Source organism: Haloferax prahovense DSM 18310 (assembly GCF_000336815.1).
GTDB classification, from domain to species: domain Archaea; phylum Halobacteriota; class Halobacteria; order Halobacteriales; family Haloferacaceae; genus Haloferax; species Haloferax prahovense.
Genome location: NZ_AOLG01000058.1, coordinates 57,672 through 115,342 on the forward strand (window position 1 = coordinate 57,672; position 57,671 = coordinate 115,342).

Sequence of the window (57,671 nt, forward strand, 5' to 3'; positions counted from 1 at the left end):
CCACGGCCTCGCCTCCTTCCGCGGGGCGTTCTTCGAGGGCGAACTGCAGCACCTCGAAGCCAACGCCTCGTTCAACGAGGCGACCTTCGAAGCCGGCGCGGAGTTCGAGGCGGCGAACTTCACGAGCGCGTCGTTCTGGGAGACGACGTTCCACGACCGGGCGGACTTCCGGCAGTCTGATTTCGAGACGGCGCGCTTCCGCGTGCTCGTCGGCGACCGCGACACCTACCTCGACTTCACCGACGCGACGCTCTCCGGCGGCACGATTTCGCAGGGCTCCGGCGAGCCGACGCCGTACGACCTCACCCGCGCGACCATCGGCGACCTGACGCTGGAGGGCGACGGCAACGAACACCAGCTTTTGGACCACTTCCGCTTCTGTCTCACCGAGTTCGACCGCTTCGACTTCAGCGACCACCACGGCTACCTCGAACGCAACGACTGGACCATCCACGACTTCGTCGGCAACGGCGCGACCGGCCAGTTCGCCGTGGAACTGACGCCTGATATCATCGAAGAAACGTACCGGAAGGCGCAGGACAGCGCCAACGCCGTCGGCGACACCCCGGCGAGCCGCGAGTTCGAGTTCAAGCGCTACTACTACAACCGCCAGAAGAACTTCGACATCATCCTCAACGAGTACTCGCTGAACACGTGGGCCCGCGGCAAGAAGGTCGCCAGCGTGGGACTGAACACGCTCATGCAGGTCACCTGCGGCTACGGTAACCGCCTCCCGCGAATCGCGGCGTTCACGTTCCTCCTTCCGGCGCTGTTCGGACTGTGTTACGCCCTCGGCGGGCCGTTTCTGACGCAGGCTGGGAGCGTCTTCGACCCCGCCGCCGTCGACAAGACGACGATGGAGGTGCTCTTCGACAACGTCTACTACAGCTACATCAGCTTCAGCACGGTCGGCTACGGCGACATCAACCCGCTCGGCCCGGCGGCGCGCGTGCTCGCGGCGAGTCAGGGGATGTTGAACGGGCTGTTCTTCACCCTGCTCACGTTCACGCTGTTCAAGCGCGTGCTCGGCGGGAGCTAATCGGGCCGGGTCCGCGTCCTGTCCTCACTCGTCCGACCGCTCGTACACGTCCGGACGCGCGTGCTGGAGCGTCTGCATATCGCGGCGGATATCGTCCAGGTGCGACAGGTCGATAGTCGCCGTGACGACCTCCTCGCGGTCCTGCGCCTTCGAAACCACGTTCCCCCACGGGTCGACGACGAGCGTGCGGCCGTAGGTCTCGACCCACGATGGCTTGTCGCCGATTTGGCCGGGCGCGATGACGTACGCCTGATTCTCGATGGCGCGGGCGCGAAGCAGCGGCTCCCAGTGGTCTTTTCCGGTGTGCATCGTGAACGCCGCGGGGACGAGAAGGACGTTCGCGCCGGACTGCGCCATCGTTCGGTAAAGCTCCGGAAACCGGAGGTCGTAGCAGATAGAGAGGCCGAACGTCGCGAGGTCGGTGTCGACCGTCACCGCCCGGTCGCCGGGGGCGACGTGGTCGGACTCGCGGTGTTCGACGCTCCCGCCGATTTCGATGTCGAACAGGTGGACCTTCCGGTAGGTGTCGAGCACCTCGCCGCTCGGGCCGATGAGCGCCGACGTGTTGTAGACCCGGTCGCTGTTCGGAATCCGTTCGAAGAAACTCCCCGTGTGGACGAAGACGCCGTGTTCGCGGGCCTTCTCCGAGAACCGTCGTACGGTGGGTCCGTCAAGCGGCTCTGCGACCTCGGCGAACCGCTCTTCCGGGCCGATAAAGGTCGTCATCTCCGGGAACGCCACGAAGTCCGCACCGTCGGACGCGGCCTCGTCGAGGAGGCCGAGCGCCCGCTCAACGTTCGCCGCCTTGTCGTCTCGCGAGTCTAGCTGGCACGCGGCCGCCACGAATCGGGACATCTCGTCGGGAGGCTACGTGGACCGACGATATGGTAGTCACGGTTACTCGCTCGGGTCGAACTCGAGGTAGACCAGTCGCTCGTCGCCGACCGTCCATCCGCGGTGTCCCGGCGGGATGGTCGCGGCGCAGCCGGCGGCAATCTCCGTCTGCGTCCCGTCGTCCAGTTCGAGGCCAAGCGTCCCCGAAACGACGTAGATGTCATGGGCGTTCTGGCAGTAGGCGGCTTCCGCTCCATCGTGGTCGGCTTCCGCTCCCCATTCCGGCTCCAGCGTCGCTCGCGTGACCGCCACGTCGCTTAGGTCGACCGACTCCGTGCGGCCGGCTTCGAGCGCTGTCGGGTTTGTGTCGGAAAGCTCTGTGACGACCAGCTCGTCAACTTCTGTACTGTCTGCCATGGAAGACGTTCTCCGGGGATAGTCGTCTCTTTTGTCGCTACTGAAACTCGCGACAGAAATATAAAAATGTTTATCACTATGTGTTAATATACAAATTCCGACAGCATTTGACGAGTGCTCTGTCGGCTCGACGGTCTTCCGTCTGGAATGGTGTCCGGTGCGACCTAGAAGCCGACTCCGAATCGGCAACCTCTGCCAAGCTATATGAAGTTTCAGCCGAATTACATAGTTGAATATGGTTTCGACTCCTCGCGTTCGAGCCCTCCCCTCGTCGTGGCAATTCGCGTTCGTCGGGGCGGTCGTCTCGCTCCCCGTCAGTACGGTCCTGAACCGACTGCCGAACTCGGAGGCGACCGTCGGTGCCGGTATCATGATATTCGGGGCGTTCGTCGCGGGCGCTATCGCCGCAGTCCGCTCGGCGGACCCGGACGCCGCCGGACTCCGCGCCGGTTTTCTCGGCGGCGCGCTCGAACTGCTCGTGTTCATGGTGACGTCGGGAACGACGACGGCGTGGCCGCTGTCCAGAGTCGCGTTCTTCGCACTCGCCAGCGCATCTGTTCTGTGTCTCGCCCCCGTCTTCGGTCTGGGTTGCGGTCGAGTCGGTGGGTGGGTGGTACGCTCCGTCGCTTCACGGTGGAACTCTACTGCGAGTACGTCGTAGCTTCCTTGTGATTCCTTGTGCAGAATTGCCAAATAATAAAGATACACAGATAACTGATGTGTTGGCTATAATACTCGCTTTTGGGTTCGAACATCGCCTCCGTTCTCACAGCGAAGTGATTTCGAACTCGTTCAGCAACAATAGTCGCGTTTGTTCCTCTGTGGGGAACAGACTCGTTGCGACGCGCGCTCCTGTTCTCACTCCTCGACGGGTTCGAGCGGGTCGGTTTTCCCCCACCGCGCCGACGCGCCCTCGGTCGGTGTCGCCCACCCGACGGCGTTGTCGATGACTCGCTTGACCTCGTCCTGGTGGAAGATGGGATACTCCTCGTGGCCCGGTCGGAAGGCGAAGATTCGCCCGCGGCCGCGACGATAGCAGACGCCCGAGCGGAACACGTCGCCGCCTTCGAACCACGAGATAAAGACGGTTCTGTCTGGTTCCGGGATGTCGTACGGCTCGCCGTAGGTCTCTGTCGCCGGGATGACGAACTGCTCGTCGAGGCCGTCGGCGATGGGGTGGCCGGGGTCCGCGACCCAGACGCGCTCGCGTTCGCCGCCGTGGCGGTACTTGATGTTGCAGGTCGTGCCCATCAGCCGCGTGAACGGTTTCGAGTTCTTCCCCGAGTGCAGCGGGATGAAGCCCATCCCCTCGTGGACGCGGTCGACGACGCGCTCCGCGACGGCGTCCGTCACCTCGTCGTTGGCGCAGTGGGACCACCAGACTAGCACGTCCGTCGCGTCCAGTGTCTCCTCGTCTAAGCCGTGTTCGGGCTCCTGTAACGTCGCCGTCCGAACCTCGCGGTCCGGCCCCTCCAGATGTTCCGCGATGGTGCCGTGGATTCCCTTCGGATACCGCTCTGCGACCTCTGGTTCTTCCCGTTCGTGGACGTTCTCGTTCCAGACTGTGACTCGTGTCGGCATGCGCCATAGTGTTCGCCTCCGTTGATAAATTCTCCTCCCGAGCGAGATATTGGGTATCAATCGCTGCTCTAAACTGTTCCCCTAAAGGGAACTTATTGTCAATTGTCGACACATGGGCTGTAGCTGCAGAATCTGGAATATTGTGGTTTTGAACGCCACGTGACGAGGGAATATCCTCGTTTTCCCGGCCGACAAGCATTACGATTATATGGTTGTAATCTATCTGCGGAACCGCCTCCTCGATGTTCCCGAGACGGCTTTGAGAATGGTTCTCGATTAATAATTCCCAATAGGGGAACGCCACTCGACTCGATTCCAACTCTCGTGAGTCACCTCCACGTCGAATCGCCCGCCTCGGACCTCACCAATCCTTCTCTTGAATAACTGCCGGTACACCCCGAATATCGTCGTTCCCTCGAAGGGAACGAGAATTGCTATATTGATTTTTCGTGCGCTTCTCCCGAACCCCGCGCGTCGCCGCCGCGGGACCTTACGACGCCGTTTCCGACCACGGGTGTTCGTAACTCGGGTCGTCCGCGAAGCGGTCGAGACCGGCGCGAATCGACATCCGACTTCCGGCAGGGAGCCGCACCCGGAGCGCCCCCGTCCCTTCGTCGCCGTCACTTGCGCTGTCGGAGTCTTCCTCGCCGACGCCGCGCTCCACGCCGTCGGTCTCGACCGTAGTAAAGCGGTGTTCACCGTACGCGCCCGCTTGGACGACGACCTCTTCCTGTCTCGCCCCGGTGTTGACGAGCGTCAGTTCGATTCCGTCTTTCGTCACCGACTCCACGAGCGCGGCGACGCCTGCCGGTAGTCCTGGCCGTTCCCGGCGCGCGTCGAAGTGTCTGACCTGCGCCATCACGAGGCCGCCGTAGTAGACGGGTTGTGGCGCTCCCATGGTGAGTTGGAGCAGCGCCTTGTGGAACGCCGGGTTTCGGTCTCTGAGGTAGTCTTCGTCCACGGTCGTCGGCTCGTTCCCCTCGGCGTCGAACAGGCGCAGTCGCTCGTCGACGTGCTCGCGCGTCGCTTCGAGGATTCGGTCCGGGTAGTCCTGGAACTCCCCGTCGAGGTAGGCCAGCCACGCGTACTCGTGACCGTCGTCGTGTTTCGTCTTCGCCCGCGGGTCGACGCGTCGCCAGTCCTGTTCTCCCCAGTCGCGGAGCCGACGCAGTCGATTTCGGTCCTCGTCGCGCATCGACATGTACCAGAGGTGAACCGCGTAGGGGTCGTCCGTAAGCGGCTGGAACTCGTACCAGCCGTCCCGCCACAGCACCTCCCCGTCGTCCTCCGTGAGGACGCCGGAGGCGTCGTAGTGGTAGTCGCCCTCGCCGCCGTACTTGTGCGGGATGTGGAGGGTGCTGTGTACGTCGTCTTCGGCGACCTCGATGCCGTTTTCGATGAGCACGTCGAGTTGCGACCGCGGGAACTCGAGGTACTCCCGGTCGCCTTCGAGCAGGACCGCGTTCTCGGCGGCGACCGTCGGCCCGATGCCGATGTAGTGCCACCCGCCCCACGACCAGCCGTAGTAGCCGCCGTACCACGACCCGTCTGTGTACTCGCCGATTTCGCCGGAGCGCCCGACGTTGTCGGGGATGATGCCGCCGTTTTCGGCCGTCCGCTCCCGCCACGCGTCGAGGTAATCGGTCACCCACTCGCGGTAGTCGTCGTCGCCCGTGTGGAGATAGGCGTTCGTCATCAGGCTCGTGATGTTGAGGTTCAGCGGGATGTCGCCCTTCGCGCAGCGCTCGTTCAGCACTTCGAACAGGCGCTCTTCGTTCGCCGGGTCGAGGAGGTCTGCGGCCTCGTCGAACTCTAAATCCCGCCACGGGAGGCCGTGTCTGGCCCAGCGGTAGTCCGCGCCGTAGGGGTGGTGTTCGTAGGCGGAGAAGTCGCAGAACTCCGGGCCCATGCTCCCGTTCATCGGCCCGCGAACCACTCGGTTTTCGGCGTCGTAGTTCCCCGTGTCCGAGTCGGCGGTGTAGAGGTCAGCGAACTTCGTCGCTCGGTCGACGACCGCGTCGTCGTCGGGCGCGGCGAGGCCCATGTTGTACGTGTAGAGGTTGCCCTCCCCGAGGTGGAACCAGTCGCGACACTGTTCGAACTCGTCGACGACCATCGGATGGCCGAACGGCGTCTCCGTCGCCGCGCCGCGTTCCAACGCGGACTCGTACACGCGACGGGCGTGGTCGAGCAGGCGTTCGTCGCCGCCCATCGCGTACACGAGCGGCCAGTTGTAGAACCCCTCGACCACGTCGTCGAAGCCGTCGACGCCCACGTGGTCGTCTGGCGGCCAGAACGGCTCCCCGTCGGGGCCGGTGTAGTCGTCGACGAACCGGTCGACTGCGTCGGCCGTCAGGTCGAACAGTGCTCGCTGTTTGTGCGCCCACGTCGGCGGTCGAGTCGCCTCGGCGGTCGCTTCGAACTCGCGCATGCCACCATACCCCGCGTCTCGGGTGATGAATATTTGGGTCGCGCGAGTCGCGGCGCTCCGGCCGGTTCGGGCGACGACGATCCGTCTGACCGCGTCGTCGGCGAACCTCCCGATTCAGTCGTCACTCACCGTGCCGACACCGCGCGGCTCGACCTCGTCGCTACCGCGGTTATGCCAGTCGCTCTCGCGGCCCTCGGTCGGTCGGTCGCTGGTTGTCGTCGGTCGTTGGTTGTCGTCGCTCGGCGTCTTCTGTGGGTCGCGTTCAGTCGATGAGGCGCTCGATGTCGTCGTCGAGCTGGTCGTACAGCTCCTCCGCCTGGCGCTCGTCTTCGGCCGACAGCGGGCGAATCGGCTCGCGGACTCCCCCGCCGTGCAGGCCGGCCAGTTCGAGGCCTTTCTTCACCGCCGGGACGCTGATAGCGCCATCGAGGGTGTTGTTCTGTCCAGTCTGGTCGCGGAAGTTCTGGTAGGGCAGACAGATGTTCCGAAGCTCACGGGCGCGCTCCCAGTTCTCTTCGGTGAGCGCCTCGAACAGCGCGAGGCCGACTTCCGGCCGGAAGTTGCTCACTCCCGCCGAGAATCCCTCGATGCCCTCGTTCCAGAACGAGACGGCGAAGGGTTCGGCGAGGCCGTCCACCCAGACCACGTCGTCGCCGGTGGCGCTGGCGGCCGCGCCGAGTTTCACGGCGTCTTCGATGGCGTACTTGATGCCGACCACGCCGTCGAGCCCCGCAAGGTCACGGAGATAGTTGATTGACGGGTCGAATCCCTTGACGTACGGCACCAGCGGGGCCGACGAGGCGTCTGCGAGCTTTTCGTAGTAGCGAAGCAGGCCGCGCTCGTGGACGTACGTGTGGTCCGGCGGCATTATCATCATCCCGTCGACGCCGATGCGGTCGTAGGCGTCGATGAGTTCCCGCGCGCCCGCCGTGCTCCCGCCGACGCCGGCGAGGACGCACACGTCGGACGGGAGCGCATCGACGGCCGTCTCCGTCACGTCGACGCGTTCCTGCTGGGACAGCGAGTGATACTCGCTGATGTTCGCCGACGCGAGGAACGTGCGGATCCCCTCGTCGTAGAGGGTCCTCGCGTTCGCTGCCAGTTCGTCGTGTTCGATGTCGAGGTCGTCGTCGAACGGGGTGAGGAGCCCGGCGGCGACGCCGCGCAGGTGCTCGCGCACACCGCTCTCTGCGAGTGGCATACCCGAACCACCGTGCACTCGCGCATAAAATCTTCGGACAGGGGGGTCGCACGCGACGACGAGCGCCCGAGGACCGTCAAAACAGTTATCTGCCCCATCTCTGTAGTCGAACCCATGCCGCGTCAGACAGACTCGTCTCCAATCGCCGTCGGAGTCGTCGGCCTCGGAAGCCTCGGTCGTCGGCTCTGTCAACAGTTCGTCGAACTCCCCCGGTCGGAACTCGTCGCCATCTCCGACGTGGACCCAGACGGCCTCGCCGAGGTCGGTGACTCCTTCGACGTTCCCGAGGCGCACCGCTACCCGTCGTTCGAGGCGTTCCTCGATTCGGCCCCGATGGACGCCGTCGCCGTCGCGACGCCTAACGGCCTGCACTACGAGCAGACCTCGGCCGTGTTGGACCGCGGCCTGCACGTCCTCTGCGAGAAGCCGCTCGCGACCGACGCCGAGGAGGCCTACGAACTCACGACCCGCGCCGAGGCGAGCGACCAAACCGTGATGGTCGGCTACCAGCGACACTTCAATCCGGCCTACAAGCGCGCCCACGACGAGTGGGCCGAGGGCGACCGCGTCCCGCGATTTATTACCGGTGAGGTGACCCACGACTGGCAGTCCTACTACGAGAAGGAAGACGACTGGCGGATGAACCCCGAACTGAGCGGCGGCGGTCACCTCCTGAACGTCGGCACGCACGTCATCGACGCCATCCTCTGGACGACCGGACTCACCCCGACCCACGTCAACGCCTACGTCGACTTCCACGACGACGAGCAGGTGTTCGACCGCCAGTCCTCCATCATCATCGAGTTCGCGGAGGGCGCGGTGGCGAACGTCTCCGACACGGGCGTCGTCGCGCGGACCCGCGAGCACGTCCACATCTGGGACGACGAGGGGGCGATATACCTCGAAGGCCACGAGTGGGACGACCGGACCGGCTACGTCATCGACGACGAGGGGACCGAACACCATCCCTACGACGGCTACGAGCGGTGGCTGAGCAAGGGCACCGCGTTCCTCGACGCGATAGAGACCGGCGAGACGCCGCCCGCGACCGCCCGCGACGGCCTCAAGGCGGTGCTCATCACGATGGCGGCCTACGAGTCGGGTCGGCGGAACGAACGCGTCGCACTCGACGAACTCTACCCGTTCGCGTCCGACGTCTTCCAGTAGCGCGCCTTCGTTCTCTCTCGACTGTTTCCACTCCGCGTTCTCCCGCGCGAGGCGGAGTTTTATCGTGGTGGCCGATTCTGTAGAGGTATGCGAATCGCGACTATCAGCGGATACGCTCTCTCGTCACCTATCGAACCGCCGCAGGACCGACCCTTCCACGGCGGCGTCCGTCGCCTCCTCAAACGCGACGTGGTGCTCGTCGTCGTCGAATCGGCCGACGGAACCCGCGGCATCGCCACCGCCGGCGCGAGCAGTTCCGCGATGCGGGAGTACTTCGAGGGCGAATCGCAGGGCACCTTCGCGGACGTGGTAAACGGGGCCGTCGCCGACGCGCTCGAAGGCGAGACCGTCGAGGAGGTCGAAGACGCGCACGCGATGCTCCGCGACACCGACCTCCCCGACCGACTCCGCCATCAGGCCATCTCGGCGCTCGACGTGGCCCTGTACGACATCCGCGGGAAGGAGGTCGGCGCGCCCATCTACGAACTGCTCGCCGACGAGTACGGCACCGACCCGACGACGGAGATGCCCCTGTACGCCAGCGCCGGGATGTACATGGAACCCGAGGGGTACGCCGAACAGGCGGCAACCATCCGCGACCTCGGCTTCTTCGGCTACAAGTACCGACCGGGCATCGGCCCCGACGGGGACCGCCGCACTGTCGAACTGCTCGCCGACGTCGCGGGCGACATGGAAGTGATGCTCGACGTGCACACCTGGTGGAAGATTCGCGACGGCTACGACCGCGAGACGGTCGAAGACCTCGTCACCTTCGCCGCCGAGCGGGACTGCTACTGGGTCGAAGAGCCCGTCTCGCCCGACGACCACGCGGGCTACGTCGAACTCGCGGAGACGGGCGCGCCGCTGGCCGGCGGCGAGAGCGAACCGACGCCCGAGGGCCTCGTCGCGCTCGGCGAGACGGGCGCGGTCGACTTCCTGCAGGGCGACGTTCGGCACCACTGCGGCTACACCGGCTGTCGCCCCGCGGTCGAGTCCTGCGTCGGCCGCGACGTGGAGTTCGTCCCGCACAACTTCGGGACGTGGGTCGGCCTGCTCGCCAACGCGCACCTCGTCGCGGCCGCGCCCGAGGTGTCGCTCCTCGAATACCCGGTCTTCGAGGACGACCCGCTCCTCGACGCCGAGACCGACCCCGGAATGTACCCCTTCGACCTCGCGTTCGACATCATCGAGGGCCAACCCGCCGTCGAGGACGGTGTCCTCTCGCTGTCCGACGAGCCGGGACTGGGAATCGAAGTGAACTTCGACGCGCTCGACGACTACCCGTTCCGCGACGGGCCGTGGACCGAGTTCCACTACGACGAGGACTGAGTCGACGGTTCGAAGCGACTCGCCGCCTTCGTCCCGTCTGTCTCGCCGCGTTCGCCGTCTGCACAAGCTATAATGCGTCTCTCCGTGGTACATTTTTCATGCACGTAACCGACATCGAAGTCATCCCGATATCGCACCGCCTCCCCGAGGGCGAGGGCCTCGGCGACGCGCGCGGGTTCGGCCACGACAGGGCGACGACGCTCATCCGCGTCGACACCGACACCGGCGACGTCGGCTGGGGCGAGGCGTTCGCCCCGGGGAGCGTTATCGCGCCTGTCGTCGACGAGTTCTTCCGCGACGACGTGGTCGGCATGGACCCCTTCGACGTGCGGCGCCTCGCGGAGGCGTCGTACACAGACCCATACCACTTCGGCGGGAGCGTCTTCGTCCAGAGCGCCCTCAGCGGCATCGACGTGGCCCTGTGGGACCTCGTCGGCAAGGCGACCGGCAAGCCCGTCCACCGGCTCCTCGGTGGGACGCCGCGGGAGACGCTCACCGCCTACGCCTCGACGATGTACTTCACCGAGGCGGACCGCGACATCGCCGAGCCGATTCGGGACGCCGTCGACGAAGGATTCTCCGCGGCCAAGATAAAAATCGGCAACGGCACCGACTCCGACGTGGAGCGGGTTCGAACCGCCCGCCAACTCCTCGGCGACGACGCGCGGCTGATGGTCGACATCAACGGGAACTACCGGCCGCGACAGGCGATTCGCACCGCGAAGGCCATCGAGGAGTTCGACATCACGTGGATGGAAGAACCCGTCCCGCCGGAGAACCTCTCGGGCTACCGCGAGGTCAAACGCGGCGTCGACGTGCCCCTCGCGGCCGGTGAGGCGCACTACGGCCGCTTCGAGTTCAAGCGCCTCGTGGACGACCGGACGGTCGACGTGGTCCAGCCGAACCTCGGGCGATGCGGCGGGCTCTCGGAGGCGAGTCGCATCGCCGACCTCGCCAGCACGGAGAACGTGGCGGTCCGGCCGCACATCTGGAACAGCGCGGTCGGCCTCGCCGCGGCGGTCCAGTTCGCGGCGTCGGTCTCGGACTACCCGCACACGCGGCACGTCCCGGACCCGATGATGGTCGAGTTCGACCGGAGCGAGAATCCGCTCCGCGACGAGATTCTGCGGACCCCGTTCGACCCGACCGGCGGCGAGGTGGACGTGCCGCAGGCCCCCGGCCTGGGCGTCGAAATCGACGAGGACGCGGTCGAACGGTACCGCGCCGACCGCTGAGCGCGGGTCGCTCGTTCGTCTCCCCGCCGCTGCACCGCCGAACCGACCTCGCGCTGTTCCGACTCGCGGGATAGTTTTATGGGTTAAAGCACCGTGGCACCGGTATGCAGTCATCGCTAGTGGTAGTCGACAGTACGGACTCCAACGAGCGCCTCCTCGTCGAGGCGGGGCAAATCGCGGCCGGCACGGACACGCCGCTCGTGCTCCTCACGCGAATCACCGAGGACGAAATCGTCGAGAACGCCGAGACGTTGCAGGCGATGAGCGACGCCGCCAACACGCCGCTGGAGTCGAACTCGGCGCGGGAAGTCGCCACCCGATTCGCGTCGCAGGCCGCCGACGAGGCGTTCGAGTCGGTGGACGGAACCGTCGAGTACGACGCCGTCACCGTCGTCGCCGACGAGGGCGAGTTCGCGGACGAGGTGATTCGCGTCGCCGACGAGCGCGGCTGTGACCACGTCTACGTCGCCGGTCGACAGCGCTCGCCGACAGGGAAGGCGCTGTTCGGCGACACCGCACAGCGCGTCGTCCTCAACTTCGACGGCCCGGTCACCATCCTGACCGAGTGACGGAGCGGCCGGACCCACCGAAACGACAGCTATTTGCGACCGCGACTCGTCACGTGTTATCACATGTATCAGCTGTCGGAGCAAGCGGAGCCTGTACCGTCGGGTTCGTCCCGAACCATCGACATCGGCTACATCGGCGGCGGGAGTCAGGGGTGGGCCCACACGCTCATCAACGACCTCGCGCAGTGTCCGGACCTCGCGGGGAGCGTCACGCTGTACGACGTGAACTACGAGATGGCGTCGAAGAACGCCCTCCTCGGAAACCGCGTGATGGACCGCGAGGAGGCGGTCGGCGACTGGTCGTTCGAGGCGACCCGGAGCATGGACAAGGCGCTCGACGGTGCCGACTTCGTCATCTGCTCGATTCAGGACCCGCCGGGTGAGACGTTCGTCCACGACATCGACGTGCCCCAGGAGTACGGTATCTATCAGACGGTCGCCGACACCGTCGGCCCCGGCGGGGCGATTCGGGCGCTGCGAGCGATTCCGCAGTACCGTGAAATCGCCGCGACGGTCCGCGAGCGCTGCCCGGACGCGTGGGTCATCAACTACACCAACCCGATGACGGTCTGCACGCGGACGCTCTACGAGGAATTCCCCGACATCAAGGCCATCGGGCTCTGCCACGAGGTGTTCAAAACCCAGAAGCTGTTCGCCGAGATGGCGGAGCGCTACATCGACGAGGCCGAGGACGTCGCCCGCGACGAGGTTCGGGTCAACGTCAAGGGAGTCAACCACTTCACGTGGGTCGACGAGGCGCGGTGGCGCGACCGCGACGTGTTCCAGTACCTCGACGAGGAACTCGAACGTCGGAAACCGCTTTTCGACCGCGAGTCGGGCGACCTCGACGCCGAGTCCTACTGGGTGAACAACGAGGAAGTCGCGCTCGACCTCTACGACCGCTTCGGCGTCCTCGGCGCGGCGGGCGACCGTCACCTCGTGGAGTTCGTCCCGTGGTATCTGAGCATCGACGAGCCGGCGGAAATCCAGCGCTACGGTATCCGGCTCACGCCGAGTTCGGCCCGCGTCTCCGACGACGAGGGCCCCGACGAGATGGAACGCTACCTCGAAGGCGACGCGGAGTTCGAGTTCCACGAGTCGGGCGAGGAAGCGGTCGACATCATGCGGGCGCTCTCCGGCGAGGGGACGTTCGTCACGCACCTCAACTACCCCAACGAGGGGCAGGTCGACGGCATCCCCGAGGGCGCGGTCGTGGAGACGAACGCGCTCCTCTCCGGCGACGACGTGACACCCCTCTGTGCGGGCGGCTTACCCGACGAGGTCGAGAGCATGGTCGAGCGCCACGTCACGAATCAGGAGACGCTCGTGCGCGCGGGCTTCGAAGGCGACCTCGACCTCGCGTTTCAGGCGTTCCTCAACGAACCGCTCGTCACCGTCTCGCGCGACGAGGCCCAAGAGCTGTTCGCCAAACTCGTCGAACTGGAGCGCGAGTACTTCGCCGACTACGACCTCGACGCGTCGGTCCTGCGGGCGTAAGCCGGCGTTTCGAACCCTCGCGAACACGTCACTCCCCACCTCCGGGGTCAGCTATTTATCCCGCGGCCCAGTCGGTACACGCGATGTCGAGCGCCAATAGCCGCGGTTTGAGCTTCGGCTGTCAAGTTGTCAGCTACGGAAACGTCGAGAAAACCATCGAGCGAGCGGTCCGAGCCGAGACGGCCGGGTTCGACACCGTCACCGTTCCGGACCACCTGTTTCACCCGACCGGCTCCGAGGAGTATCTGGTGGACCCGCCGTGGGAGGCGTTCTCCGTCCTCGGGGCGATAGCCCAGCGCACCGAGGAGGTGACCCTCATGCCCGGCGTCGCGGACTCGGTGCGCCGCCACCCGACCGAACTCGCGCACGTCACGGCCACGCTCGACCGGATGACGGACGGCCGCGCCGGTCTCGGTATCGGGGCCGGCGAGGCGTTCAACTTCGCGCCGATTTCGGACATCGACTGGGACGACCCGTACACCCGGTTCAGGGAGTGTGTCGCCGTCATCGACGGCCTGTGGAACTCGACGACTGACGAGCCGTTCTCGTTCGCGGGCGACTACTTCGACCTCGACGAGGCACACATGGGGCTGAAGCCCGCACAGGAGCCGCGCCCGCCGCTCTGGATAGGCGGTTACGGCGAGAGCATGCGCGGTCTGACGGGCGCGGTCGCCGACGGCTGGTTCCCGTGGATTTACTCGCCCGACGAGTACGCGGCCGACCTTCGGAAAGTCCTCGACGTGGCCGCGGACCGAGGCCGCGACCCCGACGCCATCGACCGCGCGGTGATGGTTCCGACCACGGTCTCCGAGGACGGCGACGAGGCTCGCGAGGCCGGCATCGAGCGCAACCGCGTGAACCTCGCGCTCCGACCGCCGCTCCTCGCCGACATGGGCTACGAGGACATCGCGGAGTCGACGCCCATCATGTGGCAGATGGCGTTCGACGAGGAACAGGAGCGTCAGTTGTCGGCGGCGGCCGAGCGCATCCCGGACGGGGCCGTCGACGATATCTGCGTCGCCGGCGACCCCGAGCGCGCCATCGAGCGAATCGAGGCGTTCCGCGACGCGGGCGTCGACAACCTCGTTCTCATCCCCGTCGGCGACTACGAGGAGACGATGCGGCACTACGAAAACGAGATTATTCCGTACTTCAGCGAGCGGTAGCGCGGCGGGACGAGTCGGAGCGTCGGTCGCCGACACCGGCTGATGCGGTTAGTCGGTCACTCCTGTGCGCCGTCGCTGACGCCGGGTTCCTGCTGGTTGTCGTCGTCGTCTCCTCTGCTCGCATCGATTCGCGGTTCTACCCCGAACCGGTAGTACGCCGTCCAGACGGCCGCTACGACGGCGACGATGGCGAACAGCGTCGGCGACCACACCATGCCGAACTGCTGGGCCAGCCACATTCCCGAGAGCATGACGCCGAGGACGAACACGAACACGGTCAGGTCGGCGGCTCGAAGATTCATGTACCGACGTTCGGAACCGACCGGGATAAACGTTCACACGGCGACGCGCGAGCGCTCCACTCAGTCGCGGACCAGCCAGCCGACGGCGTTGCGGAGCAGTCGCCGGTAGTCGTCGTTCTCGAAGGCCTCGGCGGTGTGTCCGAGCGACGCGTAACAGACTCGCCCCGCGCCGTACTCGCGGACCCACGCGACCGGGTAGTCGGTGAGGTCGGGGTGGGCCATGCGCGCGAGCACGGTCACGTCGTCGTCCACGTCGACCTGATACGGCTCGTCGAACACCTCGAAGTCGCCGACGCCGTCGGTCACGGCGTGGTCGGAGACAATTTCGACGCCGAACGTCGATTGCTCGGGGTGGGTGAGGAAGTGGCCGCCGAGGAGGTCGCGGAGGTCGGGAAACGGCTCGTCGCGCTTGTCGAGGCCGCCGTCCCCGTCGTGGACGTTGATGAGGTCGGCGGCGCAGTGGAGACCCAGATAGGCTCCGCCGTCGCGGACGAAACTGAGGAGACCGTCTAACTGCTCGGGTGTCAGGGTGGCGTCCGTCAGGTAGTCCACGACGAGGTCGTAGCCCGCGAGGTCGGCGAGGGCGTCTTTGTCGGTCGTCGCGGTCACCTCGGCGGCGTCGCCGATGGCGGACTCGATGTGCGGTCGCATCTCCTCGAAGTCGTGGAACGAGAAGGTCGTCTCTCCGATGACTAACGCGGACGGCTGCTGCATGGGCTGTCGTTCAGTTCCCGCGCGAAAAGTCGTTTCGGTGCCACCACGGCTTGCTCGGCGACTTCGTCCGGGGCACCCGCCCGAGGCGACCGCTCACTCGAACTCGATGCGCCCGAAGTACGTCGGCGAGTGGTACGTCGGCTCCGGCAGTTCGATTCGGTTCCACGTCCCCTTCTGCGCGTCGGGCAGACCGCTCCGGTAGAAGTTCCCGCGCCAGACCGTCTCCGAGTCGAGTTCGAGCGGGAGGCCGGTCAACGACTGGAGCGTCGACCGCGGGAGCCGCGCCGCGAGCCACCACGCGTCGTCGTCCGGGGACGCGGTTTTCGTGGGGCCGGGGACGGACGTTTCCACCTCGACGGCCGCCGCGTCGGTCGGCGAGACGAGGTCGCGGCCGATGTCGCGCTCGCGCCAGTCCGGCTCCTGCCACGCGAGTTTGAACGTACCGCAGCAGTTCGCCTCGAAGTTGAAGTACCGCCCCGGCGAGCCGTCGTCGGGCGGGGCCGGCGTGGCGAACAGTTCGACCGAACTGTCCTCGAACGTCGGACCGTTCAGCTCCGTCACGTCGGCGGTTATCTCGTCGTCTTCGACGTGGAACTGCAGGTAGAGCGCCTCCGCGTCGAACAGCGCCCTGACCGTCGTCTCCGGGCCGGGTTCGTCGCCCCACGCGTACTCGTCCAGTCGGGCGACGTTCGCCCGCTCCCACACCGTCCCGTCGACCGCGCCGGTCAGCGGGACCGCCCTGTCCGCGTCGATGCGGCTGACCTCGTAGGTTCGCATATGTCTCACTCACTCGACCCGCCCGCAAGAGCGTTCCGCCCGCACCCGACGAAACCACTTTGTCGGGCGCTACCGAATCGCGTGGTATGAGACGAGAGTTCACCGGCTACCGCCGGGAGAGCGGCCGCATCGGGGTCAGAAACCACGTCGCCGTCCTTCCGACCTCGGTCGCGTCGTCCTGCGTCGCCCGCGGTATCGCGGCCGAGGCGGGGGCGTGGGCGCGCGCGACGCCGCACCAGATGGGAGCGAACCAACCGGACGAGGCGCGAGCGCAGACCGAGCGGGTGCTGGTCGGCGTCGGGCGCAACCCGAACGTCGGCGCGGCGCTCGTCGTCGAGTTCGGAACCGAGGACATCGACGCCGCCGACCTCGCGGACCGAATCGCCCGAGACGGCAAGCCGGTCGAGACGCTCTCGGTCCGCGAGGTCGGCGGGACGGCCGCGGCCCTCCAGCGCGGGCGCACCGCCCTCGACTCGCTGAACGAGGCGGCCGCGGACGCCCGCCACGAGTCGGCCGACGCGAGCGAACTCGTCGTCGGCGTCGAGTGCGGCGGGAGTGACGCCACCTCGGGCATCGCCGCCAACCCCGCCGTCGGCGACGCCTGCGACCGTCTCGTCGCGGCCGGGGGAACCGCCTCGTTCAGCGAGACGCCGGAGTTCATCGGCGCGGAACACGTCCTCGCGGAGCGATGCGCCGACGAGGAGACCCGCCGCCGACTGCTCGACCGCGTCGAGCGCCGCGAGGCGACCGCCGACCTGATGGGGGTCGACCTCCGGGGCGCACAGCCCTCGCCCGGCAATCAGGAGGGCGGCCTCACGACCATCGAGGAAAAGAGCCTCGGAGCCATCTCGAAGGGCGGGACGACCCCCGTGCGCGGCATCGTCGACTATGCCGAGCGCCTGCCGGTCGGCGGCGGCCTCGTCCTGATGGACACGCCGGGCTACGACGTGGAGAGCGTCGTCGGCAAGGTCGCCGGCGGCGCGCAGATTATCGTCTTCACCACCGGGCGCGGGAGCACCACCGGCAACCCCGTCGCGCCCGTGGTGAAGGTCACGGGAAATCCCCGGACGTGGGAGCGCATGCGGTCGAACATGGACGTGAACGCCGGGGCGGTGGTCGAGGGCGACGCGACGATTTCCGAGGCGGGCGAGCGCGTCTTCGACGAGGTGCTCGCCGTCGCCGACGGGAAGCGAACCGGGGCCGAGACGCGCCGGATGGAGGAGTTCGCCATCACGGAGGTCCACCCGCGCGAACTCGCGGAGGTGCGGGGCAAATGAAGGGCCGCGTCCTCGACGGGGGCGCCCTCGTGCTGGCCGACGGCGACAGCGTGGCGACGGCGCTCGAAGACCTCGACGCCGGGCGCGAGGTCCGCGACGGAGACCGCGCGGTGACGCTCGCCGACGACGTTCCGTTCGGCCACAAGTTCGCCCTCGACCCGCTGTCGGCCGGCGAGACGGTCCGCAAGTACGGTGAGGTCATCGGGCGGACCACGGCGGCTGTCGCGGCCGGTGAGTGGGTCCACACGCACAATTGCGAGAGCACCCGCGGCCGCGGCGACGTGGCGGCGGAGGTGGAGCGATGACCCGGAACCCACACCCGGACCGCCGCCGAGTCACCCCAGACTCGTTCGCGGGCCACCGCCGACCCGACGGCCGCCTCGGCATCCGAAACCGGGTGCTCGTCCTCCCGTCGGTCATCTGCTCGCACGTCGTCGCCGAGGAGATAGCCGCCGGTTCGCCCGGTGCGGTGGCCGCGCCCCACGACCACGGCTGCGGGCAGTTGGGCGCGGACGCCGAGCAGACCGAACGGACGCTCGTCGGCCTCGCCGGGAACCCGAACGTCGCGGGTACGGTCGTCGTCGGCCTCGGCTGCGAGACGGTCCGGAGCGACGTCGTCGCCGCGGCGGTCGAAGAACGCGGGCTTCCAGTCCGCGAACTCACGATACAGGACGCCGGGGGGACCGACGCCTGCGTCGACCGCGGCACGGCCGCCGTCGCCGACCTCCGGGAGTCGGCCGCCGCTCAGGGGACGGACGGGGCGACCGCGACAGCCGACGAACAGACGGCGACCCTCGGTGACCTCACGGTCGGCGTCGTCGTCGACGACCTCGCGGACTCGACCAGACGGCACGCCTACCCGCTCGTCGCCGAGTTGGTCGAGCGGGTCGCGTCAGCCGGCGGGCGGGTCGTCGTCGCCGGCAACGAGCGGTTCGCCGCGCACCCCGAGGAGACCCGGTCGCTCGTCGGCGACGCGGCCGCCGACCGACTGCTCGACGCGGCGGGCCGCCCCGCGAGGGCGACGCGCGTCGGAACGGAGGCGGCGGCCCGTGGATTCGACGCGGCGACGGGATTCCTCGGCAACGCGCCGGTCACGGGAGTCGCGGCGTACGGCCAACGAGTCGATGAAACGGACGCTGCCGATGCCGCCGCCGGCGCGGTGACGCTGCTCGACGCGCCCTCTCGGGTCGAGGAGGCCGCGACCGGCCTCGCCGCCGCGGGCGCGCACCTCGTCCTCCACGTCACGGGACAGGGGACGCCCGCCGGCCATCCCATCGTTCCGGTGGTGAAACTCTCGGGCGACGCGGACACGCTCGCGGCCGTCCCCGACGATATCGACCTCGACGCCCGCGAGACCGACGCGGACGACCTCGAAGCGTATCTTCTCGCCGTCGCCGACGGCGACCGGACGTGCGCCGAGCGACACGGACTCACGGAGTTCGCCATCGCCCGCGCCGGCCCGTCGACCTGACGGTCGCATCGAGTCTCGCGCCGCCGTCCTCGGCGCATCGCCTTCCGGCTCGCCAATCTTTATTGGGTGGTAGTGTCACACCGAGTCGTAGTGGTAGTCAATCAGCAGGCTCGACCAGCGAGTCGAGGGCAGCGGAGCGCACTCGCGCTCATCGGTATCTCTCGCGTCGCGTGTGGGTCGCTCTTCGGCACGGCGATGGCGCTCTACATCGGAGAACAGGGGTCGCCGTTCGCGGTGAGCCTCGCGTACGCGGCGTTCTCCTTCGGACTGTTCGTGTTCGCCCCGGTCTGGGGCGCAATCGCCGACATCACGGGTCGGCGGCGAGCGATACTCATCGGGACCGCGTTCCTCTCGACGCTCGCCATCGCCCCGCTGACCGTGACCGCCTCGGTCCCGCTCCAAATCGCCTGTCGTGGCCTCTTCGCGGTGTTCACCGCCGGCTTCCAGTCGGTGATTCTCACCATCGTGAGCGAGTCGGGCGGCGAGTCGGAGCGCGGACGTTCCATCGGTTTCTACAGTAGCGCCCGCTCTAGCGGGGCTATCAGCGGTCGGCTGTTCGTCGGCTATCTCGTCGGCCTGCTCGTGCCGACCGACCTCTATCTCGTCGTCGTCGGCCTCGGCCTCGTGGCGACGCTCCTCACGCTCCGCATCGCCGACCCGACGCCGCCGTCCGAAGAGACGCTGACCACGGGTCGACTCCTTGGGGAAGTCCGCGGGCGACTCCTCCCCGGCGGCGCGCGGCGGGAACTGTTCGAGCGGACCGGACTCGGCTGGCTGTACGTCGGTATCGTCCTCCGGAACATGACCGAGAAGGGCTTCATCTCGGTCGTTCCGGTGTTCCTCGTCGCCGACGTGGGGCTCTCGAACGTCGTCATGGGTGCCGTGCTCGCGGTCAGTCCCGCGGTCCGAGTCGTCTCGATGTACAGCTTCGGTCGCCTGAGCGACAGCATCGGCCGGAAGAAGCTCATCGTGGGCGGACTCGCCGGCAGCGGCGTGCAGGCGCTCGTCGTCGTTCTCGCGCTCGTTCCCGACGGGCAGCTCGCCCGCATCGGTATCAGCAGCACCGCCTTCGTCGTCCACGCGGTCACGTTCTCGATGCTCACCGTGGGCACTATCGCTTTCGTCGCCGACGTGGCCCCCGTCGACCGCGAGTCGGAACTGATGGGGCTCCGGTCGACCGCCCGCGGCCTCGGCGGCGTCCTCGGACCGCTTCTCGTCGGCGTGCTCGCCACCCGGTTCGACTACGCCACGGCGTTCGTCTGCACCAGCGTCCTCGCGTTCGTCGCCGCCGGGTTGGTCGGGCGGACGCTCACGGAGAGTTTCTCGCCCGAGTGAGCCGCGCCGTGCGACCGCTCGGCCCCGCTGGTAAACGCTTATCACGCCGCCCGCTGACGTTCGAGTCGATGACGCCTACAGTCGCTACTTCCCCTTCGCCAGACGGTGAGCGCCGATGACTGAGACGCCGATTCGGGTCGGCATCGTCGGCTGTGCGAGCATGGGACGGTCCCACGCCGAAGCGCTCGCGGACACCGACGGTGTCGAACTCGCGGGCTGTGCAGACCACACCCCGGAGACCGCCCGGTCGTTCGGCGAGACGCACGGCTGTCCGTCGTACACCAGTCACGCCGACCTGTTCGCCGACGCCGCGCTCGACGCCGTCTGCGTCTGCACGCCCAACGGGGCCCACCGCGACATCGTCGTCGACGCCGCGGCGGCGGGCATCGACGTGCTCTGCGAGAAACCGCTGGAAATCACGCCCGGCCGCGTCGACGACATGGTCGCCGCCTGCCGCGACGCCGGTGTCACCCTCGCTTGCGTCCTTCAGCGGCGGCTGTTTCCCACGATGCAGTTCGCCCGCGAGGTGGTCGGCGACGGTCGGCTCGGACGGCTCGTGTTCGCCGACGTGCGGGTGAAGTGGCACCGCGACCGGTCGTACTACGACGACTCGTCGTGGCACGGCAGCGCGGACCTCGACGGGGGCGTTCTGTTCACGCAGGCGCTCCACGGTATCGACCTGCTTCAGTGGGTCGCCGGCGACGTGTCACGGGTTGCCGGCACCGGCGACGCGCTGTATCACGACATCGAAGCTCCCGATACGGCCGCGCTCTCGCTCCGGTTCGAAGACGGCGCGCTCGGGCAGGTGTCGGCGACCACGGCGACGCGGCCCCAACAGCCCATCAGCCTCGAATTCAACGGGACGGAGGGAACGCTTCGCGTCACCGAGACGGGCGTCGAACTGTTCGAGGTGAACGGGGAGAAACAGCCCGTCGACCTCCCCGACCCGCGCCCCGACGGCCCGCACGTCGCCCAGATACGCGATTTCGTCGAGGCCGTCTCCGCGGGCCGACCGCCGATGGTGCCGCCGGACGAGGCGAGAAAGGGAGTGGACATCATCTTCGCCGCCGAGCGCTCGGACAGTCGCGGCGAGTGGGTATCGGTGTCGTCGGTCGGCGACCTCCGCGACGCGGACGACTGAATTCGCTGACTCGCTCGACTGCGACCTCACGACTGAGTCGACCTCACGACCGACCTCACCGCAACCGGTCGTTCGACCGACGCGGCGTTTTCGCGGAGCCTGATACGCCCTGAGTGGCTGGGATTCGACCGTTTACGTCCCGATAATGATCATCCGCCAACAATTTTTATTACGGGGCGGGTTCTGAGTCTTGTTGGTGTCATAACATGACTCCCAACAGACGCACGTTCTTGCGTGCACTCGGAGCAGGTAGTATCGGTACCGTCGCGACGTTCAGCGGAACTGCTGCGGCGGCGACCACCGTCACTGTCGAGGGGGCGGGCGAAGACATCTGGGACGCCGCGGACGGGTTCCACTACTATTACGAGGAAGTGAGCGGCGACTTCGACGTCGTCGTCCACAACACCGCCTTGGAAAACACCGATAGCTGGGCCAAAGCGGGCCTCATGGTCCGGCAGACGCTGAACGCCGACGCCGAGAACGCCATGGTTCGCCGCCGACCCAACGGCGAGGCATCGCTCCAGTGGCGCTCGGCCGCCGGCGCGGACACGGTCAGCACGACGTCCGACGGCGGGAGCGGCGAGAGCGAGGTGAGCGGCGGGTCGATTACCGCCGACTGGCTCCGCCTCACACGAAGCGGTGACACGATTTCCGCGTACGGGTCGACCGACGGGAGCAACTGGACGCTCATCGCCGACATCGCCCCCGGAGAAATCGACTTCGCGGAGGACGCCTACGTCGGCCTCGCGGTGACGAGCCACAGCGCCGGCACGCTCTCGACGGCCGAGTTCGAGAGTCTCTCCGGCCTGTCGCCGTCGAGCAACGACGACGTGGGCGACGTGGACGTGGCCGGTAGCGTCTCGACCAGCGACGGCGGCGGCGGGTCCGGCGATGGAGGCTCCGACGACGGCGGGTCCGACGGCGACGCGTCCGGCGGGTCCTCCTTCGACGTGGACGCCGGGTTCGCTGACGCCTCGTGGTTCGACGACAGCGTGACCGTTCACCGCGTCCAAGAGGCGACCGAGAGCGCCGTCCGCGCGGCGTTCGAGGCGAACGGTCCGCGCCTCGTCGTCTTCGAGGCCAGCGGTGTCGTCGACCTCGGCGGCGGCGACCTCTCTATCACGAACGACAAGTGCTGGGTGGCCGGCCAGACGGCTCCCTCGCCGGGCATCACCTTCATCAACGGGATGATTCAGGTCGACGCGAACGACTGCGTCGTCCAGCACCTCCGCATCTTCCGCGGGGAAGACGGCGGCGCGGCCGAGGGCGCGGACCCGATGAACAACGCCGACGACACCTCGAACGTCATCTTCGACCACTGCAGCGCCTACTGGGGCCGCGACGAGAACCTCTCTGTCGGCTACAACACGACCGACACGACCTTCGCGAACTGCCTCGTCGCCGAGGGGCTCGACGAACCCGAGGAGAACTCCAACGGTTCGCTCGTCGGTAACGGCGCGCAGAACGTCGCCATCCTCGGCACGGTCTACGCCGCGAACAACGACCGCAACCCGCGGCTGAAAGACGACACCCAGTCGGTCATCGCCAACAGCATCGTCTACTACTTCGACAAGGCCATCTGGGCGTCTCCCGGCGCTCAGTCCAGCGTCGTCGGCAACGCGTACCTCGGACGGTTCGACTGGTCCGACGCGATTGTCAAGGGTGACGGCAGCGTCTACATCGAAGACAACATCGTCGCCGACCCCGGCCTGAACGGGCGGACGTTCTGTTCGGCCACGCAACTCGGTTCTCGTCCCCTGTGGCCCAGCGGACTCACGGCGATGCCCGCCACCGATGTCGAGAGCCACAACCTCGCGTACGCGGGCGCTCGCCCGGCCGACCGCATCAGCCACGAACAGCGCGTCATCGACAACATTCGCAACCGAAGCCTCGACACCGACGTCTCGGACCCGGCGAACGCCCCCGGCATCCCCGGCGACGAGGGCGAAGTCGGTGGCTACCCCGACCACGGCGGAAGCACGCGCTCGCTTTCGGTCCCCGACAGCGGTCTGCGCGACTGGGTCGCTCAGTGGGCGCTCGCCGTCGAAGAGTCGGGCGCGAGCCCTCCCTGACCCGCCGAGCTGACACGACTGTAACGAACCCCGGCTCGAATCGAGACTCGACCAGCCGCCGTGTGCGCCATCTTTTCCAGTTGTAACAACTGCTCGACTCCGCTCTCGCGCTCGCTCCGTCAACAACTATTAGGACTTCTCCCGCGTCGCCCCGGTATGGAGAGTGTGACTCTCGGTATCATCGGTTGTGGAGCCATCAGCGACGTGTACTTCGAGGCGGGGAACCGCTTCGACGCCCTCGACATCGTCGCCTGCGCCGACCTCGATGAGGACCGCGCGAAATCGAAGGCGGACGAGTACGGCATCCCCCGCATCCTCCCGACTGAGGACCTGCTCGCCGACCCCGAAATCGACGTTGCGGTCGTACTCACGCCGGCGGGCACCCACGGCGACCTCGTGTCCGCTGCCCTCCGAGCGGGCAAGCACGCCTACACGGAAAAGCCGCTCGCGGCGACCAAGGCCGAAGGCGAGGCGATTCTGGAGACCACCGACGAGCGCGGACTGACCGTCGGCGTCGCGCCCGACACCGTTCTCGGCACCGGAATCCAGACCTGTCGCGACCTCATCGACGAGGGCCGCATCGGCGACCCCGTCGGCGCGACGGCGTTCTGGTCGAACCACGGCCACGAGCACTGGCACCCGGACCCCGACGGCTTCTACGCGGAAGGCGGCGGTCCGCTTTTCGACATGGGGCCGTACTATCTCACGTCGCTCGTGACGCTCCTCGGCCCGATTCGGTCGGTCGCCGGGACCGCGAACACGCCGTTCGCAGAGCGCGAGATAACGAGTGAACCGCGCCGCGGCGAGCGGATTCCGGTGTCGGTGCCGACCCACGAGACGGCCGTCGTGACCTTCGAAAGCGGCGCGACGGGGACGCTCCTGACGAGTTTCGACGTGTGGGGGTCAGAACTACCGGGATTCGAGATATACGGCACCGAGGGGACGCTGAGCGTCACCGACCCCAACCGGTTCGACGGGACGCCCCGCGTCCACCTCAGCGACGACGACGACGGCGAGTGGCGCGAGATTTCCGTCGAGCGCGACCACCCCGGCCAACAGCGCGGTCTCGGCCTCGTCGACCTCGCGTACTCGCTCGACTCCGACTGGGACCACCGGACCAGCGGCGACCTCGGGTTCCACGTCCTCGAAACGATGGACGGCATCCGCGAGTCCGCCGAGGAGGGCGCGTACGTCGAACTCTCGGCGCAGTGCGAGCGTCCGCCGTCGGTCCCCGACGGCTTCCCGACTGACGTCGGCCCGGCGGGCGACGCGGAGTGAATTCGGGAGTGAACGCAGGAATCGGTGCGGGAGTGAAAACGGGCGTCAGTGCGGGAGCGAAAACAGGTGTCGGTGCCGGTACCGGTTTCGGTGTTGGCGACGGCGTCTGAACGACGGTCCGAATCGAGGTTTCTCTTTCAGTCGGCCGGCTGTTCCGCGTCGTCCGCGACGTCGATGTCGAGGTCGTCGGTGATTGGCTCGCTGTTCCGGTAGTCGATTCTGTCGTGCGCGTCGAAGCAGGCCGCCTCGTGGCGGTCCGACGGGCCGCTCATGCCGGAGAGGTCGGGCGTGTTCGACGTGCAGTACTCCCGCGCCTCGGGACAGCGGGTATGGAACCGACAGCCGCTCGGCGGGTTCTCCGGGTCCGGGATGTCGATTTTCCTGACCGGCGGCGTCTCGATGGGGTCGTTTATCTCCGAGAGACCGGAGGTCGCCCACAGGAGGCTCTTGGTGTACGGGTGCTGGGGGTTCTTGATAATCTCGTCCGCCGGGCCGATTTCGACGATGCGGCCGAGGTACATGACGGCGATGCGGCCGTCGGCGCGACCGGCGAGGTACCGGGCGTTCGCCATGTTGTGCGAGATGAAGACGAACGAGGTGCTGAACATCTCCTGCAGTTCGAGGAGGAGGTCCATCAGGTTCACCCGCAGCGACACGTCGAGGGCGCTCACGGCCTCGTCGGCGAGGATGAGGTCGGGTTCGAGGAGCATCGACCGGACGATGACGGTCCGCTGGGCCTCCCCACCGCTCAGTTGGTGGGGGTACCGAGAGGCGTAGTCGTCTGCGGGCGTGAGCCCGACCGTGTCGAGCATCTGGTGGACGAGCTCCCGGCGCTCGACGAGGTTGAGTTCCGGCCGCCACTTCTTCAGCGCCGGGTTGAGGTTCTTGAATATCGTCCGGTTGGGGTCCAGCGAGTTCCCGGCGTCCTGGTGGACCATCTGGAGCGACTTCCGAATCTCCTTGTACGGGATGTCGCCGGGTTCGAGGTCGGACTTCCAGATGTCCTGTCCGCGGAAGCGGACCGTCCCCGAGGTGGGGCGCTGGAGTCCGATCATGGCCTTTCCGAGCGTCGTCTTGCCACAGCCGGACTCGCCGACGAGCGCGACCACGTCGTTCTCGCCGATGTCGAGCGAGACGTTGTCGACGGCGCGGACGACGCCCTTGTCGTCGCCGAGGAAGCGGTCGAGGATGCCCTCGTTGCCGCCGAAGTGGACGCTCAGGTCGTCGACGCGGAGCAGGGGGTCGTCGCTCATTTCGAGACCTCCTTCTTGAGGGGAATCGTCTCGCGGGCTTCGTCCGTGTAGAAGCACGCGGCCCCGTGGTCCTCGGACACCTCGATGAGGTCCGGGTTCGTCGCCCGGCACTGCTCGTCGGCGAGCGGGCATCGCGTGTGGTACGAACAGCCCTTCGGGACGTTCAGCGGGTCGGGGCTCGTCCCCTCGATGGACGCCATCTCGTCGAGGTCGGCGTCGATGTCGGGTATCGAGTTGAGTAGCTCCCGCGTGTAGGGGTGGGCGGGGTCCATGACGATATCTTGGACCGGGCCGAGTTCGAGCAGTTCGAAGGCGTACATCACCGCGAGGCGGTCGGAGATGCGCGCGACGTGGCTCAGGTCGTGCGTCACGATGACGATAGTGAGGTCGTACTCGGCTTTCAGCTCCGAGAGGAGCTTCAGAATCGACTGCTGCATCAGGAGGTCGAGCGCGGCGGTCGGCTCGTCCATCACGAGCACGTCGGGGTCGAGGATGAGACTCAGCGCGATGAGCGCGCGCTGTTTCATCCCGCCGGACAGCTCGTGGGGGTACGCGTCGAGGACGCGGTCGGGTTCGAGGTGCACGTCGGAGATGAGCTGTCGGGCGCGTTCCATCCCCTCTTGGATGTCGTAGTCGTGCGCGCGGAGCGTCTCGACGAAGTGGTCGCCGATGCTGAGCGTCGGGTTGAACGAGTCGAGCGCCCCTTGGACCACCATCGAGACGCGCTCCCAGCGGAACCGGCGAAGCTCCTCCTTGCTCAGGTCGTTGACCTTGATGGGCTCGCCGCCCTCCGGCGGGTTGAACACCACGTCGCCGGTGAGCGTCCCCGGCGAGTCGATGGCGTCGAGCATGGAGTCCGCCAGCATCGACTTGCCGGAGCCCGACTCGCCGACGACGCCGAGGACTTCTCCCCGCCGGACGTTTATCGACACGTCGTCGAGGACTCGGGCGTCCCCGCGTTCCATCGCGAACGCGACGCTCGCGTTCGTTATCTCTAGCACGTTGTGCTCGGCCGTCGGCTCGTCTGGCATCTTCTGTTTGGTGTGTTGTGTCGCCATGGTCAGTCCCTCTCGTCGGTTCGTACGGCGGGCGAGCGACCCCACCCGTCACGCGTGCCTATCGTCAACATGTGACCGTAGTAGGAATCTATCACGTTCAATACTACTTAATACTTTCCGCCAGCGCAGTCCATGCGCGTCGATATCGGAGTCTTCGGGCGGTTCGGCTGCCGATACCGGCAAACTATAAGTTCGTCCGCGATGTCCGTGCTGACATGGCGCAAGCGCAAACGCGACAGAACGTGCTGTGGACAGTTCGCTCCAAAATCGGCGGTGTCACCTCGACGGTGGTTTTCCTCGGCGCGCTGTTGATTCTCTTCGGTGCCGCCCTTCAGACCGGCGTCTGGGCGGGAATGTTCGGAATAATCGGTGGATTGCTGGTGTTCGTCGCCGTCGCGTTCCGGGTACTGCTCTGGGCGTACCGACTGTTCTGATCACATCATGGTGAATCCGTAGTACACCCCGATGAGCAGGATTACGAGTATCACGAGGCCGAGCAGGTACCGCGTCGTATTTCCTTCTTTCTCCACTTTCATGGTTGAAGTCCGTTTCGTAGGTCGATAGCGCGTGTGTTAACCTTTTCCCTGAGACAGCGTGGCACGACCGCTCTCGGGTCGAGATAATCGAAAAAAGCAGCGACGCGAAACGGACCGGCTGGTCCGGTTGGTTAGTCCGCGGCCGATGCGGCACCGTCGCCGCCTTCCGAGCCGCCGCGACCGCCTTCCATGTCGTCGGTCGAGACGGTGGCCGCGTGCCGCGCGCGGAGGCGGGGGTTGAACAGTCGGTCCGTCCCCTGCGCGAACAGCTGGAGGCCGTACGTCATCGTGACGATGAACAGTATCGGCGCGAGCAGCCAGTGGAAGCGGTCCATGCCGGACAGCGCGCCGCCGTTGCGGGCGATGTTGAGGACGACGCCCCAGTTGCTCGTCGTGAACGGCAGCACGCCGATGAAGTACAGGCCGACGGACTCCATCAGGATGTTCCGCATGGAGCCGACAGTCCCCATCGTCAGCATCGGCATGAGCCGGGACATGACGTTCTTCGAGAGGATGCTCGACGTTGGCAGTCCGAGCACCCGCGAGGCCTCGACGTGGGACTCACTGCGGATAGTGAGCACCTGCGAGCGGAGCTGTCGGGCCAACCGTGGCCAGTTGTCGATGGCCAGCACGACCCCGACGAACACCGGGCTCTTCGGTTCGAGAATCACGGCGAGGACGATGACCAGCGCCAGGCCGGGGATGTTCATCATCACGTCCGTCACCGTCATGAGCACCTTGTCGATGACGCCGCCGAGGTAGCCGGCCGTGACGCCGAGAAGGATGGCCAGGCCGAGCGTCACCGCCGCGCCCGACAGCATCATGATGAGCATCGGGCGGGTCGCGAGCACCTGCTGTGCGAGGAGGTCGCGCCCGATGTCGTCGGTGCCGAGCGGGTAGCGCATGTTCTCCAGCGGTTGCAGGAGAATCGGCCCCTGCATCGGCCTGACCTCGGGGACGAGGAACTGCCCGAACAGCCCGAGGAAGCCGAAGATACCGAGGATTATCGCGCCGACCCGCGCCCGTGGCGAGGTCCAGATGATGCGGAACGGGGTCAGGAGGCTCTGGTCGATTCGCTCTCTGATGTACTCTCCGCGCGAGAAGTCGGAGCTATCGACGTCGAAGCTCATCGCGCCGCTGGCCGAGATGCGGTTCCCTTCGATGCGGTCGTCGATGGTTTCGGTCTCGTCCGCGCCGCCGCCCCGCAGGCGGTTGACGAACCGCTGGAGCGTTTCGCGGTACGACCGCGAGTAGGACTCGCGCTGGGTGTGCCCGGCGCGGGGGTCGATGAAGCCGTAGGTGAAGTCGGCGATGAGCAGGCCGATGACGGTGACGATGGTAAACAGGATGACCGCCGCCATGACCGTCGTGTAGTCCCGCGCCATCGTGGCTTCGTAGAAGTAGAAGCCCATGCCGCGGTAGCGGAATATCTGCTCCATAATGACCGACCCGCCGAACAGGCTGGCGAGGCCGGCCATGAGGCCGGTGTACATCGGCAGCATCGAGTTCCACCCGATGTACCGCAGTTGAATCCGGCTGTCGGGCAGTCCCCTGAGTTCCGCCACGTCGACGTAGTCCTCACCGATGATGCGGGTACAGTGCGCGCGGAACTCGAGGCCGCCCCACGAGGTCAGCGCGAACGACATGATGGGCAGCGCCGCGTGTCGCAGCACGCTGGCCATGAACTCGATGTTGAACCCGGGCGTGAGCGCGTTGTCGTACCGCCCCCCGTTGGGGAAGAACTCGGTACCGAATCCGAGCGTGAAAAGCAGTACGAGCCCGACGATGTAGTACGGGACGGCGTCGGAGAAGATGACGAAGTAACTCCCGACCACGTCCCAGGTGTCGCCCTCGTGGACGGCGAGGAAGCCGCCGATGAGAAACACCATGATGGTGCCGATGACGAGGGCGAAAAGCGAGACGAACATCGTCCACGGGATTGCCGGTCCGAGCACGTTCCAGACCGGGTCCGCGTAGAAGATAGACCGTCCGAAGTCCAGTTGCGCGACCGATACGATGTATTCGACGTACGCCTGCAGCATCGGCTTGTCCGGGTTGATGTTCGAGTACATCTCGACCATCTGGTTGAGGCGGGTCGACGAAACCGCCCCTCCGGACCGCTGTCTGATCTGCGCGGCGATGTAGTCCATCGGCCCGCCGGGAATGAGCCGAACCGTCACGAACGAGAACGTGATCGCCGCCCAGACCGTTATCAGGGCCTGCGCTATCCGGCGCACGTAGTAATTTTTCTCGACCATCCTTGCTAGTTCTTACCTCTCATGTGGGTACTTAATCATTATGAATAGGGCTACTTTCGTCCGCACTCGACCGAACCGACCTCGCCGTCGTCGCGTCCGGAGGCGGCGCGTTGCGCCTCCGGACGGGGAGTTCACCGTATGGCTGATACGTTCTGACTGACTCGGTGAGACGACGGTTTCTCGTTCAGGTGGCGGCGCTCGGCGCGGTTACTGGCCTCCCTCCGCCGGGTGGAAGTATTCGGTTCCCATCTTGGCCATGTACTGGCAGTAGGAGTACTGACCGATCTCGACGATCTCGTAGCGGTACGCCGGGTTCAGGTTGTCGTTCGGGGGCTTCGTCGCCCAGTTGTCGTGATTCAGCCAGTAGCCGCCCGTGCCGCCCTCCTCGTTGATGAGCATCATCGGCAGCGACTGGTTGAATATCCACGAGACTTCCGCGACCTTCTGTCTGCGCTCTTCGTCCGACATCTGCGTCCGGAGCTCGTTGAGCTTGTCGATGACGTCGACTTCCTGGAGGTCACCGGCCGGGTCGCCGATGGGGTACGGAACCTCGACGACGCGGTCCATCGCCCAGCTGTCGTTGCTCGGAAGCGGCTGTCCGGACAGCGACTCCTGGACTCTGAAGGAGTTCGAGAAGCCGAGGAACGGCGGGCCGGACTTCGCACCGCCCCAGTTGTCGAACAGTAACTCCCAGTCGCCGGACTCCATGGTCTTGCCGGCGCGGATGGTCGCTTCCTGTGCGGTCACTTCGGTCTGGAGACCGAAGTCGTCCAGGTAGGACTTCGCGATCTGTGCGAACCGTAGGGCCATCGGCTCCTCGTCGGATGTCGCCGTGTAGAACCGAAGGGTGACGTTCTCCCCGTTCGGGTCCTTCCAGCGGTTGCCCGACTTCGAGAAACCGGCGGCCTCGAGGAGTTCGGTCGCCCGCTGTTCGTCCACGTCGTCTTCCGTGTGGGCGTACCGCTCGAGCTTCGCGAGGTCGCCGCTCGGCCAGTTCGAGTTCCCGCCGAACCATGGCACTTCCTTGTCCTGCCCGATGCCGGACGGAATGCGGTCTTCGACCCAGTAGGTGCCGTAGTCCGGAACCCACTCGACGAGCGGCTTCCGGGGGACGATGTGGTGAATCGCCTTCCGGACGCGCGGGTCGCCGGTGATGTCGCTCTGACAGTTGAGCAGGACGCCCATCGCCCCGCTGCGCATCTGCGGCGTAATCTGGTCCTCGGAGAGGCTGTCGGCCGGCCCCCACCCGTTCTCCTTGAGCCGGTCACGAGCGGACTGCGACTCCGGCGGGTAGCTCACGTCGATGACGCCCTCCTGCATCGCCTTGGTCCGCTGTTGCTGGTTCGGGTAGCGGTGCCAGTCGAGGCTGTAGTCTATCATGTCGCCCGTAATCTCGCCGTTCGACCACTCGGCGTCGCTGAAGGGGCTGACGTAGTCGTCGTAGGGTTCGAAGTGCGCGACGTTCTCCTCTCCGCTGACGAACTCCCAGACGGAGTTCCCCGGGACGTTCGCGTTGTCCCAGACGTTCTGTTGAACCGCCTGCATCATCTCCTGCTGGGCGGAGGTCCGTTCCGATTCGGTGGTGGCGTCGTCGAACATCTCGGCGTACTTCCCCCAGATGTCTCGGTGCGCCCAGAGCCACGCGCGGCGTTTCATGTGACCGAACTCGAATATCTCCCGGCTGATGTCGGGCTCGACCAGGTCGAACGTGAGTTCGTACTTCCCGGTCGTCTCCACGTTCTCGTACAGCGGTTGCGCGCCGTAGCCCTTGTGGACGGTCTGCATCAGCTTGCCGATTTTGAGCTGGGTCGCCACGTCCTCCGCGGTCAGGTCGTCGCCGTTGTGCCACGTGTAGGTGTCGCGGATGTTCCACGCGACCTGTCCGTTGTCGGCGTACTCCCAGTCCTCGACGACCATCCCTTTCGTCTTGTTCGACACCTTGTCGTGGACGGCCAGTTGGTCGAACATCGCCCAGTACCACCGGAACGAGAAGTTCGCGGCGTTGCCGTACGGATTGAACCGGGCGTTCGTCGGCGCGAGCGAGATGATGTGGTCGAGCGTTCGACCCGACGACTGGCTGGTCGAATCGCCGTCAGTCGTCGTGCTCCCGCCGCCACCGCCTTCGTTCTCGAGCGGCGTCGGCGTATCCTCGTTCCCGCCCTGACTACAGCCAGCCAGCGCAGCGGCGCCGGCCGTGGCACCGAACGCGTTTCGAAGCAGACGACGGCGCGTCTGTGGCGATACGTCTTCCCACTCGTCGTCGCTGATCCACTTGTCGGACTCAGCGCTGCTTTGCGAATCCATCACACAGTACCCATTATGACTATCCCATATATACCCATCGATAATGGTAATTATCTACTGACATTATTCGATTACGCGGCCGCGCCCGTGACTCTCGCGACGCGCGGGGCGGTCCCCCAAAGGACTATTATCCCGTTTTGCGAAATCGCCGGTAATGGGAACCTCAGAACGGTCGTACTTCAAATGTTGGATTTGCCGAAAGAAGATGCTGTGGACGAGCGTGCTCTCGTTTACGCTGCTCATCGTCGTCCTCGGCCTCCTCGCGATGACGGGCATCGAACGCGGGACCGCGTCGTACGTCGTCCTCATGATGGACTTCGCCCTCGCCGGCGTGCTCCTCGCGACCGTCGGCGTCGTCTTCTGGCGGTGCGGCTACCTGAGTGACGCCCTCGACTGAACGCTTTCGGCTTTCTGTTTTCTCTCGTCGTCTCTCCCGACTCGGCTCATCACTGTTCTTCATATCATAGTATCACTTTCATCGCTATCTCGCCGCTGTCTTCCGATTTTCGTTCCTAATTTGTAATTGAGATGTTAGTTTTTGTTCGCGTATGGGGAACTCAACATCCGAATTCGGTTGGGCGTCCTCGCTGAGTGGCGTCCCAGTCGCCGCCGCGAACATCAGAATCGTGGCATTTGTGGCCTCTACTAGCGGAAATGGGGATTGACTCGGTTCGCCACGCGCCGTGACGACGCTACAACCGTAATGCTCATTCTCCCGATTTCAGGTCGGTTCGTTCTCCATCGAAAACGACCGAAAACCGACGAGTGATGGGTTTTACGCCCGATTTCATTCGCATTTAGGTTTGTTCGCCTACGGGGAACAATCCTCCGATCCGCGACGTCGACACGCACTTGTGAACCCGTTGCGTTCGTCGGAACGACACCGAATGACTGGCTTCGACTACGACGACTGGTTCGACGACGTCCTCCGAGCGACCGACGGCTCGGCCGCGTACGCGGGTGAGACAGGACAGGAATTCGAGGCGTGGCAGGAGTCGTTCCGCGCCGAACTGCGCGACGTGCTCGGATTTCCGGCGATTCGCGACAGCGCCGTCGAGGACATCGACCCGAGGCGACGGGAGCATCCGGAAGCGACGGTTCGACACCGGAGTTACGAGCGACGGACGTGGAGCGTCCGCACCGAACGGGGGTTCCGCGTCCCGTTCTACCTGCTTCTCCCCGACTCGGTGGACCCGCCGTACCCCGTCGCCGTCGCGCTTCACGGCCACACCGAACACGGCAAAGACCTCGCCGCCGGCGTCGCCGAGGGCGAGGCGGCCGGCCGTCACATCGCCGACGACCGACGAGACATGGCCCGACAGGCGGCCCGGCGGGGCTTCGCCGTCGTCGCTCCCGACATGCGCGCCTTCGGCGAGCTGTCACCCGACACATCCGACGACTCGGACTCGTCCGACGCCGTCAGCGCGTGTACGCGCTGGCAGAAGCGCGCCCAACTCCTCGGCCGGTCGCTCGTCGGCGAGCGCGTGTGGGACGTGCGTCGTCTGGTCGACTTCGTCGAGGGGCACTCCGCGCTCGACGCCGACCGACTGGCCGTCTGCGGCCACTCCGGCGGCGGGACCGTCGCGCTGCTCGCGGGCGCGCTCGACGACCGAATCGGGCACGTCGTCGCCTGCGCGTCGGTCTGTCCGTTCGAGGACTCCATCGTCCCCATCGACCACTGCCTGTGCAACTACGTCCCCGGCCTCCGACGCCTCGGCGAAGTGTGGGATATCGCCGGCCTCGTCGCTCCGCGGTCGCTCCGCATCGTCGCGGGCGAATCCGACCCCATCTTCCCGATAGCCGGGACGAGACGGGCGTTCGACCGCATCCAGGGTCGGTACCGCGCTGCGGACGCCGAGGGAGAGTGCAGCCTCTTCGTCGGCGACGGCGGCCACCGCTTCTTCGAGGCCGGCGCGTGGCCCTTCCTGCGCGACCGACTCTGAGTCGGCGTGCTCTCTCCGCCCCCGCTTCCGTCTCTCGTCTCGCCTCTCGTCGCCGATTTCGGTGCGTCGTGGTACCTCGGCACAACGTTTATGAACGCGCTCGCGGATGCTTCAGGCGTGACTCTCGAACAGCGGAACGTGCGCGACTACGGTATCGAAGACGACGATTCGCTCGACACGGCGGCGATTCAGGCGGCGCTCGACGACTGCGCCGGCGAGGGCGGCGAGGTGTATCTCCCGCCCGGGACGTACCGCAGCGCCCCGCTCCGCGTCGGCGACGACACGACCTTCAGACTGGCAAACGGGGCGGAACTCCGGTTCGTCCAGGACTTCACCGAGTTCCCGACGGTCGAGAGCCGCTGGGAGGGGTGGGACCAAGACGGCTTCCACCCGTGTCTCCACGTGGCCGACGCCTCGAACGTCACCATCACCGGCGAGGGCATCATCGACGGCGGCGGCTCCTACTGGTGGGAGTTCGTGTCGTTACCGCCCGAGCAGTACCCCTCCGAACTCGCCGCGCGACTCGAGGAGATTCGAAGCGGCAACCAGCAGGACGAGGTGAGCACGTTCACGGTGCGCCCGCCGCTGCTCCAGATAGACGGCTGTGAGAACGTGACCGTCTCCGGCGTGACGCTCCGGAACTCCCCGTTCTGGAACACGCACGTCGTCTACTCCGACGACGTGACGATTCACGACGTCTCGATTCAGAACCCGCCGGACGCCCCGAACGGCGACGGCATCGACATCGACTCCTCGCGCTTTGTCAGGGTCAGCGACACCCACATCGACGCCGGCGACGACGCCATCTGCCTGAAGTCCGGCAAGGACGAGCAGGGCCGCGAGGTCGGACGCCCGACCGAGAACGTCGTCGTAACCAACTGTACGGTCGAACACGGCCACGGCGGCGTCGTCATCGGGAGCGAGACTGCCGGCGACGTGCGGCACGTCACCGTCACGAACTGCACCTTCACCGACACCGACCGCGGCATCCGCATCAAGTCCAAGCGCGGCCGCGGCGGGACGGTCGAGGACCTCCGGTTCGACACCATCATCATGCGCCGCGTCGCCTGCCCGTTCGTCATCAACGGCTACTACCAGACGGACATCGACAGCGACCCCAAGCCCGTCACCGAGGCGACGCCGAACGTCCGAAACGTCGACTTCCACCACATCACCGCCGAGGAGGTCGAGTCGGCGGCGTTCCTCGCCGGCCTCCCCGAACAGCGGTTCGAGGGAATCTCCTTTACCGACGTGGACATCGACGCGACCCGCCCGTTCGACGCCTCGGACCTCTCGCCGGCGATGGCGAAGGGGTACGACCAGCGACACGGCGTCTTCTGTAAGTCGCTCGGTCGCGTCTCGTTCAAAGACGTTCGCGTGACGGTCCCCGACGGGAGCGGGACCCCGCTGACCGCGGAAGCGAGTTCGACCGTCGTCCTCGACGGTTTCGAGGCCGAGGCGGACGAGGGGCCGGCAGTCGAGGCAGACGGCGTCGAGAACCTCCGAATCGGCGGCTGCGTCGCCCCCGACGACGGCGAGCCGTTCGCCCGCGTCCGCGGCGAGAGCGACGGCGAGTCCTCGGTACTCCTCGCCGGCAACTACGGCGACATGGACGAGGCCGTCGTCTCGGTGCAGCCAGAAACGGTCGAGCGGTAGGCGACGCCCGACGCACTCGTTTTTCCGAAAAAGACGCGCTCGCGTTCTTCAGTCCCGGAGTGACGGCGCGGCGAACTGGCCGTCCTCGAACGCTATCGGTGTGGGATCTTCGACCACGCGCAGGTCGTCTCGCTCGCGGGCCTCCTCGACGAGCGCCGGCGAGGCGTACAGCCGGTGGAGATGCATGGTGTCGGCCGCGCGGACGACCCGGACCGTGTCGGGCTCGACGACGCCGATTGTCGACAGCGCGGCGACCACGCCCGCGCGGTCGGTCTCGACGACGGGCGGGAGTTTCACGCCGCGGATGGTGCTCGCGGTGAGCGCGTTGATGAGCGTCGTCTGCGCGTCCAACTCGGCGACGATGTCCTCGTGAATCACGTCGGCCGACCCGACGCCCATCGCGTTGCCGTGGGTCTTCTCGGTCAGCCCGTGGGTGTAGATGCGCTTGATGTTCGGCTTCTCGGGCGCGGGCTCGTTGATGGAAAACGGTCGGCGGCCGATGACGTTCGTGTCCATCCCCTGCCCGCTAATCTCCTTGCCCTGTCGGTCGAACACGACCAAATCGAGCTCCTCGAACGGGAGCTTCGGCATCAGTTCGTACGCGGTTTCGAGCAGTTCGCGCTCGCGGTCGAGGAATCCCGACGGGGGGACGCCCTCGATGAGCGTGGTGTCGTCGTGCTGGTCTTCCACGATGGCGACGCCGCCCACGATGGGAAGCGAGTCCAGCAGTTGCTCGGTTATCTCGGGAATCATCCGTCGGAACGACCAGTCGACGGCCCACTTGTGGGCGATTTGCGCGCCGCGCTGTTTGCCCATGCCGATGACGAGCATCTTCGACAGCCCGCTTTCGACCTCGCCGTCGAAGTCTGTGTGGGGCTTGACGCGGTTGATGGGGATGATGGCGTCCGCGCCCGCGGCGTTGGCGTCGGCGACGACGGGCACGTCGCGGTCCGGCGTGCGCCCGACCTCCACGACCTCCATACTGGACCGAATCTCGCAGCCGATTCGCTCCTCGGTGATGCCGAGTTCGTTCAGCATCTCCCGCTGTCCGTCGCCGGTCGCGCCGCCGTGGCTCCCCATCGCGGGGAAGACGAACGGCTCGTAGCCCGCCTCGGAGACGGCGTCGACGACGCCCGCGACGATGTCGGGTATGTTCGCGATACCGCGGCTCCCGACGCCGAGCGCGACCTCGCCACCCTCGGGAACAGCCGCGAACGACAGCGCGGCGACGGCCTTCGCGGCCGCCTCCGGAACGTCGGCCGCCGGAATCGGATTCGTCTCCCAGACCTGTTCGATGATACCTAACTCGGGGAGAGAGGGGTTACCGCACGCTTCGAGGATAACGTCTTCCGGGACTGAGAGCCAGTCTACGGGGTTCTCGTCGCCATCTGTGTGCATGCGGAACTCGACGGCCGAGTTCGACATAAAACTGTTCGTCGGGGGCCTTTCTACACGCTGAGGTCGTCGAGGACGACGCGGCGGCCCTCCTCTGAGGACCGATAGCTCGCCTCGGTGAGCTGGACGCCGCGCGCCCCGGCGGTGAAGTCCCACGGGAACGGTTCGTCGGCGACGACGTGCCGGATGAACTTCTCCCACTGGAGCTTGAACGCGTTCTCGAACACCTGATTGTTCGGGACGCCCGTCCAGTCCTCGTAGAAGTCGTGTTCCTTCGGCGTGTCGGGGTTCCACTCCGGCTTCGGCGTGTTCGCGTGGCCCTGCGTCTTGCAGTCGCGCAGGCCGGCGACCGCGCTTCCCTCGGTCCCGTCGACCTGAATCTCGAGGAGGTCGTCGCGGTTGACGCGGACGGTCCACGAGGAGTTGAGCTGGGCGACGATGTCGTCTTCCAGCTCCATGATAGCGTAGGCGGCGTCGTCCGCGGTCGACTCGTAGGGCTCGCCGTCCTCGTCGATTCGCTCGTCGATGTGGGTCTTCTGGAGACAGCGGACGGACTCCACCTCGCCGAAGAGGTTCTCCAGCACGTAGCTCCAATGGGAGAACATGTCGTCGACGATACCGCCGCCGTCCTCGGCGCGGTAGTTCCACGAGGGGCGCTGTGCCTCCTGGCCGTGGCCGGTGAACACCCAGTAGCCGAACTCGACGCGCACCGAAAGGATGTCGCCGAAGAAGTCCTGTTCGATGAGTCGCTGGAGCTTCAACAGCCCCGGGAGCCAGAGTTTGTCTTGGACGATACCGTGTTTCACGTCGCTCTCTTCGGCCATCCCGGCCACGTCGAGCGCGGCGCTGAGGTCGCTCGCCAGCGGTTTCTCGCAGTAGACGTGCTTTCCGGCGTCGATGGCCTTCATGACGCTGTCCGGGCGGCGGGGGGTTATCTGCGAGTCGAAGTACACCTCGTCGTCGCCGTCGAGACACGTCTCGAGGTCGGGGTCGACGGTCCACCGGTCGATACCGTGTTCCTCGCTCAGTTCGCGGAGTTTGCGTTCGTTACGGCCGACGAGAAGCGGGTCGGGCATTACTCGTTCCCCGCTGGGAAGTTCCACGCCGCCCTCCTCGCGCAGCGCGACGATGGAGCGGATGAGATGCTGATTCGTTCCCATCCGGCCGGTCACGCCGTTCATGATGATACCTAGCTCTTGCATGTGCTGACTCGTTGCACCAATCTGCTGGTCGGAGTGTAATAACCTTTTGCATGGTTTCGGTTTCCACCGGAACGATTCGCGCGCCTGACCGTCGCCTGCATCCGCGAACCGTCGATTACGACGATGTCCGACAGAGCGTAATCGAGGACGTGTGTGAGTGAACGCCTCTATTCGAATATCCCGAATTTTATAAGGAATAGGCGATGTGTTACAAACATATTGGTGTAATATCTCATGTCTCATCTCGTCATTTCGAACCAGCGACGGCGTCATTCGTTCGACACTCTCGAACTTTATATGCTGTGTCGGCCTCGGTCCAGACTGCCATAAATTATAACAATCGTTGAATATGTTGTCTGTTCGAGTGATGCACTCATGAGACCCGACAGACGGACGTTCCTCCGCGTGCTCGGAGCAGGAAGTATCGGTGCGGCGACGACTGGCCTCTTCGGTGGCAGCGCCGCGGCCGCGACCGTGATTTCGATGCAGGGCGGCGGCGACGACATCTGGGGCACCGCCGACGCGTTTCACTACTACTATACGGAGCTGAGCGGCGATTTCGACGTCGCCGTCCAGAACACCGGCATCGACAACGTCGAAAGCTGGACGAAGGCGGGCCCGATGGTCCGCGAGTCGCTCGACCCCGACTCGAAGAACGTCATGGTCCGTCGCCGGCCCAACGGCGAGGCGTCGATGCAGTATCGGCCCGAAGACGGCGCTGAGACGGATAGCGTCGGCGGCACACCGGCCGACTGGCTCCGTCTCAAGCGAAGCGGAGACACGATAGAGACCTACCACTCCACGGACGGCGAGACGTGGACGTCGATTAACACGCTCGACGCCGCCGACATCTCGCTGGGCGACAGCGTCTACGTCGGACTGGCCGTCACCAGCCACCTCTCGGGGACGCTCGCGACGGCGACGTTCCAGAGTCTCTCGGGGGTCGACCCCGACCGGAGCCGCGATATCGGCGACGTCGAAGTCGCGGGGAGCGTGGAGAACACGACGGGCGTCCCGCTCGTCTCGACCGGCGACGTGACCGACATCGGCCCCGGGTCCGCCACGCTCACCGGCGACCTCGGCGACCTCGGCGGTGCCGATTCCGCAGAGTGTTACTTCGAGTACCGGGAGGTACCCACCGAGTCGTGGAAGACCACGGATTCGACGGAACTCACCTCGTCGGGAGCGTTCAGCGTCGACGCCGACGACCTGACGCGGCGTCGCTACTACGAGGTTCGCGCGGTGGCGGACACGGCCGACGGCGACACCGCTCGGGGTTCGGTTTCCACGTTCAGCACCACGAACCCGTCGAACAGCAAGGTTCCGGCCCACGCCGGCCCGGACAGCGTGTCCCACTTCGGACCGAGCGACGGGTTCGCCGAGGCCGCACCGTGGCTCGACGACGACACCCCGATCATCGTGATAACCGAACCGACCCGCCGCCAACTGGAAAAGGCGGTCACCATCGACGGCGAGCGACTGGTCGTCTTCGAGACCAGCGGAACAATCGACCTCGGCGTGCGCGACCTCCCGATTCCGTACGACAAGTGCTACATCGCGGGCCAGACCGCGCCCTCGCCGGGCGTCACCCTGGTCAAGGGTCGCGTGAATATCGGGGCGAGCGACTGCGTCCTCCAGCACGTTCGAGTCCGACTCGGCGACGCGGGCATCGAGGACGCGACCGAGGACTGGGCGCTCGACACGGTCAACACGGCCGACGAGACGACGAACAACGTCATCGACCACGTCTCCGCCTCGTGGAGCGTCGACGAGTGCCTCTCGGTCGGCTACGAGACCGCGGAGACGACCGTCTCGAACTGCCTCGTCGCCGAGGCGCTCGACGACTCGGTCCACCCGAAGGGCGAACACGGCTACGGGTCGCTCATCGGCAACGACGCGAAGAACGTCGCCATGCTGGGGAACGTCTGGGCGTTCAATACCGACCGCCATCCCAGACTCAAGGAGGGAACCGAGAGCGTCGTCGTCAACAACGTGATGTACGACTTCGAAGACGGCACCTGGCTTGACCCCGACACCGAGGCGAGCATCGTCGGCAACGCCTACCTCCGACCCAACTCGGACAAGGCGAACGTCTTCACCGAGGACGACGTGGACACCGCCGTGGCGTACCTCGAAGACAACCTCACCGACGGCGACGTGGCGATGGTCGACGAGAACGTGACTGTCGTCGATGAACGGCCGCTGTGGCCCGACGGACTGGCGGCGATGTCGTCGGACCGGACGTTCGACCACAACCTCGCGAACGTCGGCGCGCGCCCGGCCGACCGGACGGCGGCCGACGAACGCATTCTCGAAAACGTCGAAGGCGGGGAGAGCTACCTCGTCGACAGTCAGGAACAGGTCGGCGGCTACCCGGACCTCCCGGTCAACAGCCACGAGCTGAACGTCCCCAACGGCGGGACTCGCCCGTGGCTCCGGTCGTGGTCTCGTCGGGTTGAGACGCCGCAGCGCTAACCGCACGAGGCCGACGCACCGTCCGCCGCCGATTACCTTGCTTGTACCCGAATATTTTTAAATCATTTTCGGTGAACTACGTGTATGGGTACGAATATCGGATACATCGGTATCGACCACCACCACCGGGACCCCTACTTCGCGGTCGCGAGCGAGTTGGACGCGACGATTACCGCGGTCTGCGAGCCCGGCCGGCGGGTCGACGTGGAGAACATCGCGGCGATGGACGACCGGCCCGACGAAATCACGACCGAGGGACAGGACATGGCGGACCTCGTCGGCGGCGCGGCGGTCTACGAGGACCCACACGAACTCGTCTCCGACGCCGACGTCGACGTGGCGTGGATAACCTACCGGAGCGACGAGACGCCGGAAATCATCGAGAGCGCCGTCGAGAACGGCGTTCACGTCGTCAGCGAGAAACCCATCGCTCGGACCGCCGCCGACCTCGAAGACATCGCCGAGCGGGCCAACGAGCTCGGCGTGACCGTCTCGCCGACGATGTACTACCGGCGCAACCCCGTCGCGATGGCGCTCCGCGACCGAGTTTCGGAGGGCTTCTTCGGCGACGTGTGGACGCTCGACGGCCGCTTCAACGCCAGCCAGCTCTCCTACCGGGACACCGACCACTACCTCTACGACCGGGAGACGAGTCGCGGCGGCGCGCTCCAGTGGATTGGCCCGCACTGGGTCGACGTGATGCCGTGGATTCTCGACGACCCCATCGCGCGGGTGAACGCCCGGTTCCACGACGCGGTCGAGGCTGACGTGGAAGCCGGAGCAGTCCTCCAGTTCGAGACCGAAAGCGGGACGCTCGGGACGTACCACACCGGCTACTACCTGAGCGACCGCGGCAAGGACACGCACCTCGGGCTCTACGGCACCGAGGGGCAGGCGCTGACGCCGCTGCACCACGACTCGCTGCAGCACGAACCCACGGTCCCGCTCGACATCACCTCGGAACACCCCGACTGGACCGCCGCGCCCAAGCGGACCGTCGAGTTCGAGTTCACCTACGACCGGTTCCCGGCGTGGGGCGACTTCGTGCAGGACTACTTCGAGGACTACTTCGCGGGCTACGAGACCGGCGACGTGCCCGCGACGGCCGACGACGCCGTGCAGCTGCTTCGCGTCCTCGATGCGGCCTACGAGTCCGGCGAGCGCGGCGGCTGGGTCGAAGTCGAGGGGTGAACGCGCCCGACGACGCCGCGCCCGCCGGGCCACCCTGCGCCGCGGGGTCGACCAGCTGTTCGACTATCCTGAACTTTAAATGTATAGCCGAAAATATTGAGTCATGCCAACGGATGACTCGACCAAGACGCTCCGGACGACCGCCACCTCGATAGAGATTCTGAAGCAACTCGAAGCGATAGACGGCGCGCGAGTCTCCGAAATCGCCGAGCGGATGGACAAGCCCAAGAGCACGATTCACGGCCACCTCGCGACGCTCAAGCAGGAGCAGTTCGTCATCAAGGAGGGCGATTTCTACTTCATCGGCCCGGAACTGCTCCGATTGGGGAACCAAGTCCGGACGCGAGAGCCGGCGTTCGTCCTCGCGCGGCAGTTCACGGAGCGACTGTTCGAAGAGACCCGCCTCCGGTCGATTTTCACCGTCGAGATGGGGGGAAAGGCCGTCTTCCTGCACACCGCGTCGGGGAGTAAGATGGGGTGGTCCCACGAGCAACTCGGCAACCGACTGTTCCTGCACAACACCGCCGTCGGAAAGGCGATTCTCGCGGAACTCCCGGAGCCGCGCATCGAACAGATAATCGACCGATGGGGCCTCCCGCAGGAGACGGAAAACACCACCACCGACCGCGAGGCGCTGTTCGAGGAGTTAGAGCGCGTCCGCGAGCAGGGCTACGCCGTCAACCGCGCCGAGAACTTCAACGAACTCTACGCTATCGGTGTCGCCGCGACGCGCCGCTCGGGCGACGTTATCGGCGGGTTCAGCGTCACGGGGCCGGCCCACTCGGTGACCGGCGAGGACAGGAAAGCCGAGCTCGCGCACACGGTCAAAGACATCGTCAGCGAGTTCGAACTGGAACTCGCGCTCGCGTGACTCGGGTGGGACCGACTCGCGTCACTCGCCGCCGGCGACCGTTCTTCGGACGTTCGGAACTGCCGAACATTATATACTTACGATAGTTACAGCTGCTCTCTCCGCTGGATTATTACTGCGAATCAACAAATTACGCTCGTACGTCTGTAATATATTTTCGTAACGCGCCACCGTGGTGAGCGAGCGTTCGGATGCAGTGACTGCACGTGCTCGATTACGCCCGGCGCAATCTTACTATCGGATACTATACCAATTAACAATTTCATCAGAATAAATTTATTTCGGAGCTCCGAGGCGCTATCTATCGACTCGCGTTCGACGGCATCCGAGAAATCACTACTCGGTCGCTGAAACGGCGAAAATTACTAGATGGCCCGCTCGGACCGATTTTCGGCTCGGGCTTTCGGCACCGGTCGACACTGCCCCGAACCGCCACAGTTCGCCATCGAGAACAATCCGTGAACGTCGATCAAACGGTCATTACGGCTCGTTCGCCTCTCTCCGTTGTCTCCCTGTACTTCCGAACTACGAATCGAGGTTCGAGACGTCGCCTCGTGAAATATCACTTCTGAACATATAACGAATAATTTACTATTCTTTCGGTGTCTGCTCTCGGAATCCGCTGTGTTCGTTCGACGGCCGCCACCTTTTCTTCCGAGGAGTCGTTATCTCTGATGCTATGGGCGTGATGAGCAAGCTTCGACGGCTGCTCGGCCTCGTAGAGGGACACGAAGACGACGTCGCCAAGCAGATCGGAAAGCGAACGAAGGTGAGCGAGGAGAAGGCCAAGAAAGGCATCGAGAAGGCGACTGACGCGGTTGAAAGCGGCTCTGACGGCGGCTCGGGAGACCGGAGTAGCTACTGACCGACGGTGGCGTGATGGGCCGTGACGGGCCGTGACGGGCGGCCGGCCGGGAGGGTGCCCGCACCTGCACACGTTTCGGCGAACCACTCATACCGTTCGGCCGCCCACACGGATTATGCCCGAATCTCGCACGCCGTCGCTCGACGGACGAGTTTTCAAGTCGGTCGCCAACGCCGAGGGCGGCGACGTCGGCGGCGACACCTACTTCTGGTTCGACCAGTCCGACGACCTGATTCACGCGACGTACCGCGGCGGAACCGTCAGGCTGGGCCACCTCGTCGGTCTCCGCCTCGACGACACGCTCGACTTCCGGTACTCCCACGTCACCGAGGACGGGACGACCGCGACCGGCCACTCGACCGACCGCATCGAGCGACTGGGCGACGGTCGCCTCCGCCTCCACGAGGACTGGTCGTGGGACTCGAAACCGGGCTCCGGGACGAGCGTTCTCGAAGAGCTCACCGACGAGGAGCGGGCGGGGCTGGACCTGTCGCCTGACCCCTTCGACGGACAGTAGTGACGGGGTCCGTGCCCACCTCGCCCTCGTCAATCTGCTAGGGCGCTCTCGGTCTCCTGCTCGGGTACAGACGAGTGGTACACGGCGTCGCCGTCCGAATCGAACAGGTGGAGTCGGTCCGTATCGACGGCGAGTTCGACGGTGTCCCCGGCCGCAATTCGGCTCCGCGGCTCGACCTTGACTCGAATCTCCTCGTCGCCGAGGCGACAGTGCAAAAGCAGTAGCTCTCCGAGCGGTTCGGTGACCGTCACCTCGGCGGTGAACGACTCTGACACCCCGGCGCGGTTCGAGACGAGGGACACGTCTTCGGGCCTGACGCCGAGCGTGAGTCCGTCGTCGTCGATACCGTCGAGTCCCGAGCCGGCGGGAAGTGTGAGCGAAAGCCCCGGTGCCGTTGCGACGTGTTCATCCCCTCGCTGTCGGACCGACGCGGGGATGAAGTTCATCGCGGGCTCGCCGACGAACCCCGCGACGAACTGGTTCGTCGGGTAGTCGTACAGCTCCTGGGGCGCAGCGACCTGCTGGAGCCTCCCGTCTTCGAGTACGGCGACCCTGTCGCCGAGCGTCATCGCCTCCGTCTGGTCGTGGGTGACGTAGACGGTCGTCGTTTCGAGGTCGCGGTGGAGCTTGAGTAACTCGGCGCGCATCTGGACCCGCAGTTTCGCGTCGAGGTTCGAAAGCGGCTCGTCCATCAGGAACACGTCCGGTTCGCGGACGAGCGCGCGGCCGATAGCGACCCGCTGTCGCTCCCCGCCCGAGAGTTCCTTCGGTTTTCGGTCGCGGAGATGCGCGATGTCGAGCGTCTCGGTGGCATCTTCGACGCGTCGCTCGATTTCGTCGCGGGAGAACTCGCTCGCCGATTTCATGCCGAACTTCATGTTCTCGGCCGCCGTCATATGGGGGTACAGCGCGTAGTTCTGAAACACCATCGCAATGCGTCGGTCCTTCGGCGGCACCTCGTTGACGACGCGGTCGCCGATGGCGATAGAACCGTCCGTCACCGATTCGAGGCCGGCGAGCATCCGGAGCGTCGTGGATTTCCCGCATCCCGAGGGGCCGACGACGACGAGGAACTCGCCGTCGTCGATTTCGAGGTCGATACCCTTCACGGCGCGCACGTCGTCGTACGTCTTCCGTAGGTTCTGAATCGTGATGTCTGACATGGTGAGTTCGCTATTTCTGTTGGATGGTGAGTGTCCGCAGGAGCGGTCGGTGCAGCACGACGAGCACCACGAGCGGCGGGAGCAATGCGAGGACCGCACCGGCCATGATGAGCCCCCACTGCGTCAGCCCCGCCTGCGCGGAACCCTGGAGGTACCGAATCCCGACCTGGACGACTTGACTGCTCTTGTCGGTCACGACGACCAGCGGCCAGAGGAACTGGTTCCACGTGTAGATGAACGTGATAACGCACACCCCGGCTATCATCCCCCTCGACATCGGGATGAGCACCCTGAACAGGAAGGTGAGCGGGCCGACGCCGTCGAGGCGCGCGACCTCGACGAGTGAGGCCGAGATTCCCATGAACTGCTGGCGAAAGAGGAAGACGGCCGTCGCGCTCGCGATGTACGGCCCGGTCAACGCCAGGAGTGAGTTCGTCCAGCCGAGGTCGGCCATCAACTGGAACAGCGGGACGATTCGAACCGGCACCGGCAACAACAGCGTCAGCAGGATGAACATGAACACCGCCCGCTCGTACGGGAAGCGGTAGTAGACGAGCGCGAGCGCCGCGAAAAGCGAGAGCGTGACCTTCCCGACGACGACGATGACGCTCATCACGAACGAGTTCAGCATGTACGTGCTGAAGTCGTAGTTCACGAGTGCGTCCGAGTAGTTCGAAAGCCCCTTCGACCCGAGGCCGAGGTTCGTCACCTGATACACCTCCGTCGTCGACTGCGTGCTCATGATAACCGCGAGCAACAGCGGCGACGCCATCAGGAGAATCGAGAAGACGATGCCGCCGTGCAGCAGCACATCGTCGGGTAGTCGGTGGACGAGCCGTCTCGCGTCGATGTTCGTGGTGTCTGTTTCTGTTGCCATCTCGTTATCCTCCGTACCGCCCGTACCCCGACGCGAACCGAAGTTGGAGGTACATCAGAATCGACACGACGACGAACAGAATCACGGACTGCGCGGACGCCAGCCCGAGGCTGTTGAACTGGAAGGCGTCGCGGTAGAGCTTGAATATCAGGAAGTTCGTGGCGTCGCTGGGACCGCCGCTCGTCATCAGGTCCACGAGCGGGAACGTCGAGAAGAACGCGTATATCGTGTTCATGATGACGAGGAACGTCATGGTCGGTGCGATCATCGGCACGTACACCTTGTACAGCATCCTGAACCGACCGACACCGTCGATACGGGCGTTCTCAGTCAGTATCTCGGGGATGTTGCTCAGCGCGGCGACGATGAAGATGATGTTGTAGCCGAGCTGCTTCCAGACCGCGACGACCGCGAGTATCGCAAACGCCTGCGGGCCGTCGTTAAACCAGTCCAGCGTAAAGGGCGTCAGAAGCTCGAGGTAGTGGGTGAAGATGCCGAGGTTCGGGTGCAGGATGAAGTTCAGGAGAATCGCGGCGACCGCCGGCGGGAGCGCGTACGGCCAAATCGCGGCGACGAGATACACGGACGACCGGACGTCGACGGAGAATATCAGGTAGCCTATCAGCAGCGAGACGCCGAGCGTTCCGAAGACGACGACCGCCGCGAACGCGACCGTGACGAGGAAGCTGTACTGGTAGACGTCCGAGGTGAGCAGGCTGACGAAGTTCCCGAGCCCGGTCCACGTCTGTCGCTGTCCGAGGAACAGCGTCTCGTAGAGGCTGAGACGGAACGTCTCGAGCGCGGGGTAGTACAGGAACGCGACGAGGACCGCCGCCGTCGGGAGTAACAACAGCGCCGCCTGAAGCGTCGAATCGTACGGTTTTGTGGCAGTAGACATGTAAATAACGTGTCGGGGGAGCCTACTCGCTCCCGTCGTAGTTGCCGTTGTAGCCGGCGAGCGCCTCGCCGACCTGCGTGTCCATCCGCGACAGCCCCTCCTCGACGCCGAGTTGGTCGTTGATGATGCTGACCGATATCTCCTCGTTGATGGACCGGGTCTTGGGGAAGACGCCCATCACCGCGCCGCGCGTCGCGGGCGTATCCTCGGTGTCCTGTAGCTGGTCGAACGCCGTGCTGAAGTTGGGGTTGTTCTCGAACCAGCCGTCGTTCGTGAGTCGGTCGATGGCGCTCTGCCGAACCGGGAAATAGCCGCTGTTGCGATGCCAGCGCGCCTGTTGTTCGGGCTGTGTGACGTAGGCGATGAACTCGCCCGCGGCCTGCTTCTTCTCGTCGGCGAGGGCGTCGGGAACCCACAGCGACCCCCCGCCGATGACGACGCCGGTGTTCGCGCCGTCGGGCGTCGGCAGGTAGCCGGAGCCGAGTTCGAAGCCGTTCTCCTTCGCGCCGGACTGCATCGAGACGATGTTCGACGTGGAATCCCACAGCATCGGCACCTTCTGGGTGAGAAACGCCTGTCGCGCCTCTCCCCACGCCTCGATGCCGGGGTTGAGATAGAGCCCGTCTTGGGCCATCTGCTTCCACCAGGAGTAGACGCTGCGCCCCGCCTCGGAGTTGAAGAACGTCTGGTCGGGTCGACCGTCGCGGCCGTTTTCCTGGTTCACGAGCACTTGGTCCTGCTTCGCGAACTGCTGTTCGATCTGCATCCACGTGTGGTTCGGCCAGCTGATTCCGCTCTCCATGTCGGTCTGGTCGACGATGGTCTGTGCGGCCTGCCGGACTTCCGCGAGGCTCCGCGGCGGGCTTTCGGGGTCGAGGCCGGCCGCCTCGAACGCGCTCTTGTTGTAGAGCATGATGGTGTTCGAGGAGTTGAACGGCATCGAGTTCAGCGTCCCGTCCATGCGGTAGTAGTTCAAGACCGACGGCAGGAAGTCGTCGAGGTCGATTTTGTCTTCGGGCAGAATCTCCTCGACTGGCGTGAACGAACCGCTGTCGAGCGCGAGTCGCGTCCCGACCTCGAATATCTGGACGATTCCCGGCGGGTCGCCAGCCCGCGACGCTTGCAGCGACTGATTGAGATTCTGTCGGTAACCGCCGTTGTTGACCGCCTCGATGGTGATTCCGTCGTGCTGCTGTGAGAACTCGCTGGCCATGTCTTCTAGCGTCTGGCCGAGTTCTCCCCCGAAGATATGCCAGAACGAGACGCTCACGTCTTGAGCGCCCGACGAGCCGGCCGTCGTTCCCGACTGTTCGGCGCTCCCGCCCCCGGTCTGGGTGGGTGAATCGCCTCCGCCGGAACAGCCCGCGAGTCCCGCGACACCGACGGCCCCCGCCGTTGCGAGGAATCCGCGCCGACTGGTTGTGCGTCCGATAGCTCGGTTCGTCATTTCGGCTCGCTCGCCGTCAGGGCCATTTTCAGGCATGTATCGGAACATATCTGGACATATAATTTAAATTTTACTATTATAACTCAAATAATTAGACATATGTTGTCCTCTGGTGTGACTCGTACCTCTCTGATTGGGGTATAAAAACCACGTCGGCATCGAGCGTCGAGTCGGAGTCACGGACACGGCCCCGTGGTGACGACGTCCCATCGGTCGACGGTGAGGGCGTCGACGCCGACCGACCGGAGAGTCGTCGCAGTCGATTCGTCGTCGACGGTCCACGCGTCGACGAGCAGGCCGGCGTCGTGCGCGCGCTCGACGAGGTCCGACGAGGTGCAGAGTTCGTGTTCGACGTGAACGAACTCGCAGCCCCGCTCGGCCGCCCACGCCAACTCCGCGGAAACGTCGTCGTGGAACGAGTAGCCGATATCAGCCGCTGACGGCGTCTCCAGGGCGATGCCGACCGCTTCGCGCGACGGGGACGAAAAGACGACCCGCTCGTCGAGTCGCTCGACGGCCGCTAAGGCGTCTTCGACGAGCCCCGGGTCACGGGTATCGAGGTTCATGCCGGTGCCCGCGGGCCACTCGTCGACCACCCGCTCGAAGCGCGGAATCGTCGCTTCCGACCCGCCGACTCGAAGCGCTGTGAGGTCGTCGACGGCGGTTTCGGCGAGTTTCCCCGAGACCGTCGTCAGCCGCGACAGGTCGTCGTCGTGAAACGCCACCAGTTCCCCCGAGCCACAGCGCATCACGTCCACCTCGACGAGGTCGACGTGGGGGGCAGACTGCTTGACCGCGGGAATCGTGTTCTCTGGATACTGGCCCGCACAGCCTCGATGCCCGATAGTGAGCATACGATACGTCACCGGCAACGACTTATCAACCGTGCTATGATAGCAACGTACTGAACAGATTACTATTGAGACAACATAGCAGTCACAATATACGAGTCCCGGCCAAGCCGGTGTATGGTTGACGACCGTTACCTGTGGACCGCGATTCGGGCGGCCGAGGTCGCCGGCGACGAGTTACGGGCCCGCTTCCGGTCGGGGTCTCGCGGGCGGTCTCGCGACCGCCCGGCGGACGAGGCCGCCGAAGAGCGCATCATCGACGTGATAGCAACCGCGTTTCCGGACGACAACGTCGTCTCCGAGGAGTGCTCTCCGGAGTTCCGCCCGAAGCCGCGTTGGGTCATCGACCCGCTCGACGGAACGGTCAATTTCCACAACGGCGTGCCGCACTTCTCCGTCTCTGTCATGTACGAGGGTTCGACACGGCCCGACGTCGGCGTCGTCAACTACGTTCCGGCGGACCAGCTGTACGTCGCAATCGAGGGCGAAGGCGCGTTCGTCAACGGGCGGAAGCTCTCGGTCTCGAACGCCGCGGAGCTATCGGACGCGCTTGTCGTGACCGGATTCGACTCGCTGGCCCGAGCGAACGGCGACGGCGCGTATCTCGAAGCGCTCTGCGAGTCGACGCGAGGTGTTCGCCGGATGGGATCGGCCGCCGCGGAGTTGGCGCTCGTCGCCGCCGGCCGCTTCGACGTGTACTTCGAGCAGAACCTCGATATGTGGGACACGAGAACTGGCCCGCTCCTCGTCCGCGAGGCCGGCGGCGAGGTGACGCACGTCGAAGCGATAGACGATGTGACCGGCGACACCGTCGTCGCGTCCAATCAGGCGCTCCACCGGCAGGTCATCTCGCTCATGTCTCGGCACAGCGCCCTCGGGTGAGTGACGCGTCTCGGACTGGTGGTTTGGACGTTTGGCAGCCCGGCAGTTTGGCGGTTCGGCGGTTCGCCAGCACTCTCAGCCGTCTCTCGCCTCCCGCCGTTTGACGGCCTCCGGGTCGAAGTCGTTGACCGAGCGGTTCGGTTCGAGGCCCGCCCGCTCGACGACCTCGATGTCGGCCGCCGGCGACTGGCCGTCGGTCGTCAGGTAGTCGCCGGTGAGGACGCCGTCCGCGCCGGCCTCGAACGGCAGGTGTTGCTCGTCGGGCGCGAGATTCGCCTCCCGGCCGCCGGTCAAGCGGACGCGCGCGTCGGGGTGGAGCAGTCGGTAGACTGCGACGGTCTTGACGAGTTCCGTCGTCGTGATGTCGGCGTGGTCGGCGTCGCCGAGCGGCGTCCCGGGGACGGGGTTGAGCACGTTCACCGGGAGCGACTCGACGCCGATTCTCTGGAGTTCGATAGCGGCGTCGACGCGGTCGGCCGGCGTCTCGCCCATTCCGAGGATGACGCCGGCACAGAGGTCCATTCCCGCGTCTTTCGCCCGGCGGAGCGTCACGAGTCGGTCCTCGAAGTCGTGGGTTCCGACCACCTCGTCGAAGTACCGCGGCGAGGTCTCGATGTTGTGGTTGTAGTGGTTCACGCCCTCGTCGGCGAGGATTCGCGCTTCCTCCTCGGTGAGCAGGCCGAGCGAGGCGTCGATTTCGACGCTCGTCTCGTCGCGGACGAGTCGAATCGCCTCCAGCACGTCCGCCCACTCGTCGGGCCGGCGCTCCTTCGAGACGCCCTTCTCGGCGACGACGATGCCGAACCGCTGTGCGCCGTCGCGTTCGGCCCGCCGCGCGGCGTCCAACACCGCCTCCGGTCCGAGAAAGCTGTGCGTTTCGACGCCGGTGTCGAAGTGCGCCGACTGCGCGCAGAAGCCGCAGTCCTCGGCGCAGTCACCGGCCTTGGCGTTGACGATGGAACAGGCGTCGACGGTCCCGTCGGAGCGGACGGAACGGACGTAGTCGGCCCCCGCCGCGAGGGGCTCGACCGGCTGCGCGATGAGCGCTACCCCGTCGGTCCGGTCGAGTTCCTCGCCGCCGAGCACTCGCCGCACCGCGTCGTCGACAGTCGGGTTTCCAGTCTCGTAAACCATATCTCATCTCTAAGTTGACGAGTTCAAAAACCTGTTGCCTCGTCGACATTCACTGTCCCGGTCGTCGACTCTCCGACAAGGTGCCTTCCCTGCTGGCATCACAACACTATTCGAGCCACTGGCGAAACTCGTACTAGTTCTATGGCTCTCTCGGATACCGACGTCTCCGACGTGGTCGACTCGCTCTCCCTCGACGAGAAGTGCTCGCTCGTGCGCGGTGCGGCGGACCCCGAGGGGACGGCGACGGGCTACGTCCCCGGCGTCCCCCGACTCGACATCCCCGAGCTTCGTCTCGCCGACGGGCCGCTCGGGATTCGTATCCCCGGTCGCTCGTCGACCGCCTTTCCGGCTTCTATCGCCGTGGCGTCGACGTTCGACCCCGAACTCGCGCGGCGACAGGGCGTCGCGATGGCCCGCGAGGCCAAAGCCAGCGGCCAGCACGCGGTTCTCGGTCCCGGGCTGAACCTCGTTCGCGTCCCCAACTGCGGGCGCAACTTCGAGTACTACTCCGAGGACCCGGTCGTGACGGCCGATTTCGCCGCCGCGGCCGTGGAGGGCCTCCAGTCAGAGGACGTCATCGCCACGCCGAAGCACTACGTCGCCAACAACCAGGAGACGAAGCGACTCGTCGTCAGCGCCGAGGTCGGCGAGCGGGCGCTCCGAGAGCTCTATCTCCCCGGATTCGAGGCGGCCGTCGAGGCCGGCGCGGGGTCGGTCATGACCGCGTACAACCGCGTCAACGGGACGCACATGAGCGACCACCGGCGGCTCGTCACCGAGGTACTGAAAGACGAGTGGGGCTTCGACGGCTACGTCGTCTCCGACTGGTTCGGAACCGCGAGCGCCGTCGGTGCGGCCACCGCCGGCCTCGACCTCGAAATGCCGGGTATCTCGCTCGAAGCGCTCCACGAGGCGTTCGGGATCGACCCCGACGCCGAGATGCTGGCGGAGGGCGACGACGAGAGCATCCCGGCCGGCGAGACCACGACGCCCAAGTTCGCGACCGAACTGAAACCGGCGGTCGAGTCCGGTGCGGTCCCGGCCGACCGCCTCGACGATATGGTCGCGCGAATCCTCGGGCAGATGGCCCGTATCGGCCTCCTCGACGGCGAGTGGGGCGACGGCGGCGCGCTCGACACGGCCGAACACCGCGACCTCGCCGCGACGCTCGCCGCCCGCGGCACCGTTCTCCTGAAGAACGACGACGGGGCACTTCCGCTTTCCGACGACGCCGACGTCGCGCTCGTCGGCCCCGGTGTCGCGGAGGCGATGCTCGGTGGCGGCGGCTCCTCCGAGGTCACCCCCGCCCGCGAGGTCTCGGCGCTCGAAGGAATCCGCGCCCGGACCGACGGCTCGGTCGCGTTCGAGCCCGGCGTCGAGCGCGTCGTCACGCCCTCGTTCTTCGACGGCGGGGACGCCGACTCCGATGGCGACGCCGAGGACTTCCCCGGCGGGAAGACGCCCGACGTTGACGCGGCGGCCGACTGCGCCCGCGAGGCCGACGTCGCGGTCGTCGTCGTCAGGGACGCGACCACGGAGGGCACGGACCGCGAGACGCTCCGACTCCCCGGCGGACAGGACGAACTCGTCGTGGCCGTCGCCGACGCCGCCGACCGGACCGTCGTCGTCGTCCAGTCCGGCGGCCCGGTCGAACTGCCGTGGCGCGACTCGGTCGACGCCATCGTCGAGTCGTGGTACCCCGGACAGGCCGACGGCGACGCGCTCGCGTCTGTCCTCTACGGCGACGCCGACCCAGCGGGCCGCCTCCCGGTCACGTTCGCGCCCGAGGGGTCGTATCCCGCGGCCTCCGAGGTACGATACCCCGGCGTCGACGACGAGGCGCGGTACGACGAGGGCGTCTTCGTCGGTTACCGACACTTCGACGCCGCCGACGCGGACGACGAGCCGACCTACCCCTTCGGCCACGGGCTCTCGTATGCGACCTTCGAGTACGGCGAGGCGGAGGTGCGCGGCGACGACGCAGTCGCGGTCGAGGTGACGAACGCGTCCGACCGCGACGGGAGAGAGGTCGTCCAGGTGTACGTCCGGCCGCCGACCGTCGCGGGCGTCGAGCGCCCGACGCGAGAACTCGCCGGCTACGCGGCCGTCGAACTCGCCGCCGGCGCGACCGAGACGGTCGAACTCACCCTGTCCGAGCACGCGTTCCGAAGATACGACGACTCCGAGGGGTGGACTGTCGACGCCGGCGACTACGTCATCGAGGTCGGTCGCTCGTCTCGCGACGTTCGAGCCGAGACGACGGTGTCACGATAGACTGCCGAACGAGCTATTCGGTGCGCTTCAACCGTTCGCGCCGCCGTTCGAACTCGTCGTCCGAGAGTTCGCCCCGCGCGTAGCGGGTTCGGAGGACCGACAGCGGCCGTTCGTTGGGTTCGGTCTCCCGCCGCTTCCCGAGGGCGAAGACGAGGTACAGCGGAACCGCGAGCAGTAGCCCCATCCAGAGGAGTCCCCAGAGGCCCATCCCGCCGCCGAAGAGCCCCCAGCCGCCACCCATCATGCCGCCGCCCATGGCGGCGGCCGTGCCGGTCGCCGCGACCAGTAGCGGGACCGCGAGCATCGCGAGTCGGCGAGCAGTACGTCCGAGGTGCGTGTCACATTGTGTCATATTTCGAATCGGTGAGTTGCGGTGTTCTGTCGAGGCGATTCAGCCGGTCAGAGCCGTCAGCAGTGGCCCTGCCCGTACATTCCGCCGTTCTGTCCGTACCTTCCGTGGTCGTGGTCGCCGTCAGCCATGTCCCGGGCCATCTCGTCGACGGTCACGCCCATGTGCGACTCCATCCACTCGACGCTCTCCGGTCCCATGTGTTCGGTCATCTGCGACTCCATCCATGCCGCCCACTCGGCGGCGGTTCCGCCGGCCGGGGCCGCGTCGTCGACAGCCGTTTCGTCGCCGTGTGCGCTGACCGCGGGCGCGGCGACCGCGAGTCCGACGATTGCGAGCACCGCGAGCAGCCAGCGGCCGAGTTTGACGTTGGTCATTGTGTTTCTCCTCGGTTGGTCGTAGGGTCGCTCCGGGGTTATCGGGATGGGTGTGAACCCTGCGCTGAGAGCGTTCGAGAACGTTTATACTGCGCTCTAATCGTTTTTCAGAAACGAGACCGTTCATCCGCGCCGAATTCGTCGGTGTCGGGTTTCTCCGCGTACTCTCCCGTACCGGTTCGGGCACCCCGCGGGAGAAGAGACGCCGCGGCGGTCGGCTACGGCGCTTGGTTCTGCTGTAACTCGTCGCTCGGATAGATTCGATACGTCCGCCCCTGTCGCTCGCGGTACAGCAACCCGCGTTTTTCGAGGGCGCTCACCGTCTGGCTCACCTTGCTCTTCGAGAAGTCAGAGCGGTCCCGGAGTTCTATCTGCGTGATACCGGGCGAGGTGAGAACCGGTTCGAGCACCCGGCGCTCGTCCTCCGGCAGGAGGTCCAGCACGTGAGTTCTCGGGTGCGACGCCGAGGGACTCGTTTCCTCCGATTCCTCGGCTTCCGCCGGCGGTTCGGACCGCTCTCGGTCGGTCGGATTCACCGTCTGGTCCTGAATGTGCTCGCTCGCGTCCGCACCGTCGAGCGCGTCTCGAACCGCGAGATACCCGCCGCCGATGACGGTCGCGGCGAGGACTGTCCCGAGGACGTACCACAGCGGGTTCGTTCCGTGAACGGCCCCCATCGACGTTCCCATATCCATCATCGAGCCCATCTGCTCGAACGCTTGCTGTCGCTGGTACGCCTGCCAACTGAGCGCCCCACCGATGAGAACGGTGCCAGCGACGAGCGCGCCGACGACCGCGTCGGCCCGTCGCCGATTCATCCGTCCCGCCTCGGTTCGCCGTGGTGCTCGTTCATGCACGGTGATTGGAGCGACACCGGTGTACCAGTTGTGATTGCCTCGTCCACTCCTGCGTGCGCTCGGTGGGGTCCGGGATGACCCGCGATGTTTTCGATTCCAAGATACCGACCGTCTCAGAGCCGATGTTTCGAAGGGAAAATCCGCATAAGGTCGGAGAGCGTACGTTTCTGTGTACGTCGGCGACTGTCTCCGTCGAGGGATACCCGCTGACCGTGAACAGAGAGCCGAAGTCGCGTGATACGATGCGCTTCTCGCGTCTGCGAGAACCTAGACGGTTCGAGGACCGCATGCCGCTCGACGACCGCCTCGCCGCCCGCTCCCGAATCTCCTTCGCCTGACCGCGCCGCGCTGTTTCAGGCTCCGGACAAGATACGGGGAACGGCACCACCCACCAATCCATGAGCACCCACCCAGACCACGACCACGACGCTTCGTCGCACCACCATCGCCAGGCTCACACCGACCATTCGGGCCACGAACAGATGTTTCGGCGGCGGTTCTGGGTGTCGCTCGCGCTGTCGTTGCCGGTCGTCTACTTCAGCGAGTTCGTCCAAGGTGTCTTCGGCTACACCGCACCGACGTTCCCCGGAAGCGTCTGGATTACGCCCGTCCTCTCTATCGTCGTCTTCGCCTACGGCGGTGTGCCGTTCCTCTCGATGGCTCGGACCGAACTGGAAAGCCGCGAACCGGGGATGATGATGCTCATCTCGCTGGCGATTACCGTCGCGTTCGTCTACTCGATTGCGAGCCTGTTCATCGAGGGGACGACGCCGTTTTTCTGGGAACTCGTCACGCTCATCGACGTCATGCTCCTCGGTCACTGGATGGAGATGCGGTCGGTCCGGCAGGCTTCCGGGGCGCTCGACGAACTGGCCAAACTCATGCCCGACACCGCCGAGCGCGTCACCGAGCGTGGAGACACAGAGGAAGTCCCCGTCTCCGCGCTCTCGGAAGGCGACGTCGTGCTCGCCCGGCCCGGCGCGTCGGTTCCCGCCGACGGCGAAGTCGTCGAAGGCGAGTCGTCGGTCGACGAGTCGATGATTACGGGCGAGTCCCGCCCCGTCGACAAGGACGCCGGTTCGGAGGTCATCGCCGGCACGGTCAATCAGGACGGGAGCCTCCGCGTGAGGGTCACGAAGACGGGAGACGAGACGGCGCTGGCGGGCATCATGCGTCTGGTCGAGGACGCCCAGCAGTCCAAATCCCGCACGCAACTCCTTGCGGACCGCGCGGCGGGGTGGCTGTTCTACGCCGCGCTCGCCGTCGCGGGAGTCACGGCGGTCGCGTGGGTTCTCGCGGTCGGGTTCAGCGTCGGCGTCCTCGAACGCGTCGTGACGGTTCTCGTCATCGCGTGTCCGCACGCGCTCGGTCTGGCGGTCCCGCTCGTGGTCGCAATCAACACCTCGACGGCCGCCCGGAACGGGATGCTCGTCCGCGACCGAATCGCCATGGAAGAAGCCAGACGCCTCGACACCGTCGTCTTCGACAAGACGGGCACGCTCACGAAGGGCGAACAGGGGGTCGTCGGCGTCGAGACCGCGGGCGACTGGGACGAGACGCGGGCGTTCGAGGTCGCCGCGGGCGTCGAGGGCGACTCGGAGCACATGATCGCCCGCGCGATTCGGAACGCCGCCGCCGACCGCGACGTTCGACGGGCCACGGTGTCGGACTTCGAGAACCTCCGCGGACTCGGCGTCCGGGCGACCGTCGACGTTCGACAGAGCGGCGCTCCGTCGAGCCAACCAGAACCCGAATCGGGTTCTGGTGACGGTGAGACGGTGCACCTCGGCGGCCCCAACCTGATAGACCAACTCGGTGTCGAGCGCCCCGACGACATCGCGTCGTTCGCCGACGAGGCCGGCTCGAACGCGCGGACCGTCATCTATCTGATTCACGACGAGTCGGAGGTCGTCGCGGCGTTCGCGCTCGCCGACGTCGTCCGCGAGGAGAGCCGGCGGGCCATCGAGGCGCTGCACGCGATGGGAATCGAGGTGGCGATGCTGACCGGCGACTCCGAGGACGTCGCGCGCGCCGTCTCTGCGGAACTCGGCATCGACCAGTATTTCGCGGAGGTCCTGCCCGAGGAGAAAGACACCAAAATAGCGCGGCTCCAGTCCGAGGGGAAACGGGTCGCGATGGTCGGTGACGGGGTCAACGACGCACCGGCGCTCGCGAGGGCGGACGTCGGCATCGCCATCGGCTCCG

At 66.0% G+C, this 57,671-nt stretch carries 50 protein-coding genes (2 of these 50 cut by a window edge); 27 read left to right on the top strand and 23 right to left on the bottom strand.

The window, feature by feature from the left end:
- On the top strand, nt 1-1,039 hold the final stretch of the coding sequence (locus C457_RS18785) for a pentapeptide repeat-containing protein (protein WP_008097138.1). It extends 1,265 nt beyond the left edge of the window; only the last 1,039 of its 2,304 coding nucleotides appear in the window; the start codon falls outside the window, past its left edge; the stop codon is at nt 1,037-1,039.
- 24 nt (nt 1,040-1,063) lie between these two features.
- On the opposite strand, the gene C457_RS18790 is transcribed toward C457_RS18785, so the two are convergent.
- Nucleotides 1,064-1,894 (bottom strand): carbon-nitrogen hydrolase family protein, encoded by an 831-nt coding sequence (locus tag C457_RS18790; RefSeq protein ID WP_008097139.1) that lies wholly within the window; start codon nt 1,892-1,894, stop codon nt 1,064-1,066.
- 42 nt (nt 1,895-1,936) lie between these two features.
- Nucleotides 1,937-2,290: a hypothetical protein gene (locus tag C457_RS18795; RefSeq protein WP_008097140.1), complete on the bottom strand. Its 354-nt coding sequence runs from the start codon at nt 2,288-2,290 to the stop codon at nt 1,937-1,939.
- 235 nt (nt 2,291-2,525) lie between these two features.
- Between C457_RS18795 and C457_RS18800 the strand changes: the two genes are divergently transcribed.
- Nucleotides 2,526-2,951 carry a DUF5518 domain-containing protein gene (locus tag C457_RS18800; RefSeq protein WP_008097141.1) on the top strand — a complete coding sequence of 142 codons (426 nt, stop codon included), beginning with the start codon at nt 2,526-2,528 and terminating at the stop codon, nt 2,949-2,951.
- Nucleotides 2,952-3,148: 197 nt separating this feature from the next.
- Here the strand turns inward: C457_RS18800 and C457_RS18805 are convergent, their stop codons facing one another.
- From C457_RS18805 to C457_RS18815, 3 genes are all read right to left on the bottom strand, one after another.
- Nucleotides 3,149-3,871: a ThuA domain-containing protein gene (locus C457_RS18805; protein ID WP_008097143.1), complete on the bottom strand. Its 723-nt coding sequence runs from the start codon at nt 3,869-3,871 to the stop codon at nt 3,149-3,151.
- A gap of 490 nt (nt 3,872-4,361) precedes the next feature.
- Nucleotides 4,362-6,302 (bottom strand): hypothetical protein, encoded by a 1,941-nt coding sequence (locus C457_RS18810; RefSeq protein WP_008097145.1) that lies wholly within the window; start codon nt 6,300-6,302, stop codon nt 4,362-4,364.
- A 262-nt stretch (nt 6,303-6,564) separates the two neighbouring features.
- Complete coding sequence (locus tag C457_RS18815) at nt 6,565-7,503, bottom strand: dihydrodipicolinate synthase family protein (protein ID WP_008097146.1); 939 nt, start codon at nt 7,501-7,503, stop codon at nt 6,565-6,567.
- A 114-nt stretch (nt 7,504-7,617) separates the two neighbouring features.
- Here C457_RS18815 and C457_RS18820 point away from each other — a divergent pair, with 114 nt between their 5' ends.
- The 6 genes from C457_RS18820 (at nt 7,618) to C457_RS18845 (ending at nt 14,466) form a co-directional block, all read left to right on the top strand.
- Entirely contained in the window at nt 7,618-8,670 is a 1,053-nt protein-coding gene (locus C457_RS18820; RefSeq protein ID WP_008097147.1) for a Gfo/Idh/MocA family protein, read from the top strand.
- Nucleotides 8,671-8,757: 87 nt separating this feature from the next.
- On the top strand, nt 8,758-9,999 hold the full coding sequence (locus C457_RS18825; RefSeq protein WP_008097148.1) for a mandelate racemase/muconate lactonizing enzyme family protein: 1,242 nt from the start codon (nt 8,758-8,760) through the stop codon (nt 9,997-9,999).
- Nucleotides 10,000-10,097: 98 nt separating this feature from the next.
- Entirely contained in the window at nt 10,098-11,234 is a 1,137-nt protein-coding gene (locus C457_RS18830; protein ID WP_008097149.1) for a mandelate racemase/muconate lactonizing enzyme family protein, read from the top strand.
- 119 nt (nt 11,235-11,353) lie between these two features.
- Nucleotides 11,354-11,803 carry a universal stress protein gene (locus C457_RS18835; protein ID WP_008097155.1) on the top strand — a complete coding sequence of 150 codons (450 nt, stop codon included), beginning with the start codon at nt 11,354-11,356 and terminating at the stop codon, nt 11,801-11,803.
- Between the two features lie 63 nt (nt 11,804-11,866).
- On the top strand, nt 11,867-13,300 hold the full coding sequence (locus C457_RS18840; RefSeq protein WP_008097156.1) for a family 4 glycosyl hydrolase: 1,434 nt from the start codon (nt 11,867-11,869) through the stop codon (nt 13,298-13,300).
- An 83-nt stretch (nt 13,301-13,383) separates the two neighbouring features.
- On the top strand, nt 13,384-14,466 hold the full coding sequence (locus C457_RS18845; protein WP_049913729.1) for an LLM class flavin-dependent oxidoreductase: 1,083 nt from the start codon (nt 13,384-13,386) through the stop codon (nt 14,464-14,466).
- Nucleotides 14,467-14,522: 56 nt separating this feature from the next.
- Here the strand turns inward: C457_RS18845 and C457_RS18850 are convergent, their stop codons facing one another.
- From C457_RS18850 to C457_RS18860, 3 genes are all read right to left on the bottom strand, one after another.
- Complete coding sequence (locus C457_RS18850) at nt 14,523-14,768, bottom strand: hypothetical protein (protein WP_004041200.1); 246 nt, start codon at nt 14,766-14,768, stop codon at nt 14,523-14,525.
- A gap of 60 nt (nt 14,769-14,828) precedes the next feature.
- Nucleotides 14,829-15,482, bottom strand: coding sequence for a ThuA domain-containing protein (locus tag C457_RS18855; RefSeq protein ID WP_008097158.1), 654 nt, complete (start codon nt 15,480-15,482; stop codon nt 14,829-14,831).
- A gap of 93 nt (nt 15,483-15,575) precedes the next feature.
- Complete coding sequence (locus tag C457_RS18860; RefSeq protein ID WP_008097159.1) at nt 15,576-16,259, bottom strand: carbohydrate-binding family 9-like protein; 684 nt, start codon at nt 16,257-16,259, stop codon at nt 15,576-15,578.
- Nucleotides 16,260-16,345: 86 nt separating this feature from the next.
- Between C457_RS18860 and C457_RS18865 the strand changes: the two genes are divergently transcribed.
- The 7 genes from C457_RS18865 to C457_RS18895 all read left to right on the top strand — a co-directional run bounded on the left by C457_RS18865 (nt 16,346) and on the right by C457_RS18895 (nt 24,833).
- Nucleotides 16,346-17,536: a UxaA family hydrolase gene (locus C457_RS18865; RefSeq protein WP_008097160.1), complete on the top strand. Its 1,191-nt coding sequence runs from the start codon at nt 16,346-16,348 to the stop codon at nt 17,534-17,536.
- The gene (locus C457_RS18870) at nt 17,533-17,841 is read left to right on the top strand and encodes a UxaA family hydrolase (RefSeq protein ID WP_008097161.1); all 309 of its coding nucleotides are present in this window, start codon (nt 17,533-17,535) and stop codon (nt 17,839-17,841) included. The genes C457_RS18865 and C457_RS18870 overlap by 4 nt, the downstream gene beginning before the upstream one ends.
- Nucleotides 17,838-19,007 carry a UxaA family hydrolase gene (locus C457_RS18875; protein WP_008097162.1) on the top strand — a complete coding sequence of 390 codons (1,170 nt, stop codon included), beginning with the start codon at nt 17,838-17,840 and terminating at the stop codon, nt 19,005-19,007. The genes C457_RS18870 and C457_RS18875 overlap by 4 nt, the downstream gene beginning before the upstream one ends.
- 150 nt (nt 19,008-19,157) lie before the next feature.
- On the top strand, nt 19,158-20,342 hold the full coding sequence (locus C457_RS18880; RefSeq protein WP_081442863.1) for an MFS transporter: 1,185 nt from the start codon (nt 19,158-19,160) through the stop codon (nt 20,340-20,342).
- Nucleotides 20,343-20,457: 115 nt separating this feature from the next.
- The gene (locus C457_RS18885; protein WP_008097164.1) at nt 20,458-21,483 is read left to right on the top strand and encodes a Gfo/Idh/MocA family protein; all 1,026 of its coding nucleotides are present in this window, start codon (nt 20,458-20,460) and stop codon (nt 21,481-21,483) included.
- Nucleotides 21,484-21,689: 206 nt separating this feature from the next.
- Nucleotides 21,690-23,555 (top strand): hypothetical protein, encoded by a 1,866-nt coding sequence (locus C457_RS18890; RefSeq protein ID WP_083864326.1) that lies wholly within the window; start codon nt 21,690-21,692, stop codon nt 23,553-23,555.
- Between the two features lie 156 nt (nt 23,556-23,711).
- Nucleotides 23,712-24,833: a Gfo/Idh/MocA family protein gene (locus tag C457_RS18895; protein ID WP_008097167.1), complete on the top strand. Its 1,122-nt coding sequence runs from the start codon at nt 23,712-23,714 to the stop codon at nt 24,831-24,833.
- A gap of 137 nt (nt 24,834-24,970) precedes the next feature.
- Here the strand turns inward: C457_RS18895 and C457_RS18900 are convergent, their stop codons facing one another.
- On the bottom strand, nt 24,971-26,086 hold the full coding sequence (locus C457_RS18900) for an ABC transporter ATP-binding protein (RefSeq protein ID WP_008097168.1): 1,116 nt from the start codon (nt 26,084-26,086) through the stop codon (nt 24,971-24,973).
- The gene (locus tag C457_RS18905) at nt 26,083-27,144 is read right to left on the bottom strand and encodes an ABC transporter ATP-binding protein (protein WP_008097169.1); all 1,062 of its coding nucleotides are present in this window, start codon (nt 27,142-27,144) and stop codon (nt 26,083-26,085) included. Before C457_RS18905 ends, C457_RS18900 begins: the two co-directional genes overlap by 4 nt.
- Nucleotides 27,145-27,359: 215 nt before the next feature.
- Between C457_RS18905 and C457_RS18910 the strand changes: the two genes are divergently transcribed.
- Nucleotides 27,360-27,578, top strand: coding sequence for a hypothetical protein (locus tag C457_RS18910; protein WP_004041212.1), 219 nt, complete (start codon nt 27,360-27,362; stop codon nt 27,576-27,578).
- 233 nt (nt 27,579-27,811) lie between these two features.
- Here the strand turns inward: C457_RS18910 and C457_RS18915 are convergent, their stop codons facing one another.
- Nucleotides 27,812-29,938: an ABC transporter permease subunit gene (locus tag C457_RS18915; RefSeq protein WP_008097170.1), complete on the bottom strand. Its 2,127-nt coding sequence runs from the start codon at nt 29,936-29,938 to the stop codon at nt 27,812-27,814.
- Nucleotides 29,939-30,145: 207 nt separating this feature from the next.
- Nucleotides 30,146-32,242, bottom strand: a complete 2,097-nt coding sequence (locus C457_RS18920) for an ABC transporter substrate-binding protein (protein ID WP_008097178.1) — start codon at nt 32,240-32,242, stop codon at nt 30,146-30,148.
- A 154-nt stretch (nt 32,243-32,396) separates the two neighbouring features.
- Between C457_RS18920 and C457_RS18925 the strand changes: the two genes are divergently transcribed.
- From C457_RS18925 to C457_RS18935, 3 genes are all read left to right on the top strand, one after another.
- Nucleotides 32,397-32,639: a hypothetical protein gene (locus C457_RS18925; RefSeq protein ID WP_229722663.1), complete on the top strand. Its 243-nt coding sequence runs from the start codon at nt 32,397-32,399 to the stop codon at nt 32,637-32,639.
- Between the two features lie 490 nt (nt 32,640-33,129).
- Nucleotides 33,130-34,185, top strand: a complete 1,056-nt coding sequence (locus C457_RS18930; RefSeq protein ID WP_008097182.1) for an alpha/beta hydrolase family protein — start codon at nt 33,130-33,132, stop codon at nt 34,183-34,185.
- Between the two features lie 117 nt (nt 34,186-34,302).
- On the top strand, nt 34,303-35,841 hold the full coding sequence (locus C457_RS18935) for a glycoside hydrolase family 28 protein (protein ID WP_049913730.1): 1,539 nt from the start codon (nt 34,303-34,305) through the stop codon (nt 35,839-35,841).
- A gap of 48 nt (nt 35,842-35,889) precedes the next feature.
- Here the strand turns inward: C457_RS18935 and C457_RS18940 are convergent, their stop codons facing one another.
- Together C457_RS18940 and C457_RS18945 are read right to left on the bottom strand one after the other, a co-directional pair.
- Nucleotides 35,890-37,266 (bottom strand): DUF362 domain-containing protein, encoded by a 1,377-nt coding sequence (locus tag C457_RS18940; RefSeq protein WP_004041218.1) that lies wholly within the window; start codon nt 37,264-37,266, stop codon nt 35,890-35,892.
- 23 nt (nt 37,267-37,289) lie between these two features.
- A complete protein-coding gene (locus C457_RS18945; protein WP_008097186.1) occupies nt 37,290-38,438 on the bottom strand; it encodes a Gfo/Idh/MocA family protein in 1,149 nt (382 codons plus the stop codon).
- Between the two features lie 375 nt (nt 38,439-38,813).
- On the opposite strand from C457_RS18945, the gene C457_RS18950 reads away from it, so the two are divergent.
- From C457_RS18950 to C457_RS18970, 5 genes are all read left to right on the top strand, one after another.
- Entirely contained in the window at nt 38,814-40,913 is a 2,100-nt protein-coding gene (locus C457_RS18950; RefSeq protein ID WP_008097188.1) for a hypothetical protein, read from the top strand.
- Nucleotides 40,914-40,997: 84 nt separating this feature from the next.
- The gene (locus C457_RS18955) at nt 40,998-42,104 is read left to right on the top strand and encodes a Gfo/Idh/MocA family protein (RefSeq protein WP_004041221.1); all 1,107 of its coding nucleotides are present in this window, start codon (nt 40,998-41,000) and stop codon (nt 42,102-42,104) included.
- A 103-nt stretch (nt 42,105-42,207) separates the two neighbouring features.
- Complete coding sequence (locus tag C457_RS18960; RefSeq protein WP_008097189.1) at nt 42,208-42,975, top strand: IclR family transcriptional regulator; 768 nt, start codon at nt 42,208-42,210, stop codon at nt 42,973-42,975.
- Nucleotides 42,976-43,654: 679 nt separating this feature from the next.
- Nucleotides 43,655-43,840, top strand: a complete 186-nt coding sequence (locus tag C457_RS18965) for a hypothetical protein (RefSeq protein ID WP_004971567.1) — start codon at nt 43,655-43,657, stop codon at nt 43,838-43,840.
- Between the two features lie 115 nt (nt 43,841-43,955).
- Nucleotides 43,956-44,357: a hypothetical protein gene (locus tag C457_RS18970; RefSeq protein ID WP_008097190.1), complete on the top strand. Its 402-nt coding sequence runs from the start codon at nt 43,956-43,958 to the stop codon at nt 44,355-44,357.
- Between the two features lie 29 nt (nt 44,358-44,386).
- Here the strand turns inward: C457_RS18970 and C457_RS18975 are convergent, their stop codons facing one another.
- From C457_RS18975 to C457_RS18995, 5 genes are all read right to left on the bottom strand, one after another.
- Nucleotides 44,387-45,520, bottom strand: a complete 1,134-nt coding sequence (locus C457_RS18975) for an ABC transporter ATP-binding protein (protein ID WP_008097191.1) — start codon at nt 45,518-45,520, stop codon at nt 44,387-44,389.
- Between the two features lie 10 nt (nt 45,521-45,530).
- Nucleotides 45,531-46,397 (bottom strand): carbohydrate ABC transporter permease, encoded by an 867-nt coding sequence (locus C457_RS18980; protein WP_008097192.1) that lies wholly within the window; start codon nt 46,395-46,397, stop codon nt 45,531-45,533.
- Between the two features lie 4 nt (nt 46,398-46,401).
- Nucleotides 46,402-47,295 (bottom strand): carbohydrate ABC transporter permease, encoded by an 894-nt coding sequence (locus C457_RS18985; RefSeq protein ID WP_008097194.1) that lies wholly within the window; start codon nt 47,293-47,295, stop codon nt 46,402-46,404.
- 22 nt (nt 47,296-47,317) lie between these two features.
- A complete protein-coding gene (locus C457_RS18990) occupies nt 47,318-48,790 on the bottom strand; it encodes an ABC transporter substrate-binding protein (protein WP_083864327.1) in 1,473 nt (490 codons plus the stop codon).
- Nucleotides 48,791-48,918: 128 nt separating this feature from the next.
- Nucleotides 48,919-49,596 (bottom strand): glycerophosphodiester phosphodiesterase, encoded by a 678-nt coding sequence (locus tag C457_RS18995; RefSeq protein WP_008097201.1) that lies wholly within the window; start codon nt 49,594-49,596, stop codon nt 48,919-48,921.
- A gap of 114 nt (nt 49,597-49,710) precedes the next feature.
- Here C457_RS18995 and C457_RS19000 point away from each other — a divergent pair, with 114 nt between their 5' ends.
- Nucleotides 49,711-50,475 carry an inositol monophosphatase family protein gene (locus C457_RS19000; protein ID WP_008097202.1) on the top strand — a complete coding sequence of 255 codons (765 nt, stop codon included), beginning with the start codon at nt 49,711-49,713 and terminating at the stop codon, nt 50,473-50,475.
- 75 nt (nt 50,476-50,550) lie between these two features.
- Here C457_RS19000 and bioB read toward each other — a convergent pair whose 3' ends face one another.
- A complete protein-coding gene (bioB, locus tag C457_RS19005) occupies nt 50,551-51,609 on the bottom strand; it encodes a biotin synthase BioB (RefSeq protein ID WP_008097204.1) in 1,059 nt (352 codons plus the stop codon).
- Nucleotides 51,610-51,750: 141 nt separating this feature from the next.
- Here bioB and C457_RS19010 point away from each other — a divergent pair, with 141 nt between their 5' ends.
- Nucleotides 51,751-53,883 (top strand): beta-glucosidase, encoded by a 2,133-nt coding sequence (locus C457_RS19010; protein ID WP_008097206.1) that lies wholly within the window; start codon nt 51,751-51,753, stop codon nt 53,881-53,883.
- Between the two features lie 13 nt (nt 53,884-53,896).
- Here the strand turns inward: C457_RS19010 and C457_RS19015 are convergent, their stop codons facing one another.
- The 3 genes from C457_RS19015 to C457_RS19025 all read right to left on the bottom strand — a co-directional run bounded on the left by C457_RS19015 (nt 53,897) and on the right by C457_RS19025 (nt 55,427).
- Nucleotides 53,897-54,235 (bottom strand): SHOCT domain-containing protein, encoded by a 339-nt coding sequence (locus tag C457_RS19015; protein ID WP_049913731.1) that lies wholly within the window; start codon nt 54,233-54,235, stop codon nt 53,897-53,899.
- A 56-nt stretch (nt 54,236-54,291) separates the two neighbouring features.
- On the bottom strand, nt 54,292-54,609 hold the full coding sequence (locus tag C457_RS19020; protein ID WP_008097209.1) for a hypothetical protein: 318 nt from the start codon (nt 54,607-54,609) through the stop codon (nt 54,292-54,294).
- A gap of 218 nt (nt 54,610-54,827) precedes the next feature.
- Nucleotides 54,828-55,427, bottom strand: coding sequence for a helix-turn-helix transcriptional regulator (locus C457_RS19025; RefSeq protein WP_008097211.1), 600 nt, complete (start codon nt 55,425-55,427; stop codon nt 54,828-54,830).
- A 437-nt stretch (nt 55,428-55,864) separates the two neighbouring features.
- Here C457_RS19025 and C457_RS19035 point away from each other — a divergent pair, with 437 nt between their 5' ends.
- A protein-coding gene (locus C457_RS19035) for a heavy metal translocating P-type ATPase (RefSeq protein WP_394295180.1) crosses the window boundary here: on the top strand, nt 55,865-57,671 show its 5' portion. 284 nt of this gene lie beyond the right edge of the window; the window shows 1,807 of its 2,091 coding nt (coding positions 1-1,807); its start codon is at nt 55,865-55,867; the stop codon falls past the right edge of the window.

Bases quoted from the DNA above. Each gene is read 5' to 3' on its own strand.
- C457_RS19000 (WP_008097202.1), top strand. From the start codon at position 49,711: ATGGTTGACGACCGTTACCTGTGGACCGCGATTCGGGCGGCCGAGGTC.
- C457_RS18965 (WP_004971567.1), top strand. From the start codon at position 43,655: ATGGGCGTGATGAGCAAGCTTCGACGGCTGCTCGGCCTCGTAGAGGGA.
- C457_RS18930 (WP_008097182.1), top strand. From the start codon at position 33,130: ATGACTGGCTTCGACTACGACGACTGGTTCGACGACGTCCTCCGAGCG.
- C457_RS18895 (WP_008097167.1), top strand. From the start codon at position 23,712: ATGGAGAGTGTGACTCTCGGTATCATCGGTTGTGGAGCCATCAGCGAC.
- C457_RS18945 (WP_008097186.1), bottom strand. From the start codon at position 38,438: ATGCAAGAGCTAGGTATCATCATGAACGGCGTGACCGGCCGGATGGGA.
- C457_RS18850 (WP_004041200.1), bottom strand. From the start codon at position 14,768: ATGAATCTTCGAGCCGCCGACCTGACCGTGTTCGTGTTCGTCCTCGGC.
- C457_RS18980 (WP_008097192.1), bottom strand. From the start codon at position 46,397: ATGGCAACAGAAACAGACACCACGAACATCGACGCGAGACGGCTCGTC.
- C457_RS18795 (WP_008097140.1), bottom strand. From the start codon at position 2,290: ATGGCAGACAGTACAGAAGTTGACGAGCTGGTCGTCACAGAGCTTTCC.
- C457_RS18855 (WP_008097158.1), bottom strand. From the start codon at position 15,482: ATGCAGCAGCCGTCCGCGTTAGTCATCGGAGAGACGACCTTCTCGTTC.
- C457_RS18940 (WP_004041218.1), bottom strand. From the start codon at position 37,266: ATGTCGAACTCGGCCGTCGAGTTCCGCATGCACACAGATGGCGACGAG.
- C457_RS18925 (WP_229722663.1), top strand. From the start codon at position 32,397: ATGGGAACCTCAGAACGGTCGTACTTCAAATGTTGGATTTGCCGAAAG.
- C457_RS18800 (WP_008097141.1), top strand. From the start codon at position 2,526: ATGGTTTCGACTCCTCGCGTTCGAGCCCTCCCCTCGTCGTGGCAATTC.
- C457_RS18875 (WP_008097162.1), top strand. From the start codon at position 17,838: ATGACCCGGAACCCACACCCGGACCGCCGCCGAGTCACCCCAGACTCG.
- C457_RS18960 (WP_008097189.1), top strand. From the start codon at position 42,208: ATGCCAACGGATGACTCGACCAAGACGCTCCGGACGACCGCCACCTCG.
- bioB (WP_008097204.1), bottom strand. From the start codon at position 51,609: ATGGTTTACGAGACTGGAAACCCGACTGTCGACGACGCGGTGCGGCGA.
- C457_RS18845 (WP_049913729.1), top strand. From the start codon at position 13,384: ATGTCGAGCGCCAATAGCCGCGGTTTGAGCTTCGGCTGTCAAGTTGTC.
- C457_RS19020 (WP_008097209.1), bottom strand. From the start codon at position 54,609: ATGACCAACGTCAAACTCGGCCGCTGGCTGCTCGCGGTGCTCGCAATC.
- C457_RS18950 (WP_008097188.1), top strand. From the start codon at position 38,814: ATGAGACCCGACAGACGGACGTTCCTCCGCGTGCTCGGAGCAGGAAGT.
- C457_RS18820 (WP_008097147.1), top strand. From the start codon at position 7,618: ATGCCGCGTCAGACAGACTCGTCTCCAATCGCCGTCGGAGTCGTCGGC.
- C457_RS18865 (WP_008097160.1), top strand. From the start codon at position 16,346: ATGAGACGAGAGTTCACCGGCTACCGCCGGGAGAGCGGCCGCATCGGG.
- C457_RS18830 (WP_008097149.1), top strand. From the start codon at position 10,098: ATGCACGTAACCGACATCGAAGTCATCCCGATATCGCACCGCCTCCCC.
- C457_RS18975 (WP_008097191.1), bottom strand. From the start codon at position 45,520: ATGTCAGACATCACGATTCAGAACCTACGGAAGACGTACGACGACGTG.
- C457_RS18995 (WP_008097201.1), bottom strand. From the start codon at position 49,596: ATGCTCACTATCGGGCATCGAGGCTGTGCGGGCCAGTATCCAGAGAAC.
- C457_RS18985 (WP_008097194.1), bottom strand. From the start codon at position 47,295: ATGTCTACTGCCACAAAACCGTACGATTCGACGCTTCAGGCGGCGCTG.
- C457_RS18810 (WP_008097145.1), bottom strand. From the start codon at position 6,302: ATGCGCGAGTTCGAAGCGACCGCCGAGGCGACTCGACCGCCGACGTGG.
- C457_RS18990 (WP_083864327.1), bottom strand. From the start codon at position 48,790: ATGTTCCGATACATGCCTGAAAATGGCCCTGACGGCGAGCGAGCCGAA.
- C457_RS18885 (WP_008097164.1), top strand. From the start codon at position 20,458: ATGACTGAGACGCCGATTCGGGTCGGCATCGTCGGCTGTGCGAGCATG.
- C457_RS19015 (WP_049913731.1), bottom strand. From the start codon at position 54,235: ATGACACAATGTGACACGCACCTCGGACGTACTGCTCGCCGACTCGCG.
- C457_RS18905 (WP_008097169.1), bottom strand. From the start codon at position 27,144: ATGGCGACACAACACACCAAACAGAAGATGCCAGACGAGCCGACGGCC.
- C457_RS19025 (WP_008097211.1), bottom strand. From the start codon at position 55,427: ATGAATCGGCGACGGGCCGACGCGGTCGTCGGCGCGCTCGTCGCTGGC.
- C457_RS18825 (WP_008097148.1), top strand. From the start codon at position 8,758: ATGCGAATCGCGACTATCAGCGGATACGCTCTCTCGTCACCTATCGAA.
- C457_RS18910 (WP_004041212.1), top strand. From the start codon at position 27,360: ATGGCGCAAGCGCAAACGCGACAGAACGTGCTGTGGACAGTTCGCTCC.
- C457_RS19010 (WP_008097206.1), top strand. From the start codon at position 51,751: ATGGCTCTCTCGGATACCGACGTCTCCGACGTGGTCGACTCGCTCTCC.
- C457_RS18805 (WP_008097143.1), bottom strand. From the start codon at position 3,871: ATGCCGACACGAGTCACAGTCTGGAACGAGAACGTCCACGAACGGGAA.
- C457_RS18920 (WP_008097178.1), bottom strand. From the start codon at position 32,242: ATGGATTCGCAAAGCAGCGCTGAGTCCGACAAGTGGATCAGCGACGAC.
- C457_RS18955 (WP_004041221.1), top strand. From the start codon at position 40,998: ATGGGTACGAATATCGGATACATCGGTATCGACCACCACCACCGGGAC.
- C457_RS18900 (WP_008097168.1), bottom strand. From the start codon at position 26,086: ATGAGCGACGACCCCCTGCTCCGCGTCGACGACCTGAGCGTCCACTTC.
- C457_RS18890 (WP_083864326.1), top strand. From the start codon at position 21,690: ATGACTCCCAACAGACGCACGTTCTTGCGTGCACTCGGAGCAGGTAGT.
- C457_RS18815 (WP_008097146.1), bottom strand. From the start codon at position 7,503: ATGCCACTCGCAGAGAGCGGTGTGCGCGAGCACCTGCGCGGCGTCGCC.
- C457_RS18840 (WP_008097156.1), top strand. From the start codon at position 11,867: ATGTATCAGCTGTCGGAGCAAGCGGAGCCTGTACCGTCGGGTTCGTCC.
- C457_RS18860 (WP_008097159.1), bottom strand. From the start codon at position 16,259: ATGCGAACCTACGAGGTCAGCCGCATCGACGCGGACAGGGCGGTCCCG.
- C457_RS18790 (WP_008097139.1), bottom strand. From the start codon at position 1,894: ATGTCCCGATTCGTGGCGGCCGCGTGCCAGCTAGACTCGCGAGACGAC.
- C457_RS18970 (WP_008097190.1), top strand. From the start codon at position 43,956: ATGCCCGAATCTCGCACGCCGTCGCTCGACGGACGAGTTTTCAAGTCG.
- C457_RS18870 (WP_008097161.1), top strand. From the start codon at position 17,533: ATGAAGGGCCGCGTCCTCGACGGGGGCGCCCTCGTGCTGGCCGACGGC.
- C457_RS18915 (WP_008097170.1), bottom strand. From the start codon at position 29,938: ATGGTCGAGAAAAATTACTACGTGCGCCGGATAGCGCAGGCCCTGATA.